Raw genomic sequence first — 55,011 nt, 5'->3', positions numbered from 1 at the left:
TGTCCATGCTGGCCTTGATGGGGCTTTTGCCCTGGACGGCCAGAATTACAGCGGACCGGATGAACTTTGATGGCAAGGATCTGCTGACTATCTCCCAGAAAGAGCGTCGCAAGATTATCGGTAAAGATATCTCGATGATTTTTCAGGAGCCGATGACCAGTCTCAACCCCTGCTTCACCGTTGGTTACCAGATCATGGAAGTGATCAAGGAACATCTCGGTGGCACCAGAAAAGAACTGGAGGCCCGGGCAATCGAGCTTCTTGGCCTGGTGGGGATTCCTGCGCCGGAAAGTCGTCTGCGTGCTTTTCCGCACCAGATGTCCGGGGGGATGAACCAGCGCGTCATGATCGCAATGATGATCGCCTGTAATCCGCGTTTGCTGATTGCGGATGAACCAACAACCGCGCTGGACGTCACCATTCAGGCGCAGATCCTCGAGCTGCTTCAGGATCTGCAACACAAACGCGGCATGGCTCTGGTACTCATTACCCATGATATGGGTGTGGTTGCAGAAACCGCCGAGGTGGTAAACGTCCAGTACGCGGGGCAGCAGGTTGAACGACAGAACGTCGTGGATCTTTTTGCCAAGCCTCAGCATCCCTATACCTATGCTCTTTTGAGTGCTTTGCCTGAAAGGGCAACGGGCAAACGATTGCCATCTATACCGGGTGTCGTGCCTGGATTGCTGGACCGGCCAACAGGCTGTCTGTTCAACCCGCGTTGTCAGTTCGCCACAGATAAGTGTCGTTCCACGCCTCCGGCACTGCACAGCAAGGTGCTCTGTCACTATCCGTTGGTTGACGGGAAACCGACGAACAACCATCCAGGTGTTTCAGGCCCGGGATCTTCAGGCCAAGGATCTTCAGGCCAAGGATCTTCAGGGCAGGAAGCTTTGGGAGGAAATGTATAATGGCTGTTGAAACAGTTCTAAAAGCCAATAATCTCAAACGTTACTACGACATCAAGGGCGGTATGTTTGCCAAAGGGGGGACGGTTAAGGCTCTCGATGGGGCTTCTTTCAATCTCGAAGCGGGCAAAACTCTGGCTGTTGTCGGCGAGTCCGGTTGTGGTAAATCGACCCTGGCCCGCCTGGTGACCCTGATTGAAAAGCCGACGGATGGCGAGTTGGTCCTCGGGGGATTTGATATCGGATCTGCCCATACAGCCGAGGAAAAACGGACTCTCCGTCAGATGGTACAGATCGTGTTTCAGGATCCTTACGGGTCTTTGAATCCACGACAGAAGGTCAGCACCATTCTTGAAGAGCCGCTGAAGATCAATACCTCTATGTCATCAGCCGAGCGCAGAACCGAAGTGCTGAGCATGATGTCCCGGGTTGGGCTTCGTCCCGAACAGGCTGATCGCTATCCCCACATGTTCTCTGGTGGCCAGCGCCAGCGTATTGCCATTGCGCGTGCGCTGATGTTGCGACCAAAGATTGTGATCCTTGACGAGCCTGTCTCGGCCCTGGATGTATCTATCCAGGCGCAGGTCCTTAACCTCCTGACAGATCTTCAGGAAGAGATGAACCTGGCTTACCTGTTTATTTCTCACGATTTGTCAGTAGTTCGCCATATCGCCGATGATGTGCTGGTGATGTATCTCGGACAGCCTGTCGAGCATGGCAGCAGGGAGGAGATTTTCAGCAATCCCCAACACCCCTATACCAAAGCCCTGCTTTCCGCGACCCCGGTTGCGGACCCGAGCCGTAAACGTGAACGGATCAAACTGGTTGGGGAATTGCCATCTCCTCTTAACCCGCCTTCTGGCTGTACCTTTCATCCGCGTTGTCCATTGGCAAATGAACGTTGCAAGGCTGAAATGCCAAAATTGGCTCCGACCAGTTCTGCTCAGGTCTCTTGTCACGCAGTTGCTGAGGGACGCAGTTAATACAGATCAGTTGATTTTTCTGATAATGAAACGGATCCGGGTAACCGGGTCCGTTTTTTTTATGACCTCAGGGTCAGGTGGTGTTGTTGAGCATATTCTTTGATGTTTTTTGTCCTGCTTTCCAGAATACCAGGGCTTTAACCGCCTTGTCATTCTGATACCTAGAAAAAAATCATATCATAAGGGTTGTGATTAATAATTATTTTTCCCTTTTTATCTGTGAAAATAAGAGCAATCATACTGCAAGTGATTTTTCTTAACACTTAACCTGTATCTTGGCTGATGTTCAAACGTACGTTGAAACTCTGGGGACAGGACAGGCTGTGACGAGCCTGCTATTTTTCTTTTGGTGGGGATATGCAAGAGGCAGTAAATTTTTCTTCTGCAGTGTTGTGGAGCCGGGCTGAAGAACTGGTCAGGGAAGAGTATATTGCTCTTGGTCAGCTCATGGAGAAACTGGGAAGCCCAAGTCCGCATATTCATTGGCAGGTTGATGCCGATAATCTGCCCTGCGAGGAGTTGAAGTTTCTTCTGAACTGGTGGGAAGCGACCCGGGCTGGACGTTTTGCCCCCATGCCCACTGATGTAGACCCCTTTGCCCTGCGCCCGGTTCTTGGGCGGGTAACTGTTCTTGATGTGCTGGACGGCGGGGAGGATTTTAGATATCGGCTCTATGGGTCAGCGATTATGAATGAACCTGGCAAAGATCTGACCGGCCAGCTGGTTTCCGAGATCTGGACCCCGCTTCGGGCTTTTTTCGCGATTACCTATCGCGCCCTGTTAAAGCGTCGGGAGCCTCTCTATACCCGACACGTACCGCACCATTCCCTCAAGTTAAGTACTTGGGACAGGTTGATCCTCCCACTTGGCGAGAATGGCGAGGTATCGCGTATTCTTGTGGGTCTGATTTCGACAGCGGACTGATCCAGGCGACAGATATCAGACTTCAGGTCACGCGTATCCCCTGCTGATCAAAGATGTGCCCCATACCAGGACCGGGTATCAAACCGACAGTTTCGCCGTTGCGCAGAGCGGATATGCCGTTTGATCGAACAACAACATCGGCTTTGGCCTCGGTCTCGATATGGATATAGGTGTCAGAGCCGAGATGCTCGATATTCCGGATTTCGCCCCGCAATCCCCCTTCGCTGGAAAAATGCAGGTGCTCGGGACGAATGCCCAGCTTTATGGTTTCTCCCCGATTTTTTGTGATGGCTGTATCGAGGATATCTCCGGTCAGACCGTCTGTGTCCAGATCATATGTGGTATTTTTTAACCGGATTTTGGCCTTGTTCCGGTCTGTTTGGTGCAGGCTGGCCGGGAAGAGATTCATTTTGGGCGAACCGATGAATTCGGCAACAAAGGTATTGGCTGGCCGATTATAAAGATCCAGCGGTGAGCCGATCTGGGCAATTTCTCCCTTATCGAAAATCACAATACGATCTGCCAGAGTCATGGCTTCAACTTGATCATGGGTTACATAGATCATGGTTGACGCCAGCTGTTTGTGTAACCGGGCAAGTTCAGCCCGCATTTCAAGACGCAGCGCGGCGTCGAGGTTGGACAGGGGTTCATCCAGCAAGATGACTTTGGGATCCCGGGCGAGGGCTCTTCCAATCGCAACCCTCTGGCGCTGTCCCCCGGATATATTTCCAGGTTTTCGGTCAAGAAGTTCGTCCAGGTGCAGGGTATCGGCGATTGTCTTGACCTTCTGACGAATTTTCCCGGCAGGCAGTTTTGCCAGCTTGAGCGGGAAACCGATGTTTTCGGCCAGGGTCATATGGGGATAGAGTGCATAGGACTGGAATACCATGGCGATATCACGCTCCGACGCGGGAAGGTGATCTGCCCGTTTGTCTCCAATCCAGAATTCACCAGATGTGATGTCTTCCAATCCTGCGATCATGCGTAATAACGTTGATTTTCCACAGCCTGACGGACCGACAAAAACAACAAGTTCACCAGGATCTATCGACAGATTTACGTTGCGGATAACCTCCAGATCACCAAAGGATTTGCAGATGTTTTTTAAAGACAGGCCAGTCATATCACCAGTTTCTTTCTGCTGGTAAGTTTAGGAAAGGGGTTCATTAAACCGACTTCTTTTCCGCTGGGATAACGGCGCGGGGCAGAGGAAATAGCCATGGTTGCCGTGTTTATCGCAACTTCAAGCGCACGTTCTGCGGCCTGTTCACGGGCGATAGCGGCAAGAAAGCCTGCATTGAAGCTGTCACCGGCCCCAATTGTGTCAACAACCTCGTGCGTCCCCGCTGCCATTTCGAGGAAAGGGGTATCTCTCTGGACGAGCCTTGCCCCCTGGCGCCCCATCTTGGTGACACAGAAAGCATTCGGGGGCATACGGGTGAGGATCTGCTGATAGTCCGCAAGTTCTGACAAGCTGCTTTTCCGTAAAATTCCTTTGGTTTCGGCTTCGTTGAACAGGGCAATGTCTACATCTGGCAACCAGCTCAGAACTTCTTCTCTGCTCTGATCTGTCCAGCCCTCTGTCGGCCAGGCTGTATCAAGGGCGACCCGGCCACCATGGGTTCTTACAAAGCTGAAGATATCCTTCAGGGCGGGGCGAATGGTCGGCATCAATGATGTTCCGACAAAGAGAACGATGACGCCTTCAAGATCAATTCTGGAAAGCTGAGTCATAAGGTCTTCTGGACGAAACACGGCAACATGACCTGGCGTGCTGAAAAAGGTGCGTTCTCCATCCGGGTGGGTGATGCCAACAGTCAGGGCGGTATCGACCTGATCCATCACCCAGTCCTCTACAAGTACTGGATACTGTTGTTGCAGCCAGTGGCCAAAAAGATCATTGCCAACATTCACGATCATGCGTTGTTGGACATCAAGAGCTTTCAGAGCCAGGGCGGTAATCCCTGCACCGCCTCCTTCGCGCAGGTCGGCTTTGGGCAGGACCACTTCTGTACCTGGCGTTGGCCAGGGGGCCTGTGGCCCCATAACAAGGTCTACATTTACCGTACCAACGGTCACGATTTCTGTATGAGGCACGTCGGTTCTAACCATTGAGTTGTTTATCCTTTGGGAGTTGTTCATCCCTTGACGCTCCCGCTCATCAGACCGGAAACAAGTGATTTTTGCAGGAAATAGGCCAGAAGAACTGGTGGAATGGTGGCCATGATTCCGGCCGCCGAAATCAGGCCGTAATCGGCGACCCGGCCTGCAGCAAAATCAGCAATGGCAACGGGCAGGGTTTTGGCGCGGATATCATTGGTGAAAAGCAGGGCATAGAAAAACTCGTCCCAGGCCATCAACACGGCCATCAGGGCGGCGGCTCCAACAGCAGGCTTGGCGATGGGCAGGGTTATGTGCCAGATCACCTGCAGGCGGTTGGCTCCATCGATAATCGGGGCTTCGTCCAGATCCATGGGAATGGCGTCAAAATTGCTCTTCAGCAACCATGTTGTGAAGGGAACCAAAATTCCGCAGTAGATTGCGATCAGGGCAAAATGACTGTTGAGCAGACCGAGCGTGGCCATCAGGGAATAGAGCGGCAAGACAATCGCAACCGGAGGCATCATGAAGGTTACGATGGCGGCAAAGAGTAATCCTCTGCGCCGCTTGCCAGGCAAGCGGGAGAGGCTGTAGGCCGCAGGAATGGAAGCCAGCAAGGAGAGCCCGGTGGCACAGAGCGCGACAATCAGGCTGTTGCGCAAGGCGTAGAGAAAAGACTGCGCCGCGCTGCTGTCGAGATTGCTGACAAGATCCCGGTAGTTACCGAAGGAAGCTTCGGTTGGTATCCAGGCCAGAGGCAGGCTGGTCAGATCCCGGGTCGAGCTGATGCTCATGATGAAAAGCCAGAGTACTGGAAGCAACAGAAGCAGCGCGAGGATCAGGGCAGAGCCATAGATTAGACAGGTCTGGGTTTTACTGTGGCGGATCATGCGGTATTCCCCTGTTTTTTGAGCAGCCACATATAGGTGGCGATCAGAAAAGAGCTGATCAGGACGACAATCAGGGCATAGGAGGCGCCAGAGCCGATACGCATATAGGCAAAGGCTTCTTGATAGACGTGAAAGCTGACAGTTTTTGTGCTGTCTGCCGGACCGCCGCGGGTCATGACATAGACAATGTCAAATACCTTGAAGGCTTCGATAGTTCGCAGGACCAGGGCGACACTGACCGGAGCCAGAATGGCGGGGAACACAACATTCCAGAACCGCTGCCAGGCGCTGGCACCATCCAGCGTTGCAGCTTCAATCAGATCCTTTGAGATAGATTGAAGTGCCGCGAGAGTGATCAGGGCAACCAGTGGAAAGTTTTTCCAGACATCGGCGATGGCAACCATGGAGAGAGCCAGGTCCGGATCGCCGAGCCAGCTGCGATAACTCTCGATAAGGCCGATCTGGGTGAGTAGGGCATTAAGAGCGCCAAAATCAGGCGCATAGATCAGGCGCCACATCATGGCATTGACCACTGTTGGCAAGGCGAGGGGCAGAATAAGCAGGGCGCGCAGCAGGGTTCGTCCATGAAATTTCTGGTTCAGCAGCAGGGCGACCAGAACACCAAGAATGATTTCTGCACTGACGGAAACACAGACAAAATAGCTTGTGTTGCTGATTGAATCGAGAAACTGGCTGTTGCCAAGGGCTTTGATATAATTCTTGAGGCCAATCCAGCTGTCTGTTGTCCCGGGTGCCGCGAGGTGAGCGGCTGTGAAACTGTAGTACACAGTCTTGATCAGAGGGTATCCTACTACCCCGATGATGATGGTCATCATCGGGGTAAGCAGGAGCCACGCCGTGGCAGTTCTTGAAAAGCGTATCATAGAAAGGAAAAGCCTACTCTAGATCAGAGATGGTTGCCGCTGCAGCATCAAGAGCTTCAGAGGGCGACTGGTCTTCGAGCAGGGCTTTCTGGATTGCGACCTGTAATACAGAAGACATTTCCTGATAGGAGGCTTTGGTCGGACGGGGATACATGGCAGCCAGGCCAACTTTTGCGGCTTTCAACAGCTCTTCCTGCCCCTGGGCAATTGCCGGATTGTCATATGACTCTTTCCAGATCGGCAGACTGAGCTTGGCAAAGTCTTCCTGAACCGGCTGGGAGGTCAGGTGCTGGATATATTTCCAGGCGACATCCTTGTTTTTGCTGTTGGAGGGAATGCCCAGTCCCATGGAACCGTTCACGGCTGATGCCTGACTGATGTTGGCAACGCCCGGCGCTGGCGAGATGCGGACATGTCCGGCAACCGCTGATTCCTTCGGATCGTTGGCAAGGTTATACATATAGGTCCAGTTCACAGCGAAAGCAGCCTGTCCGCTGGAGAAAGTCCGGCGAACGTCTTCCTCGGAATATTCGCGAGAGTTCGGGTTGGTCAGACCCAGCTTGATCGAATCAACCATATATTCCAGTGCAGCCAGACCACCGCCCTTTTGGAAGGCAGGCCCTTTGTCCTTGTCGAGGAACTCTCCGCCCATGGCGGAAAGCAGGGTGGCATAGTCACAGATCACGGCTTCAGATTGTGACCAGCTCCAGACCAGCGGGTATTCAACAATTCCCTTGTCCTTGATGATCTTGGCCTGTTCAGCCAGTTCTGCCCAGGTTACCGGGGCTTTGCTGATGCCAGCCTCGTTAAGCATTTTCTCGTTATAGAAAAGATACTTGGTATCAACGATCCAGGGCATGCCGTAATATTTTCCATCATACTCGACAGTGGTCCAGGCGCCTTCGAGTATGTGGTCTTTGGTGGTGCTGTTGATCTTGTCACTGACGTCGCTGAGCAGGCCAAAGCGGGCGAACTCAGCGGGCCAGATGACGTCAAAGAGAACAACATCGTAACCATCCGAGGCACTGTGCGAGAGCACGATCTTGTCGTGAAGGGATTCGTAGGGCACGAATTCCATCTTTACTTCTATACCCGGGTTTGCCTTTTCAAAGGCATCTGTCATCTGCTCGATGTCCTGCTCGCTATAGGCCGCCTGAGCCATGAAAAGGGCATTGAGTTGGGTTTGTTCTGCAAAAGCAGCTGACCCGATCAAGGATGAGCTGGCCAGAAGAGTACCAGCGACTGTCGTGAGAAATTTTTTACCTATCGTCATGTTAACCTCCCTGTAGCAAGGTTATTGCCGTGTTGTTGCCGGGGACGATATCCATTCTAGGGTTTGTAGTTTTTTATCGTCTGTGGCAGGTTGGATGAAAGTTGATTATTATTAATTCAATTTGATTTAATTAATCTAACATGGAATTTGCGCATGGCAACTGAAATTTCTGACATGTCTCGATCCGAGCCCCTCAAGGCAGGTGTATTCGGGACTAATCTGGAGCAGGCGAAAGAGCACAATCTTCGGGCGGTGATTGATGCCTTGCGCCGTCATGGCGCCTTGACCAGAGCAGAGATTACCCGGGCAACAGCCCTGTCCGTCCAGACTATTTCCAATCTTGTTGCCGAGCTGGAACAACGGGGATTGCTGATTGCCGGAGAACCGCAAAAAGCCAAACGGGGGCAACCGGCTAAACCCTATTTTCTCAATCCGGAAGGGGGCTATTCCATCGGTATACAGATGGATCATCAGCTGGTACTGGCCAAGCTGGTCAACATGGCCGGGGTTGAGTGTCTGGAAATACAGAAATCCATCTCCCGTCCTTCTCCCGAAGAAGGGCTGGAGATCTTTGCTGAAATGGTTGAGCAGCTGCTGGCGAAAACCCGCGTGGACAGTGGCAAGGTATTTGGAGTCGGAATTGCTATCCCTGGTCCTTACGGGATCAGCGGACCAACAGGTGTTGGGCCGGGCTGGGTAGATTTTCCAATCGAGCAACGGCTGGGGGAAAAGATCGGTTTGCCGGTACGTGTGGAAAACGATGCCAATGCTGCCGCCATTGCCGAACGTCTTCACGGGGAGGGGAAAAAATTTGATACTTTTCTCTATGTTTTTATTGGTATGGGGTTGGGCGCGGGGCTTTTCCTCAATGGCCAGATCTATCACGGCGTGAGAGGGGCGGCAGGCGAAATTGGCCATATCATTGTCGAACCGGAAGGACGGCTTTGTGACTGTGGAAACCGCGGCTGTCTGGAGCGGTATGTTTCACTTTGTGCGGCCTACGAAGCCATAGGGGAAACCCAGGAAAAGCACCGTAGCCCGGAGCAGCTGGAAAAACTTCTGGATCAGAAAGATCCAGCCTTTATGGGGTGGTTGACCGAGGCGGCTGAAAAGTTGCGGCGGGGCATTCATGCACTTGAAAGTATTTTTGACCCGGAAGTGATTTTTATCGGAGGTCTGTTGCCCCCAAAAATAACCCGGGCACTTGTTGATATGTTGATCCCTCCCTTGCCGTCAGTTGTTTCGCAGTTGAAGCCTCAGGAGGAGCGTATCCTGCTCGGCATCAGCGCGCCTTCGGCCCCGGCACAGGGAGCTGCCAGCGTGCCAATTTTTTACGAGTTTAATATTGAGCGGCAATCCGTTTCTCAGGCAGCTTCCCAGTCCCTTTCAAGGAAAGTTTTAGGAAGCAGCTGACAAGAACCTATTCAGGATGTTTCGTATTTCTTGAACTTTCTGGTCGCGATTTCCAGCAGCTCGTTGATGATGCCGACCTGCACCCGGTTTTTCTGGATATAGGCAGAATAACGGTAGATCAACTTGGGATAAAAGGGCCTGATTACAACCCCGGCGGCGGCCCAGATGGGCGCGGAAAAGGGTTCGAGAATTGAAATGCCAAGACCTTGTCTGACCAGCGCATAGGCATTACCCGAATGTTGGGTACTGAACTGCTGGCGGGCATGGATGGTTTCATAGAGATCGGCATGCTGTTGAAAGGAAAGGATCTGGTCACTGTCGAGCGCGATCATTCTTTCTCCTTCAAGATCAGCGGCACAGATAAACTCTTTCTCGGCCAGCGGGTGGCCTGGAGGCAGGGCGCAGATATAATTCACTTTGGCCAGGGTAATCTGTTCAACCCCCGGCTGCTCGCCCATCTGGTTTCCCAAAGCGATATCAATATCATCATCCTTGATCCGGTTGAAATAGCTCACGACATCGGAAGAATTAAGCGAAATGGAGATATCGGGGTGATTTGAGGAAAACTCTTCCAGTATTTCTGGAACGATACTGATGGAAAGTGCCGGGAGGGAGATTATCCTGAGTTCTTTTTCCTTGTCGCGGGAAATATCCTCCGCTGCCGTTCTGAGTTTGCTAAAGGCGTCAAAGACCTCGTCCAGCTTGCGATAAAACTCCATTCCCTCTGGTGTTGGCACAACCCGGCCCTTGCGACGATGAAACAGATTCAGTTTCAGCGAATATTCAAGATCAGCAAGCAATCTACTTATGGTTGGCTGTGTCGTCTTGAGTTTCTGGGCAGCAGCAGAGATCGTTCCGTTCAGGATCGTTGCCCGAAAGGCCTCCAGTTGACGCATACGCATGACAAACTCCGCTATATCATTATTGTATAATGATATACGTGCTTATGCGTTGATTCCAATCCCTGACTCTGTAATTTTTTTATTACTGAAAATTTGCAGATATAAAAAATGTTCTGTTGCAAGGAATTGATCTGCAGCTTCAGTCGAAAATTCTCTGTTTGAAAATTGTATGCTTGTTGTCCTAAAACTCTGTCGAGCCAGGTGAAACCAGGCAACCAGATCTTGCCTCAGGTGATTATCCGCCCCAGGGATTGACTTCTGAAGATACAGACAGAAGCGATAGATAACTCTGTTATTAAAAAGGTGTGTGGTGTCCGTGCGTTATACAGCCAAAGAAATGCTCTCCAAACTTGTTGCTTTTGATAGCATTTCGAGCAACAGCAATTTACCCCTGATTGAGTTCGTTGAATCTTATCTTGAAAGTCTGGGGGTTTCTTCACAGCGTGTTCCCAATGCCGAAGGCACCAAGAGCAACCTCTGGGCAACCATTGGCCCGGACTGTGCGGGGGGCGTTATTTTGTCCGGACATACAGATGTGGTGCCGGTCGAAGGCCAGCCTTGGGATACGGATCCTTTTGTGGTGACAGAGAAGGACGGGAGGCTTTATGGCCGCGGAACAGCCGATATGAAGGCTTTTTCTGCTATTGCCCTGTCTCTTGTTCCTGAAATGCTTGAAGCAGGGCTCAAACGCCCGGTGCATCTGGCGCTGTCCTATGATGAAGAGGTTGGCTGTCTTGGTGCGCCCTTGATGATCGAAGATATGGCCCCAAAGGTTAAGGCCGAGGCCGTCATCGTCGGGGAGCCGACCATGATGCAGGTTGTGAGCAGCCACAAAGGGGTGCTTGGCCTCGAAACCCATGTCCGGGGATATGAGGTCCATTCAAGTCTGGTCCATACCGGGGTTTCTGCTGTGCATATTGCGGCACGTCTGGTGCTCTGGCATGAAGAAACAATGGCTAAAAATCGCGCCCGAACAGAGCATCTGCCGGAAAACGAGCTGTTTAATCCACCTTATACAACTTTACACTGTGGTATGATCAAAGGTGGAACAGCTGACAATATTACCGCAAAGGATTGTGCTTTCTCTACGGATATCAGGACCCTGCCAAGCGAGGATGCCGGAGAGTATCTAGAGGCTTATCGCGCCTATGTCGCGGAACTCGAGGCCGAGATGCAGACCATCCAGCCATCCACTGGAATTGATATCAAGGTGGGCTGTTTGGTACCTGGATGCAGACGCGAAACTGATGGTGCAGCTGAAAGACTGGTGCGCCAGTTGACGGGCGATAATGCCGAACACGTCGTCGCCTATGGCACCGAAGCCGGGCAGTTTCAAGATGGTGGTTATTCTACAATCGTCTGTGGCCCCGGAGATATTGCCCAAGCACATGCCGCCAACGAATTTCTGTCTTTACAGCAGCTTGAAGCCGGAGTTCAGTTCCAGCGCAGGCTGATAGAACATCTCAGTCGATAGATATTGAATATTAATACGAACATCCGTTCTTACCGAGGATCATAATGCCGATTATCAATCGTTTTGCTGAACTTCACGATGAAATTACCCAGTGGCGCCGCCAGATTCACCAGAATCCTGAATTGCTGTTTGATGTTGAACAGACCGCAGGCTTTGTTGCAGACAAGCTCAGGGAGTTTGGCCTGGACGAAGTGGTCACTGGTATCGGTCGTACCGGCGTTGTTGGGGTTATCAAGGGGCGAGATAGCGGATCTGGCCGTGTGATCGGTCTGCGGGCGGATATGGATGCGCTGCCGATTCACGAAGACACCGGGCTGGAGTACGCCTCAAAAGTCGACGGGAAAATGCATGCCTGTGGACATGATGGTCACACGGCGATGTTGCTTGGAGCAGCGAAATATCTGTCGGAAACCCGGAATTTTGACGGCTCAGCTGTCGTGATTTTCCAGCCAGCGGAAGAGGGCGGCGGTGGCGGCCGCGAGATGGTTGAAGAAGGCATGATGGACCGCTTCGGTATTCAGGAAGTTTACGGTCTTCATAACTGGCCGGGTGTTCCTGTCGGTGACTTTGCTACACGCCCTGGCGCCTTGATGGCGGCAACGGATCTCTTTTCGATCGAGATTACCGGATCAGGCGGGCATGCGGCCAAACCTCATGAAACCATTGATCCGATTGTGGTCGGCAGTCATATCGTGCTGGCATTACAATCCATTGCATCGCGCAATATCGACCCGGTTGAATCTGTGGTTGTCTCTGTGACGACCTGTAATGCGGGAACGGCTTTTAACGTTATTCCCGAGACTGCAAAACTGACAGGTACCGTACGTACATTGAGTGAAGCTGTACGTAATCAAACCCAGACGCGGATCCAGGAAATTGTCGAATATACGGCAAAAGCCCTGGGGGCAACGGCAAAGGTTGATTACCAGCGTAACTATCCTGTGGTGGTAAACCACGAGAAGGAAACGGCTTTTGCTGCTGATATCGCGTCGGAAATTTCCGGGGAACAGCGGGTTAACACTAATGCCAACCCGACCATGGGTGGCGAGGACTTTGCCTATATGCTGAATGCTCGGCCCGGCTCCTTTATTTTCCTGGGCAATGGCGATACCGCGCCTGTGCATCACCCGAAATACAACTTCAATGATGAAATTATCCCGGTTGGCTGTTCCTATTGGGCACGGCTGGTCGAAACGGCGATGCCGGCGAACAGATAAACAAAAGCGGCATGGCGCTATAAAAAAACCTCCCCGCATCAGGGGAGGACAAAAAGACGACGCAGGAAAAACTGAAGAAGACAAGATAACCAAGACAGGGAGTATAACGATGAAAATGAGAAATCTTCTCGCTGCCAGTGTTTGTGTTCTGGCATTGGGCAGCAATGCTGCGACAGCGGAAACTTTCAAATGGGCCTTTCAGGGGGACGTACAGTCTCTTGATCCCCATGGGCTGAATGAAACCTTTACCCTCGGCTATCTGGGGAATATCTACGAAGGCCTTACCGGCTATGATGCAGATCTGCAGCTGCAGCCTTCTCTGGCCGAAAGCTGGGAAAACACCAGCCCGACCACCTGGGTGTTCAAGCTTCGTCAGGGCGTCAAGTTTCACGACGGCAGCGATTTTACTGCAGATGACGTGATCTTTTCCTGGAAGCGTTCGCTGACTGAAGGCTCTGACATGAAGGGCTACGGGGCAAAGATGGCTGACATCAAGAAAATTGATGATCACACTGTCGAGCTGGTGACACCCGCGCCAAACCCGATCCTGCCACGGGAATTGGTTTTCCTCTATATGATGGATCAGGGCTGGTCGGAAAAACATGGTGCCAGTGAAGCAACCAGTCCAAAAGCGGCTGATTCAACAGCAACCTATGCTGCACAAAATGCCAATGGAACCGGTCCTTTTATCCTGACTGAACGTCAGCCGGATGTACGGTCAAAGTTTACGCGCTTTGATGACTACTGGCAGGATATTCCGACCAATGTGACCGAGGTCGAGTTCACACCGGTTTCTCAGGACGCAACCCGTGTGGCTGCCCTGATTTCTGGCGAACTTGATTTGGTCTATCCAATTCCGGTTCAGGATTGGGCCCGCCTTGAAGAGGCAGAAGGTGTTCGTCCCCTGACGGGACCAGAAGCCCGGACAATCTTCCTGGGCATGGATCAGTGGCGCGATGAGCTGCTCTATTCCAGCGTCAAGGGCAAGAACCCGCTGAAAGACAAACGGGTTCGTGAAGCCATGGCCCATGCGATTGATCTCAACGCGATTGACGAAAAGATCATGCGCGGCGCTGCTGTTCCGGCTGGGATGATGATTGCGCCACAGATCAATGGTTTTGATGAGGCGATGAACCAGCCCTACGATTACAATCTGGAAAAATCCAAACAGCTGCTGGCTGAAGCGGGCTATCCGGATGGTTTTGAGCTGGGAATGGACTGCCCGAACAACCGCTATGTCAACGACGAGAAAATCTGTCAGGCTGTAGTTGGTTTGCTGGCCCGGGCCGGGATCAAGGTTGACCTCAATGCCCAGCCAAAATCCAAGTACTTTGCCAAGGTCAGCCCGCAGAATGGCAACGACACGTCTTTCTATCTGCTTGGCTGGACCCCGGGCACGATCGATGTGCACAACGTTCTGTTCAACCTGATGTCGAGCTTTGATACGGAAGTGAACAGCGGGCAGTTTAACTATGGCCGCTATTCCAATCCCCGGATTGATGCAATCACCCAGGAAGTAGAAAAAGAAACTGACACGACCAAGCGTCAGGCACTGATTGCCGAAGCGTTCAAGATCATGCGTGATGATGTTGGTTATTTGCCGCTGCATCAGCAGCCCCTCTCCTGGGGTGTCCGCGAAGGCGTTACTGTTGCCCAGCGTGCGGATAACGTTCTTGATCTGCGTTCTGTTGTGATCAGCAAATAAATCCGGAAAAGACAGACACCATAATCTGTCTGGATAAAATACAGGGGGCCTCTTGTTTGGGGCCCCCGATGCAATGCCCAATATGTTCCCAGGGGGGCAAAAATGTTCAAATTTGTTTCAATGCGGCTGTTGCAGTCGATCATTGTGATGCTGGTTGTCGGCCTCATTGCTTTTGGTTTGTTCCGTTTTGTCGGTGATCCCGTCAACAATATGGTTGGTCAGGATACGACGCTTGAAGAGCGGGAGGCGCTGACTGAATCTCTCGGGCTCAACGATCCTTTTGTTGTCCAGTACGGGCGTTTTGTCGCCAAGGCAGTCCAGGGTGACTTCGGGATGTCCTATCGTCTGCGTCAGCCTGTCAGTGATCTGATCGCCGAACGCTTCCCGGCAACCCTCGAGCTTTCTCTCGTGTCGGCCTTTCTGGCACTGCTGCTTGGCGTGCCTATGGGAATCTATACGGCGCTCAAGCCCAAAAGCCTGTTTAGCAGAGGCTTTATGACTCTTTCCCTGATGGGGGTTTCCTTGCCGACCTTTCTGATCGGCATCCTTCTGATCCTGTTTTTCGGTGTCAGTCTGCGCTGGTTGCCGACCTTTGGCCGCGGGGAAGTGGTCGAGCTGGGCTGGTGGAGCAGTGGTTTCTTTACTGCGAGCGGTTTGAAATCCCTGATCATGCCCGCGATTACCCTGGCGATTTTCCAGATGACCCTGATCGTGCGCCTGGTCCGGGCTGAGATGCTGGAGGTTCTGCGGACTGACTATATCAAGTTTGCCCATGCCCGTGGCCTTAGCCCGCGGTTGATCAATTTTTCCATTGCCCTGCGCAATACGCTGGTGCCGGTGATCACGATCATCGGTCTGCAGGTCGGTTCTATCATTGCCTTTGCGATTATTACTGAAAGTGTTTTCCAGTGGCCCGGTATGGGACTGTTGTTCATCCAGGCGGTATCGGAAGTCGATATCCCGGTCATGGCAGCCTATCTATTGCTGATCGCTTTTGTCTTTGTTGTGATTAACCTGATCGTCGATATTCTCTATTTTGTCGTTGATCCTCGTCTGAGGGTACAAAGCTGATGAGTGACATTTCCGAACAGCAACCGTCTTTTCTCACCCGCCTGCGCGACAGTGATCTCTGGTGGAGTTTTATCCATTCTCCCGGGGCGATCATTGCGTCTGTCCTGACCATCGTGATCGTCGCCGGGGCGCTCTTTGCTGGACTGGTCGCACCACACAATCCTTTTGATCTCGCCACAGTTGATCTTTTCGACGCGCTTTTGCCGCCCGCCTGGGAAGCCGAAGGCAACAGCAGTTACCTGCTGGGCACGGACGATCAGGGACGTGATGTCTTTTCGACCATTCTCTATGGTTCGCGCATTTCCCTGATTGTTGGTTTTGCCTCTGTGGCTCTGGCTGCGGTGATCGGGATTACCGTCGGGCTGATTGCGGGTTATTCAGGTGGCCTGCTAGATTCTTTTCTGATGCGGGTTGCCGATATCCAGCTTTCTTTTCCCGCTATTCTTATCGCCTTGCTGATTGATGGTGTCGCGCGGGGGATCTTGCCCCGGGATGCCCATGACGAAGTGGCTGTCTATGTTCTGGTGGTGGCGATTGGCCTGAGTTTCTGGGTTCAGTATGCCCGGACGGTGCGCAGCTCGGTTATGGTTGAGCGCAACAAGGAATATGTCCAGGCCGGGCAGGTTATCGGTTTGCCAAACTGGATTATTCTGGTTCGTCACATTTTGCCCAATGTCCTTGGCCCGGTTCTGGTGATTGCCACAATCCAGCTGGCCCTGGCGATCATTACTGAAGCAACCCTGTCTTTCCTCGGGGTAGGTGTTCCACCGACATCTCCCTCGCTTGGCACTCTGATCAGGATCGGCAACGATTATCTCTTCTCCGGTGAATGGTGGATCACCATTTTCCCTGGCGTTGCCCTGGTGGTGCTGGTGCTTTCCGTCAATATTCTGGGGGACTGGTTACGTGATGCCCTTAACCCGAAACTGCGTTAGGAAAATACACAGGATGCATAATCCCGGAGGAAACCAATCATGACTACTGCACTTCTGGATATCAGGGATCTGATCGTTGAGTTTCCCTCGCGCCATGGGGATGTTGTCGCCGCCAAAAATGTGAACCTGTCCGTTGCCGCGGGGGAAATCCTTGGCGTCGTCGGTGAGTCCGGTGCAGGTAAATCCACCATCGGCAATGCCGTCATGAACCTGCTGGAACGCCCGGGTCGTATCGGCGGCGGAGAGATTTTCCTGAAAGGGGAAAAGATCAGCGGCTTGTCAGATCCAACAATGCGCAAGATCCGCGGCAAGCGGATCGGGATGATCTTTCAGGACCCGCTGACATCGCTTAATCCGCTTGAAACCGTGGCAGACCAGTTGATCGGCACTATCCGCACCCATCTTGACCTGTCACAGGAAGAAGCACGGGCAAGGGCGGTTTCTCTGCTGGATCAGGTGGGGATTCCTGATCCAGATGTGCGGGTGGATCACTATCCGCACCAGTTTTCGGGGGGGATGCGCCAGCGCGTTGTCATTGCTTTGGCGCTTTGTGCCGAACCCGAAGTCATTCTGGCAGACGAGCCGACAACCGCACTGGATGTCTCGATCCAGGCCCAGATCCTGGATCTTTTGAAAGATCTGGTGCGTCAGCGCGGCGTCGGCATGATTATTATCACCCATGATATGGGGGTGATTGCCGAGGTTGCCGACCGGGTTGCCGTGATGTATCGGGGTGAAGTTGTGGAAACCGGACCGACGGCCAAAATCCTGGGCGATCCGGATCATTCCTATACCCGCAGTCTGATTTCTGCTGTCCCGCGACCGGATATCCGTCTGCACCGTTTTCCGATGGTTGAAAGTATTGAACGCGCCGGGGAAAGGCGCGAGCTGGATCTCTCCACCCACTGGTTGGGGCAGGCCCGTGATTTTGGTGCCCGTGATGGAGATGGGGCTACTGGCCCGTTACTGGCGGTGAAGGATCTTGAAATGGTTTTTCGTTCCGGGGGATTTCTGGGCAGTAAAGCCAGCAGTCTTCGCGCAGTGGACCGGGTCTCATTCGATATCCTGGATGGCGAGTGTTTTGGCATTGTTGGTGAATCCGGTTCGGGAAAATCGACCATCGCCCGTCTGGTGACGGGGATCTACAAAGCAGTGGGCGGGGCCATATCCTTCAACGGAACGGATCTGACCAAGCTGAAAAACCGCAAGGAACTGAACAAGCATCGCCGTCAGATGCAGATGATCTTTCAGGACCCTTTTTCCTCGGTCAATGCACGTATGAAAGTGCGTGATATCATTGCCGAACCGATCCGGTTTCACAAACTTTCGGGCTCGGAAGCTGAAACCCGCCGCATTGTTGATGACCTGCTTGATCATGTCGGGCTCGGGGCGAAGGCAGCAGTAAAATATCCGCATGAATTTTCAGGGGGGCAGCGCCAACGCATTTCCATTGCCCGGGCGCTGGCAACCCGGCCCCGGTTTTTGATCTGTGATGAACCGACTTCCGCGCTGGATGTATCCATTCAGGCCCAGATCCTCAACCTGCTCAAGGATTTGCAGGAAGAACTCGGCCTGACCATGATGTTTATCAGCCACGACCTGCCAGTCATTCGTCAGATGTGTGACCGCGTCGGGGTGATGTCCAAAGGCAAAATGGTCGAGATTGCCGAAACAGAAGCACTGTTTGTCGCGCCAAAGGATGACTACAGCAAACATCTGATTTCCCTGATGCCAAGCTACACGGGGCTGATGGAAAGAGAAACCGGACAGGCAGAAGCAAGTTAGCTTTTTGCAAAAAGATTGTTGTTGCGAAAAAGGGCAGGTTCCACCAGGAGCTGCCCTTTGGCTTTTATCCTCATGCCTCTAGGCGTAAGTTGCTTCGGCGAGGGAACTGTGGATATGCGCAACCAGTTCCGGCTCCAGCTGAAGCCGGGCCGCCAGCATGCCAAGGTATCCCTGCTCGGCGGGGCTATCGACCTCGATAGCCATCAGGGAGGCGACATAGATCTCAACCGCCTGTTCCTTGGTTGTGGCCAGTGTGACGAGACTATCAATATCCAGAGGTTTTCTGAGCTGATCCATCAGAAAGGCTTTCTCGTCGTTGGAAAGCCCCAGTTCATCAATCTTGCCAAAAATGGCGTCCTGTTCCGCCCCATCAATCTGTCCATCAGCTTTCGCTGCGGCGATCATCGCGCTGACCAGTGCGGCACCAAAGCCGCTGGAACTGCCTTGTTCAGTATCGATGGTAAAGGCAGAGTTGGCCGGGGCTAAGGGAACTGCCGGGGAAGACTCAAGGGCGGGGGATCTCCCGCCATGTTGATGTGTTGCCTGTTGTGCTGCTTGAGCGGGTGGAACCCCGCCTTGCCAGTCGCGGTAAGCTTTGTACGCCAGACCAGCGACAAGGGCGAGGCCACCGTATTGCACGGTTTTCTTGGCCATCTTACGCCCTTTTTTTGATCCAAGCATATAACCTGCCAGTCCACCAGCAATGGCACCACCGGCCAGACTGCCGGAATTCTTGGACAGATAATCCTTACCTTTTTGCAGGTTGGCATTGCCTCCTGCGCCCAGTACTTCATTCATCAGCCTTGATACGTCAAACATGTCATTCCGCTGTATTGTGAATCCCTTTTCTCTGTTTGGATATAGGGGCGATTGATCGGGTTTCAATCATGGAATCGCGAGGAAGGTAGACAGATTGCCCCAGCTTGCTCCGATTTTAATAGTTGTTCATCTTTTTGCATTAAAATGGAGTTGAATTGATTACCAGTCTTGATAGGGAAGAAGAATCATTAATTTAGGAACCGCAGGTACTGACATCTATGGTGCTATTTTATGACTGAAGAGCAGGAGGACCCGCTTCTGGCGAACAACAGTGTCCGAATGGCTGAAGCAAATCGGAAACTGCGGCAGCGCCGATTTCATGACGCTTTTATTGTAGTCATCGGGACTGCTGTTGCGACACTTCTCGGCGGATACCTGGACTTGTTTGAGCAATGGCACGAGTTTGTTGACCAGCATGAAGAATGGGAACTGGACGAACTCAGCATCGGTATTTTCTCTTTGACGTTACTACTGGTCTGGTTCGTCTGGCGTCAAAGTGTTCAGGAAAATTTCCTCAAACGCTTGGCAATCATCCATGAAGCGGAAGCGCTCAAGGCCAACCAAGCAAAATCAGAGTTTTTGGCGGCGATGAGTCATGATCTGCGCACCCCACTGAATGCGATCATCGGTTTTAGTGATGTTATGGAGAAGGAAATCTTTGGTCCCTTGGATAACCCTCGTTACAAAGAATACGCCCGGGATATTCACAACAGCGGCAATCTTTTACTGAGTCTGATCAATGATGTTCTCGATCTGTCAAAAATCGAGGCACGCAAATACAATCTGAATGATGAATTTCTCGATCTCGGTCTCTTGGTCCAAACAAGCTTGCGGATGCTGGAAACCGAAGCTGTTTCGAAAAAACAAAGGCTGAAAGTTGACCTGCCCCCTGATTTTCCGAGATTGCGCGGGGATCGTAAAATTGTGATACAGCTGCTGAACAACCTGCTCTCGAATGCGATCAAATTCACGGGCGAGGGGGGCGAAATTGTTTTGCGGGCTTTCCTTGATGACTATCGTTGTATCAACATCTGGGTTGAAGACACGGGGATCGGGATGACGCCAGAGGACCTGAAACAAGTCCTCCGTCCTTTTGAGCAGGTAAAAAGCACCCAGTCACGCCGTGAAGAAGGTACCGGCCTTGGGCTTTATATCTGTGCCAATTTTATGAAACTCTTTGGGGGCGAGCTACAGCTTTCCAGCAAGGTTGGACAAGGCACAATAGTGGCTCTGCGTTTTCCGGAAGACAGGACCCTTGAAGAAGGTTCGTCAAAACTGACAGAACTCAAGGAAAAAGCGACCAGACATTCTGGATCACTCTAGCGAGCAGGGTCGGGTAGATAGAGATTCACGCAAGGGAAGCTAAATAAACCGCTCAGAGAACTTTGTGGCAAAGTATTTTTTGGCGCTCAGCCTTCAATTCTCACGCCATACTCGTCGAATCTCCCCAGGTAGAAAGCCATATCACGGTAGGTATGGAAAACGTGATGATCCGGTGAAGGCTACTACTTCAGAAACCAGTGGGTGTTGAAGACGTCCCATCAGGGCTGTCACGAAGCCCAACAAAAAGCCTCCATTACCCCAAAGCGCCATCACACGGCTGGGGCGGGCCTGATGGTCCGGCATGGCATTCCTGAACCGCTGACAGTGCTCAATTTCGTGTGCCAGTGTTTCTTCAAGAAAGGCAACAGCTTCTGGATAAAATCGTCGGGCTACCTAGATCTGTGCCCGGTAAATCCGGATTGCCCCGTATTCACCTGCGTGGTTGACCTTTATAATTCTGCGAATGGTCCTTGCTGCTGTCAGATCCATATCAGGGCTTATCGGTTGTTTTGTCGGTCTGACTCGCGGGAATATCAACCTTGCCAAGCCGCAGCAGCAGGCGCACAAAAGCATCACAGGATTTCATCGAGGCTGATTCTTCCATGGTGTGATAGCCGGTCGTTGGAATCTGTAACGTGGTTCCCTGAACAAACCCGTTCGAGGCGGCAATGATCCGGCCCATTTCGGTACTGCCAATGGACTGGGCCTCCTTGCCAAGCTTTGCCGCCTGCAGGTTCTTTTCCTCGATATAGGCGTCCTTGAAGCCATAGCTGATGCCAAGCTCGAGACAGAGCTGTTCCAGTCGGTCTGTTGTCTCCGGATTGAAGGCCGCATTGGCGTCCCGGCGGCGCAGGATGACATCCTGCTGGTCGGCACTTTCCCGGTCCGGGTAGGGGCTGGTATCGACGACAACCAGACGGTCTGTCGCCCCGCCGAAACGTCGAAACCACTCAAGCAGAAAGCGCCAGCTGCTGCCGGATTCTTCCTGGGCAGTGAAAAAGGCGGTACCCTGGAAACCAAGACCGTATAGATGAACCAGATAGGCGGCGGTCAGGACGTTGTCCAGTTGACCACTGAGCAGATCGTCCTTGAGGCTCAGGCGGTCGGAAAAGGCGACCGGGGTTCCGGCAACCAGATGTTCCAGCCCCTCGACCTCAAAAATCAGGTTGTTTCGGAATTCACAGACATAGGCATTGGTGATCACTCCCTTGCCACGATAGGCGCCAGACCAGGGTTCATAGGCCATGACTTCAACAGCCTTGAAACGGTCGACGATCTTCATCATCAGCTTTTCCGAAACCGAGTTGCCCAGCAGGTCAGACCGGTTTCCGGCGACAAAGGCGGCATATTGAAACTCATTCGGTCCGGTACAGATCAGTCCGTGACGGTCAATATGGGCGGAAAAGAAAGCCGAGCTGGGCCTGTTGCCCTGGGCCACCAGCAAACCTTCGTACCAGGTGACCTTGGCCCCGCGCTCTTCCAGCTCGCGCTGCAGGACCCGGAAAAAAGAGTGTTCGGCCCCGACCACAGCCGGCTGGCGGATCAGAGACTTGAGCAGATCGGTAAAGTCTTCTCTTTGGGGCACGGGTTTCTCACTTGCATAGGTCTCGTGGACGGCAGCGGGACAAACTTGCCCACAGATATCATCAGCCTACGCAATATAGCTGTTCTTTTGAAGAAGTTTATTGTGAATCAAGGGGGAAGAGAGACCGTGATGTCAGGTCAGGCTTTTATACATATAGGTTGTGGCGTGCAGCAGTTCCCCTGTGGTATCCAGGGCAAAGCCGGGAATGGAGCCTGCGGTTTTGTAGCCGAGAGAATGATACAGCGGCTCGGCTTTGTCGCCGGATTTGGTGTCCAGAGTGACCAGCGTTTTGCCCAGAAAAGCTGCCTGCTCTTCCAGCGCCAGCATCAGAGCCCGGGCCAGCCCGCGCTTGCGGAAATCCGGATGGACCAGCAGTTTTGAAACCTCGCAACGGTGCGGCTGGTTGGGGGGAAGGTCTATGTCAATCTGTACCGTTCCGGCGATAACCTGATCTATCAGTCCGACAATCAGGACCCGTTTCCCCGCAGTGACAGTAGGAAAAACCTTGGCCTGCCAGAAAGCCCTGCTGTCGTCCAGGCTGAAGGGTTCGATAAAGCTGACAGAGGCTCCGCTGGTGACGCAGGCATGAAGAACTTCGCAGAGGCGTTCCTGACAGGCGGGTAAATCTTCTGGCGACAGAATGCGGGTGGAAAGAGACATGATCACATTCCTAGTTCAGAAAAAGCAGATAGCTGGCGGGGGTATTACCTGTGGCAAACTCTGTCGCCCCGAACAGCTGATAGCGCAGGCAGTCTCCGCTTTGCAGATGGTGGGTTTGTCCCTCTACGGTGATGGACAGACAACCGGACAGCATGACCAGATAGTGTTCCAGCCCCGGCACCGAAGGGCTGTCATAGGCAATCCGGCTGTGCGGCGCCAGTGTCGCCTCGATAATCTCTGCCTGCAGCGCTGCAGACGGCGGCGAGACTACCCGACGCTCATAACCCTGTTCCGGATCGTTCCAGATACTCTGGTCCCCGCGCCGGATCACAGGCTGAAACTGGCTTTCAACAGAGGCAAGCAACCGGGTCAGCGTCAGACCATGGGCGCAACAGAGCTTGCCCAAAACCTCGGTCGTCGGGCTGACCTCGGCCTTCTCCAGCCGGGACAGTGTCGCCCGGCTCAACCCGCTTTTTCCGGCCAGATCATCCAGCGACCAGTCCCGGTCCAGCCGCAGGGCTTTCAAGCGTTCAGCAAGCTTGTCGGTGATATTGGAGGTCATAAATTCTCATATATGGTAAATTATCTCATATGTGAGAATTAACAAATTCATAAAAACCCGTCAACAGAATTTATATACGGAAACCAGATAAGAGAGTTGGTCGGAGACTTTTTCAAAAATGAAAAAACAGAATGCGTCCGGAAGAACAGCTCAGGTCGCAATTTTTAAAAGGAGTTTTTGGATCCGGGACCAGGATTGAAAAGTAAAAATATAATAAACTAAGTTATTGATTGTAAATAAAAATGATAAAATCCTGCGTCGTGCGTGTGTACCGTTTTGTGTACCGATTTTGATTACTGTGCTTGTGATTAATTGATCAGGGTGCTAAGTGATTTTTAGCACCCAAATTATTATGCGCCAACATGATAAAGCAATACATCATTCTTCGCCCTCACGGCTATCAATATAAACGTCGAATCCCGAAAGAATATTCGGAGGTTGATCCGAGGGGGCGGGTTGTTGTGTCTTTAAAGACCCGTGATTATGACGTCGCGCTCAAGCGGGCCGATATTGTCAATGCTGCTACGGAAACGAAGTGGCGGGAAGGACTTGCTCATACAGATCCTGACATTGAAACCAGATATGAGGCGGCAATAGCTTTGGCGCGACGGCACGGTGTGCAGTATGTGCCATTGGATGTTCTGGCGGCGGGAAAGCTGGATGAGCTGGTTAGCCGTATGCGGGTCCTTCAGGAGACGGGGATTAAGAATAAAGCTGTGGTGTCATCGGTTCTTGGGGCTGTTGATTCGCCAAAATTCACCTGGTCAAACGCTTTTGAGCGTTTTGTCGAGTTGTCTAAAAAGGACTTGATAAACAAGAACCCGGATCAGGTTCGCCGGTGGAAAAACCGACGGTTGAAGGCTGTAAATAACTTGATTGCGCTTGTTGGTGACAAGGGGCTGGATGAAACGACGCGCAACGATGCGCTGGATCTTCGGTCATGGTGGATTGATCGGCTTGACTCGGAGGGCTTGAAGCCGGATAGCGCCAACAAGGATATCGGGTCATTAAAGAAAATTTATGATGATTTGAACGACTATCTAAGGCTTGGGCTTACACCGGGTATATTTTCTGGTCTCACTTTGTCAGAGGACCAGCATGAAATCAAAATGCCGTTTGAGCGGGATCATGTTTCCAAATTCCTGGTAAATCGTCAGGCGTTATTAACGTTGAATGACCAGGCCAGAATGATCGTCTGGGCTTTTGCGTCAACCGGCGCGGGATTGTCCGAGTTGATCGGTCTGCGGTCTCAGGATATTCATCTGGATTGCGAAATTCCGTATATCGAGCTCAAGCCGAATGAGGTGCGAGGTGAAGACAAGACCCGTTACAGGAAAAGGGATTTGCCGATTGTCGGATCTGCGCTCGAGGCTTTCAAAGCTTTCCCCAAGGGCTTCACGCGGTATCAGGGGAAGCCGTCAAGCTGTTCTGCGGCTGTAGGCTCATACCTCCGAGAACATAAACTCCTCCCGTCAATCAACCACACGCTTAACTCTTTAAGGCATACTTTCCAGGATGCTTTAACAGCTGCGGAAGCGCCGGAGCGAACGCAGGCTGATTTGATGGGGCATAAATTTGCGCGGGAGAAATACGGGGTGGGATCGACAATGGAGCAAAAGCTCAAATGGATCAAAGAAGCCGTTTTTTATGTGTAGATCTTAAGGGTTTTTAGCTGCCGAAGCTATCATGGCCACTCTGCTCATTGTGGATTTTCTTTTTTCTATCTCCTCGTCAAATCTCTCGAAAATAGGGAGATACTTCTCGCCGTGAAGTGTTACCACTTGAGCGGCAAGGATGCGCAGTTCCTCCAGTTTTTCGAGTGAATGACGGGGCGAGGACATGGTTATTCTGCGGCCTCCAAGTGTACCGAATTGATGCCCGTGATTTCCTCTAGGAAAACAGTTGGTTGCCCTTTACGTGGCTGGGCGAAGGTGTGTCCGATTTTTCGTTCCAGATTCACATATGTTCTGTAAAGGTCGGGGTTCAGCTTTGCGGAGAGGCGAAGATCTGATTTACATGCCAAAATGCAAAAGCAACAGGACAGGCGGGACATTCCCTTTTCATATGCCCAGTGCGGCTTTTGTCCAGCATCTGCGATACACTTAAAGACCTCTTCGGTCGTCCAGTTGTGGATCGGAAGCCAGTCGTACCATTCGCGGCCCGCTTTGCTGTTTCGTTCGTTAAATTTGAAGGCAGTCTTTTTAGCTCGACTGGGGCTTTCTTCTGCACGCATGCCCATACAATTGACCACAAGGCCATTGAATTCAGGTCGGGCTTTTAAGGTCCGGCGTACCCATGTTTCGATTGGGCCGCGCTTTAGGTCGCTTGTGCATTGACGGGTGCTGGCACTTGGCCACATTCCCCGACGCTCGACCATTTCAAGTAGGTCCTTATTCGGGTTCTTGACCACGCTTATAAGCAAGTCGCCGACCGTTTCTCGTATATGCTCCTGAACACCGGGCCACTCAACACGGCCCAGATCAGCATGAACCACCATTAGTTGGCCAGAAGGTACGATGCTTTTGAGGTGGATAGTCATTGCCTGGCTATCTTTTCCCGCGCTGTGGTTGATTACAAAAAGAGCGCCACGGTCTATGAGGTTTTGAATCTGACTCATCATCCCCTCCTACAAGCTATCAAAGACAAATGAGGCATATAAATACTTCCTGCCTTTGTCGGTTAATTCGGGCTTCCGCTTCTTCCCTTTTTCGACAATCAGCCCGTGTTCTTTGATGATCTGGGTCGCGGTGGAGCCGTTGGAATACCTGCAAGCCCACTTCAAAAGCGCCGCCTTGACGACATCGCGTTTGGTTATGTCTTCGCCGAAATTGGCGTTTGCATGAACGGCATCGATCTCAGCGTCGGTGATGATTTCTTCAGGTTTAGTCATTGAGCTGATCCCCCGCCGTCTGGTCATCAGAAGCGTCTGGGGTGAGTTCCTTTGTGCTGGATAGGGCTTTCTCAGCCCCGGCGAGGACTTTCCTGAATTTATTAAGAACCTTATTAGCCCTGATTATCTCGGGCAGAGTATCGTCATGATCGTGACTTGGGTGCTCAATAAGATCCAGCAGGCCACGCAAAGCCCCCTCAAGTTCCCGCACTCGGGCTTGGAGGTGGTGGATTTCACGGCCTTTATCCTGTGCGCCCACCTGTGAGCGTGACAGCCTTGCTTGAAGCTCCCAGATTAACTCCTTTAGTCCGCGCTCAAAATCTTTACGCAACCAGAAACATTCGGCTGCTTTTTTATACTCCTCTAGGTAAGGAGTTAGCCGCTCAATCTCGGTCTCAAGTTCCCGCACTCGGGCTTGGAGTTTATTTCTTTCGGATTGTACCTCAGACAACATTTTTTTTAACGTGTCAAAAGTAGATTTTTCGAATTTAATCAACCTCTCAATTTCAGATGATTTATGTTCATTTTGATCACAAGAAACTTCAAAATTGTCTTGAGAGACTTTAATGTTTTCTCGTAGCCGCTCAATCTCTGCCTGCTGGCTTTGGATGGTTTCAGCTTGAATTAGAACTTCTTTGCATTTGTCATCAAAACGCTCTTTAAGTTCGTCCTCGGGGCTGGTGCGGGCGTTCCAAGCTGCTACTGCATTATTCCAATCGTCTTCATCCGGCGAGACAGCATAGCAGGTCATGCACATCACGGTGCCTGCGTTACTAGACATATCAAGTTCATCAATCATTAATTCTTCTTCACCCCCGCAGAACGGACACGGTTTCAGGTCACTCATCGGCCTGACCTCCCTCAAGCTTCTTGGTGGCGGCTAGGGCCTCCCGCTCTGTGCGAAAAGGACCAATATTGAGAGGTTCGGTATCCATAACCCTAACAACAACGTATCTGCCGACACGGTGATTGCGTTGGATGTACCATTTACCTTGATCGGAATTACCCCAATCCGGCACAAACCCGTTTGTCATAGCCTGGAGCTTATCCAGTGCAGTTGCCTTGCAGGTAAAGTCGCCGATGCGCTCTATGGTTTTGAACCCGTTGATGTCGCGTTTGGACATGGCCGGACCATGTCCATGGTGCCAATAGCCGTCTTTTCGAACAAGAAGCACTGTCCGGTTTCCCACATAAATGCCGTCCTGATACTCAGGCTCGGACGGCTTTACGCGCAAAGGGCAGGTTGATGAGAAATCAATCTCCCCGTTCGTCACGTCAGCCCAAGGCGTAGTTCCGGGTTTGGCCTGAATAATTCCTCCACTGGCGAACTCTTCAATGATCGGCAATCGTTCTTTCCAGAATTCTCTATTCATCTCACTCCCTCCAGCACTGCCATCACAGCGCGTTTGTGGTCTTGGTTCTCGTTTCGGGATACCGCATCCAGTGCGGCGGATAGGCGGGGGCTGTGAGAAGGGGGCTCATGTTTGTTCTTTCAAATATTCTTTGATGAGTTGGTCGAGTTCGTCCTGATCTTTCCAGAGGGCAGCTAGAATGAGTTTTAGTAATTTCATGATGCGATGCCTTTCTGGATGTAGGAGTTTCCCCATTGTTCGGCCATGGCTTCTGCTATGCCGGGGAAGAACTTGCTTCGTTCCTTCCAGCGGAAGGGGCCGGGCGAAGCTCTGTGAACCTTCGACCATGCCTTGTGCTCGTCAGTTCCTTTGGGGGGAGGTGTGAGTTTGTTGGTTGGGGTGAGTTGAGGGAGGTTTTTAAGATATAGGCCTGTTGCCTTGAAGAAGGGGTCACCGAACCACCAAGGTTGCACGGTCTGGGCGGGTTTCTGATAATTTTTTATCCTGGCTTTTGCGTGTTTGTGCATGACAGGATTTTCCACTGCAATGTGAGGTACGTCAGCGTTGAGCATGTCTGAGAAAAGGGCTGCGCCGTCTTCCAGTTCCTGCCACATCTGCTCTAATGTCTTGCCTGGAGGTGGGGTTTTTAACCACCGAACGCCACTGTTGCAAAGCCGGGTACAAGGCGGATGCGCGACCATTAATAGGTCCCACTTCTCCATTTTAAGGACATCTCTTACATCGGCTTGAATGTGTCGGTTGCTTGGTGTGTCGCTTGGAAGAATGTCGCAGGACCATGCGTTATGACCTGCGTTTAAAAATGCATCCCTAACGACACCAGATGTCTCGCAGGCTATTAAAATGTTGTTCAGGGTATTCATTCTGAAGGCTCTTTTCTTAGTGTGTAGTGGTCGGCGAGCAGGTAGAGAAACTCGAAATCAGTCCGGTTCTGTCCTGGTCCGATGCGAAGCGCGACGAGTTGAGTGAAGAGAACTTTCAGGTCGGTGAGGTGGAGGTAGTCGAGGCCTTGGAACTGTTGTCCTCTGCTTGGGCCGTCCTCTGTGTCTTGGCACTTTAGGAATACGTACTCATGCCAAAGATTGCCGATTTGTCCTGCAAAATATGTATGGTGTTCATCGCGCATTCCGGCAGTGGTCTTCATGCGTGATGGCAAGCCGGGTTTAAGCTGGAATTGAGATGAACTTTCCAATAGCGCCAGAGTTAAGAGGCGAAGGCACATGGTGAAATCTTCCGATAATTTTCCCACAACCTGAGATATCAAAATTTCACTTGGCATATTGTTGTCCGTTACCCCTTCGGGCTCTTTCATTGAAGGTGTTGGTAGAGGTTCAGGTGTCTCAAGGTTGTTTCTGAGTTCCCGGAGAGCTTTTTCGGTTTTGGCTCTTGGGTCGTCGTCCTGGACGGCTTTGACAAGTTTCTTTTGGGTCTCTTCGTCTGTGCCGTTGAGAGCGCGGGCCTTGGCTGCGCTGAGGGTGCCGTTTGCTATTGCTGCCTGAGTGCTGCTTTCTAGATTGAGCAGGGCGATGCGCAGTTGTACCCATCTAACCGTTTTGTTGATCTGCTCGGCTATCTTGTTGGTGCTCCAGCCTGAATTTACAAGCTGTTGCAGCGCGTTTGCCTCATCAATGGGCTTGGGGTCTTCGCGCTGAAGATTTTCCAGAAGAGCAAAGACCAGCCGTTCCTGTTCATCTGCCTGTTGTTTGAGACAGAGAACCTTTCCATCGGGGTGGCGGGTGTTGGGCCACTGGCCTCTTGCCAGAAGGCGCTCAATCGCGGCAAGTCTGCGGTGTCCGGAGATAAGCAGGAAGTTGCCATTTTTGTCCGGTTGATCGCAAACAACCAGATTTTGCATTAAGCCGTGTTGTAAAATATTGTCTGCGAGTTCCTCGAGGCTTTCCGGGTTCATGGCACTTCTGGGGTTTGCCGGGTTCGGCAGAATGTCCATTGGCGCGATAAAACAGAGGTTGCCTGGAGTGGCTTCTGTTTGTTGGTGCTCTTCCAGTTCAAGCAGGGCGTTAACGCTGGTGTTAAGGGCTTTGGCGATTGCGGCCAGTTTATCGGCTCCCGGCATCGCTCTTTTGCCGCTTAAAATTTCCTGGGTGCTGGTTCTGGCAATTCCCGCAAATTTGTAAAGATCAGTCGGTTTGATATCGAGTTCAGCGCAGCGGTTGTTAATGCGTTCGGCAAGTGTCATGAAGGCAACCTTTCGTCGTTCCTGTACTGCTTCAGAAAGCGCCATGCTGTTGCTCGAAGCTGTGCCGTGGTTGTGGTGTCGGTGATTATTTTGACCGCTTCAGCGTGACGGCGGATGCAATAGGATGTGAAGCTGTTGCTCATTTGCCGTCTCCGTTGATAATGTTGGTGATGTCGGTGAGGTCTCGATTTATTTTGTTTAAAATCGGTATGGATCTCAGCAGCTTGAGAACCGTCTTGGCATCTTTTTCGCCGTTGGGGTTGTCCTTGAAATCGGCGATAATGTGAGTGGTTCTGTTGCTCTCAATCGCAACTATTTTAAGACCAGATCCGCGCGGTTGACGGCTGAGTTCAAGTGTCAAATTTTTCATTGATCTATTCCACTTTGGTCAGGCGATAGCGGCGGCGGGCTTCCAGTATCGCGACGTTATAATGCCGATCTACTTCGTCGGGGGTGAAGCCAGCGTGTTCGAGGTCTTTGGGAGAGCACTCGCCACATTTTTGATTGAGGAGGTAGAGGCTCACTTCAATCATTTCTTGGCTGGTGTCATTTTGGGGAAGGGTGTGAGGGAAGGGGGTCATTGTGCTTCCTTCCTGCTTGGTCTTACATTTGTGCGAACGCCGTTCGCTGAGCCCCTAACGCTCCTGGATTGTCCTGGGCGGGGTGTGCGGATCGCTGCCGGGTCGTCTGAGCCAAAAACATTGGATGACGCGAAGGCTTGTGCGATTAGCAGCACAGTTGTCAGCAGGAGCCACGGCCCTAGAGGTCGCCCGTTATCAGCGATTGTGTTTGCTGTTGCTTTGTCCAGATCATCCTGTTTGAGAAGTTTCAGGTTATAGGCATCATCAAAAAAAATGACGTTTGGCATGATCGCCTCCTTTGTTGTTAAGGAGACGGTAATGGATCATAAATGGTCCGTCAATATAAAAATGGATCAAAAATGATCTATTTTATTTTGCGCTTATTCTTTGGTAAGTCTGAAACAGGGCGCGCGCACTATTGTGCGAGGGAATCGCGGGGCTGTTTTCTGATTTAAAGTCGGCGGTTGTGGGGATGGTTTCCCGGCTGGATGCGGTCCCGGCTTGAGGGACGTTGCAAGGGGCAATGTCAGCCATTGGTGTGTCGGATGCTACTTCTGCGCGCAGGAGGCTCGTAAAATATTTGTAATTATCTATCATTCCACCAGAATCACTTCTAAAACAGTGTGAAACCGTCCGCTATATGCCTACTGGAGGTATATAGACGCCGAGACCTTTGTCTGTCAGGACTTGAGCGGTGGTCGAGTCGACAACCACCAGTCGGGAAGACAAGTGTCTTGAGCATGACGGTGCTTCTGGGGATGACTGTGGTAGGGAGTCCCCTACCCGCGAATCTACGGGCTGGAGGAGTATGGATATGGTATCTAAGGTTGTAAAGCGTATTGTGCGCAGGAATATATCGCTCTAGTTGTCTTTATTGGATATCATGCGAATCATGCCACCTGTCTCGGCAACAATCAGCTCTGGTTGCTGGCGGTATTTCTCTTCATTACACATCTTCTGTATTTCAAGAAGGATCTTCATCTGGTCTTTGGGGTGAAGGTCAATATTCTCGAGTTTGAGAGTGTTGATGAAGGCTGCACCCATATCAATATAGAGAATGGGATCGGCAGGTTGGTCAATGGTATCAATCCCCAAAAGCTTATCTATTGATGTGCCGATGCATCTGGCGAGGGCTGCTGCCGTATCTACACGGGGATTGGCGGTGACGTCATTTAGGATACGTATGACGACCTGTTCTTTGAGCCCGGCTTCTCTGGCGAAGGCTTTTTTACCCAGGCCTTTGCTGTCGAGATAGCGCTCTATATTAGATTTAAGGTTTTCGTGAAGGTCCATTGTCAGGTCGCCTGTATTGTGTGGCGTCAGGAATAATTCTTTTCCGTATTCCGTCAAGTATAGCTTCTTTTTTGACATTTGTGTTGGATCAATAAAGTTCTTGATATTGGATCAAAAAAGATCCAATATCTGGTTTATGAAAACAACGCGACAAAATCTCATAGAGTTCATTGACCATTATCAAGACAGTGGCGGTCTCAACGACCGTCGGCTTTCTTTGGCTATTGGTTCCGGTCACGGCTGGGTCAGCCGTTTGAGGCGTGGGGGCGGTGTGTCTTTAACGTCAATCGAGAAGGCTGAGGCGGTTATTTTCTCATTTTTTATTGATTCCGGGGTGGCTGTTGAGGTCGGTGAGGGTGGTGATTGCCCAGTCGAGGGCTGTCCCGACTGACGGGCTGAGCATCGGCTTTGCCTTTCGATAATCTCTCAAGGTCTGGAGATGAGAAAGGATGATCTCGTTATCTGTTGGCGTTGTTGGTTGTTTTTTCATGGGTTCATTTTACGTGAACCTGAATTTCAGGCAATTCCGTTTTTGCGGAACTTTCGGAGGGAGCTATGGCTTATCAGCGTAAAGACCTTTCCTTTCATGGGGCGTTTACCCGAATCTGTAGCCGTTTGGGCTATGAATGGCTGGCGGAGAGCATGGGCGTTTCGGTGTCCCGGCTGGAGCAGATGTCCAATCCGGCGAGGAAGGATCTTGCGGTGCTTGTGCGATCTGTGTCGATGGATGTTGAGGCGGCGCGAAGTGGTGCCGGTTGCCCATTATATGAAGAGTATGGGCGTCAGCTCCGGCTTGCGGGGGTAGCTCTTGATCGTGCGACTGATAGAAGGCTGGTGCTGGAAGTTGCTATCAGGTCCGCGCTTGGTTTTGTCCGTCAGGCGGCAGATCTCCTTGAGGCTGTTCTTGTGCCTGGTGGTGCTGTGCCCCGGCTCGCGACTATTCAACATTAAACCGAAACAGGGGGTAATATGCCATTAGTTCGTATGGTTTCCGGGCGTTTCCTGTCATTGAGCCGGTTGAAGCCTGAAGATCTCGAGATTGTCGAGATTGCTCATCATCTGTCACTGATTAATCGTTGGGGTGGGGCTGTCGCGGGGGAATATTCTGTTCTTCGGCATTCTTTAGAGGCGAGTTTACGAGTTGCTCAGGGGTTTGAGCTGGAGGCATTGCTTCATGATGCCACGGAAGGTTTGATGGGCTGCGATCTGATAGCGCCCATCAAGCGCGAATGCCCGGAATTTGAAAAAATAGAGGGCCGGGTCTGTCGGGTTATCGCCGAGCGGTGGGGTGTGCCTTTTCAAATGTCACCAGAAGTTCGGGAGGTGGATCTGAGGCTTAGGGCGACCGAAGAGCGTGATCTGATGCACGGGCCCGTTACCTATAAAAACCCCTATAGGGCCAAGATCGCGTATCTAAGCCGTGACCAGACGTTGCAGCTGTTTCTGAACAGATTTGAGCAACTGACCGGAGAGCCCGTAAATTATTGGCGCGATCTCAATCGTTTAATCAGGGAGGCGCGGAGCGATGCAGCCTGAAAAAGTTGTTTCTCAAAAAGTGCAAAATTCTGTGGTCAAGGTTTGTTTAAGTCTGGCGTCATTGTCGGTCACTTTGAACGAAAGCGCAGCTGAAGCTTTGCGAATTCGTTCAGGGGATGCTGTGCGGGTTTGTTACTCGCAGCCCGATAAGACGTTACAGCTTTTCATTGATCCTTGTGGTCCTTTTTTTGTTTCTGATGTCGGTCCAAAGGGCGGTAAGCGCATTTTGCTGCGGGTTCCTAAATTCATGCGCAAGGGAACATTCAGGGCGTCGCCGGTTAATCATAGTATCCAGCCGGATTATCAGGATCAGGGGCGGCGGTCGCTTAGAATTGTGTTGCCTTCAGGTTTGGTTGATCTGATCGAGAAGCGGGAGGCTGTAAGTGTTTCGTGAACGAAAAAAGTTGGCTCAAAGTCACCGTGATATTTTTGAAACGATTTGTCTCCTTGGCGAGGGTGCTCGCAATGAAGAGATTGAAATAAAATCTGGCTGGTCGAAACGGGTGGTGCAGCGGTCAATTGCAGAGCTCTGCGAGATGGGCGCGCTCGAATATCGGGGGATAAACCAGCTGCGGCGCTTAATCCCCTGTCCTGATCTGGATCAGGCCGTTCAAAACTTCATAAAATCATAGGTGAACCGGAGGGGTTATGTCTTTTTCTGAATATCTGCCAGAAGGCAGTCAGTTTTCAACCTGCTCAGAGGACGGTGTGGCGCTTTACTCCCAGATCACATCTTCGGGCAAGGCGCTTTATGTCTTTTCGTTTGGGCGGCAGCTTGTGGATGAACTTGGTCTGGAGGAGGGGTCAAAGCTTCGCCTTTCCTGGGGCGAGGGTGAGGACAAGGGTTATTTGAGGGTGATCCCTGATCAGAAAAAAGGCTGGCAACTGAAGGCGCAGGCCAAGAGCCGCTTTTACCGTATCCACGTCAATAACTATCCACGTGAACTAAAAAACAAGAAGCTCAGCCAGCTCCGGCTTGAACATACAATAGACGAAAAAGGCGAGCTTTTGCTTGTCTTGCCCAAAGGTCACTTTGGCCGGGGGGCGCTTCAGTGATGACCAGTCAAGAAAACACCGCCCGCGCCGGTTGGCGGGGCGGTGTTGTCGGTCGTGAAGCGCTAGGCGGATCGAGCGAGCTTTTCCCGAGCGGCTTCAGCAAGAAAGGCGCTTCTGTTTTTGCTCGCGTTATCGATCCTCGAAATAAGTCCTTCGTCAAGCATCACGTTTACCCGTTTCGGGCGACCAGGCATTGTCACCTCAATCATAGAGATGAACAGGATGTCTTTAAGGTCCTCTTTTGCGATATCTTCTATTGCGCTGGGGGTGGGAATTTCATCGCCGTCCTCAGCCATAAAAGCAATGTGGCCGGCAAGGGCTTTATGTGCCATGTCGAGGGCTTCTTTTGCTGTACTGCCCGCTGTCACGCAGCCGGGAAAATCGGGAAAAGTAACCCCGAAATCGCTATTTTTTTGTTTATCGATCAGGGCTGGATAGAGTTCATTTTCAGCCATTTTTATTTTTTCCTTTATGTGACGCCATCTGAACAGTTACCGGGGGCGGCTTACTCAGCCTCCGAATTAACGGAGGCTGAGGCCAGTGACTCTTTCGAGGTTTTTGATAACGCCTATCGAAAGGTCTTTAATCGGGTGGGTGACTGTTATTTTCCCTTTAATGGTCGGATGTTTAAAGTGGAAATGGTCCCCGGCAGTTTTGACATGGTACCAACCTTCTTTTTTGAGAAGCTTGATAACCTGTCTACTGTTCATGTTGTGTCTCCGTTTGCGTTGTTGATAAAGACAATATTACACACCATTACACACTTGTCAATAATAAAAGTGTGTAATGGTGTGTGGGGTATTTATTTACAAGCTCAGGAATTGAGGAGTAAATCAGGGGATATAATTTCCAGCTTTTCGTTTAGCCAACCTGCTTCTTGCCCTTGCATGGCAATCGTGTGGATCAGGTATTTGGCGATGACTGGGTTAAGAAAAAGGTTAGTTGTATTTCCGTCTCGGTTGATTGTGCTTATGACTATTCCTGTAGTTGCGGCTGAGGCTCTGAAGGTCTTCGGCTGTGAAAAGTCGGGTAGGGTAATTTCTTCGATAGGCGGGGGGGTGTTTTCAAATAGATCACGCTCCCATTGTTCAATGTCTTTATCTGTGAATATTTTTTTTGTCATGGCGGTTCCGGGTTGTGGGAGTGTGTTTTCTCAGTTCCGATTATTTTTCGCGGATGTTAATGGTCACAAACTGCTGGTCTTTGAAAATGCACTGATAGGTAAACTCAAGCTCGGTGTTGAAAGAGTTTTTTGCCGAAGCGCTTCCTTGAATAATGTGCGATCCGTCTTCGATTATTTCAGAGGCGTGGTACAGATCCACAAGCGGAAAATCTACGGTCGAGGGGTGGTTGGCGTTAGCCTTGAACTGCTTTCGGCACTCAATATGTTCCGTAATAAATGTATCTGTCTGCTCCAGCTTGATCTTAGCGGCTTCCTGTTCCTGCAGGATGGCTTCAGATTCTTCGTTGGTCAAGGCGACGGTGATGAATGTTCCTTGATCAAGGTCGTGATCAAACCCGGAATTGGAATCAACCACGGCCCGGAAAAGGATTTTTTGATCCTTGAAGCGCTCAAGAGGTTCGGAGGCGTCAAGGTCGTTGATCAGGTCCAGATCAAAGGCTTTGCTGTCGTGTTCGGGGCCTACTCTGACTTCCAGTTTATCCACGTCCGCGACTTCGTTGATAAAGCCGTACCAGGTCACAGCCTTGCCTTTGCACTGTTGTTTATAAGCTCCATCCGGGGCGCTCTGGCAAATCCTTGCGTAGTCTTCCGGGCTCAGTTCGGACAGGCTCAGCCATTCCGTGATCAGGGCTTGCTGTTGTTCTTCCGGGCTCAAGTTTTCAGTGGCTGTCTGTGGGGTAAGGCTGGGCATGCTGTTGTCGGTCGGAGCGAGAACAGCGCCAATCAAGAAGGTAACGAAGCTGATCCCGAAAAAGGTGAAAAAGGCTTTTTTCCGGGTCGGGTTCTCTTCTTTGGGCAGGGCCCGTTTGGGGGAAAAAATGCCGACAATGGCAATAAAAAAAGAAAAGGCGGAAAGAAGCAGGAGAATGATGCTGAGGATTTGCATACTGATGCCTGTGTAAATGTTGAAAATTCTCCCGATGGTCGCAATTCAGTTTATGGTTGTCCAGATCATTCTTTTACTCGCTTGACCGATAAGTCGAGGGGCGATACTGTTGTTTTAGAGGCGTCGAAACCTCTCAGAGAGCGGATAATCACCCCGAAAGCGTGGTTTTTTTGTGCCCGGAATCCGGGATCTCCCTATGGTGGGAGGGCGGTGAATAAAATACCCGAAAGGGGAATAAACCCGCCTGTCTCTTTGCAGGTTTCGAACCTCCCGCCGCCAGAGGAGCGTCGAAAGTCCTTTGGTCGCGGTTGTTTAACTGCCGCAAAGAGGGCTGCGTGATGACTGGACTTATACAGCATACAATATCCAACTCCGTAATAAATCAGCGTATTGAAGATGGTTATATCAGTGCAACTTTGATGTGCTGTGCGGCGGGTAAGTTATTTTCTGACTATCGGCGTTTATCGTCCACAAGAGAGTATTTGAGCGCATTAAAATCCGATATGGGGAATCCCACAACGGGGCTCATCCAGTCAAGGCGCGGTGGTGTACCGAGTGAGCAAGGTACATGGGTTCATCCCAAAGTGGCAATCCACCTGGCGCAATGGCTTTCCCCTAAATTTGCGGTACAGGTAACGAGCTGGGTTTATGACTGGATGTCAGGTGCTCGGGTGATGTCTGCTCCAGAGCCTGTAAAAGAGATCCCCCAATCCGGTCGAATGGATGACTTAACGGCGTTGTTGCGTATGTCGCTTGTGATTGGAGAGGTGATTGACAGTCCGCCTGAAGGTGTGGCTGGGGCGCTTAAACTTGTGTCCTGTCTCCGGAAAGATCCTGAGTTAACAAGAAGGCTGGATATTCACCCTCGCGGAAAGGGTCAAGATCAAGGTCTGCCTTCTATGGCGTTGCTTTGGGCGATGGATCAGCCTGTTCCGTCAGGTGAAAGGGCTGTTCTGACAGCCTTGGCCCGGCGGGCAGATCGACGGGGAAACTGTTCTATGACGCAAGAGCAGATTGCGAACCTGTCCGGGGTGACGGATAGGTCGGTTCGGCGATTGTTAAGGTCACTTGAGGGGCGTGGGCTGGTGTCAATGTCCCGGAATTCTGGGGTGTACCAGTATGCGCTTTCCTGTTGTGTAGAAGCGGTTATAGGGGGTGTTCATGGCGATTGAAGCAATGTCCTGGGCGTGGGATTTGCCCATACCTCAAGGTCCTAAATTGATACTGCTGGCGCTTGCAGATTATTCAAATGCCTATGGTGTTGCCTTTCCGGGGCAGGACAGTCTTGCGCGTCGGGCGTCCATGTCTGACAGGTCTGTTCGCTCGCATGTTGAGGCGTTGGTCAAGTCGGATCTGGTAACCGTCTATGAGCGCCGTCGTCGCGGGGGTTCAAGGACCTCAAACGGGTATATTCTGGCGTGGGGCGCAGATCGGCGGGCGATGCCAGAATTTGATCTGGATGCCTGTTTTGGATCGTCGTTTGTTGTCCGGGATCAGGCAGAGGATCGGGAAAACGATCAGGTATCCGGGCGGGAGGAGAGCCGGGAAACAGGTGAAAACACTACCGGAAAAATTTTCCAGAAGTCAGAAAATCCAGATCCACTACCGGAAAGATTTTCCAAAGCTACCGGAAAAGTTTTCCGGGCCTTTAATGAAGACTCTAACCGCCAGAGTAACCACCAGATTGATGACGCGAGCGCAAATCGCCGGGTCAGAGATAGCGAACGGCGTTCGCAGTTTGATAGTCCTGAGGAGGTTCTGGAGAGGTGTAACGGTTTTGACGGATTTGATTTTGATGGTGATGGCGCTGTTCAGGAAGTGATGAGCTGGATTGAGCAGGGGTGTGATCCTGAAAAAGATATCTATCCGGTTGTACCTGATGTGGCGGCAAGGGCGGGGGAGAAAATCAATTCAATCCTGTATTTTACCAAAGCAATCCTGAAAGCGAGGTCTTCAAGGGTTGAGTTGGTTGAAAAGCCGCAAAGGGCTGCCAGTGGAGGGCGCGTGAAGCCTGATCCTGTGATCCTGATTGAAAAATTGAGTTTATCTGATCGTGTTGAGTTGGAAGATGTCAGGCGATTGATGGGCAAGGGTGGAACAGGTCCGCTTGGTCGGATGTGTGTTCATTGGTTTGCGCCTGTCGGGGCAAAAGATCATGACGGGTTGCATCGTGAATCAGGGCTTTTGCTTGAGGATTATATTCGAGACCTCAGCCAATTCCCGACTGATGTTGTCGATGAGGCTTTTGATCGGGTGCGGATGGGTCACAAAACCAAACAGTGGCCTGAAAGTAGGGTTATTCGTGGGGCTTGTGTTGGTGTTGAATACAAGCGTAAGCCGCAAGGTGAGGATCTTGCGCCGGGGAAGATCGTCGCTACACCAGAGGCGCGGCAGAAGGCTTATCTCGAGAATGTTTTCCGTAAATCCGAGTTTTTTAAACAGGGGATTGATGAAGGCTGGATGCACTACGGGGTTTACAAGTTCGTTTCTGAGCTCGTGCTTGCCCAGTCGCGGTATCTTTCAATTGCGGCCAAGAAAAGTCAGAAGATCGGTGATGTGACCTCAAGAGATCCGGCAAGCCGTGCGCGTTATTGCCTGGATATGCTGGAGGAGGCGGGACGGATATCTTTTGAAGTCCCGCAAGAGGTTATAGATCAGGCGATGCATTCGTTAACGGTTATGGCAAAAAGAAACGGGGGATTGTGGTAATGCAGTGGGAGGAACTGAAGCCTTTGGAAAAGCCTCAGGCTAGGCCGTTTTATGTTCGAGGGCGAATTGAAGATCGGGCGGAAGTGCTTGATGGTGTCTGGTCTCCTGATCTGGTTGAGCGGGTTCTGGCGTCGGCGATTGCCGCTCTGATGTCTCAGGGATTGAGCAGCCGGGATGTGCCTTCTGGGGCAAAATCATCCATGCCTCAGGTGGTGCGGTCGATAACAGATCTGATCGATGCTGTGGATGATGAGCCGTACCGTCAACGTCCTTCTGCGCGTCAACTCAAACAGGCTGAAGAAGCTTTTCCCTGGATGATGATGATTGCTCCTGAAAAAAATCGTCGGATTCTCTTCATGAGAATGCTTGGATTCTCGTGGAAAAAAATAAAAGGGGTAGACGGGCGCTCACGCCAGCATTTATCAGGGGTTGTGTATGCTAATGCTCTTCATACGATCTCGGTTAGGCTGGACCGAGAAGAAAAAATATTTCCGGCGGGGTTTACAGATCTGACAAAATTCGATAGCTATTTATGACATTGGTACAGAGTTGCGCCCGGAAGGATTTCCTTTCCGGGCGTTTTCTATTTCAAAGGTGTGTCGCATAGGAATTGCGGCTTTCTCTTTTGATGGAGGAGATCATGTTCCTGCCGGGTTAAACTCCGGCTACCAGTTAGCTCGCTTAGGCGGGCTTTTTTTGTGTCTCGTTGTCAGGCGGGATACGTCGCCCCGTCGCCCCGTTGTCAGGTTCGGGGTGGACTATGGGCAACTCCCTTGTTGTCTCCCTGTTGGTTGACTTGGCGGGATGGTCTTTTGATCATCCCGTTTCTTTTAAGTTGGAAGATTTGTTAGGCGCAGAGGGCCGTTGAGGTATAGCGAGCTTATTGCTTTCGGTCTCCAAACGTCGGGTTGATCTCTTGTTGGCGCATTGGTGTAGATCCGATGACCCAATCAATGGGTCCCTCTGCGCCTAACAAATCTTCTCACGGGTAACGCGCACCGAGGTAAGTGGCAGATATTCTATGTTTTTTGGGACTTTACTTTTTCATTGTTGTTTATCTTAGGTGAAGGATATGGCTGAGGAGGCCGTTGTTGAAACTGCGAAATTAACGCTCAATAAAGAACAAATTTCGCGTGCGTTTAATGTTTCAAAGCCAACGGTCGATAACTGGATTGAAAACGGCATGCCGTTTGTTTCGAAAGGGACGAACGGAAAGTCTTATGAATTTGATCTGGATGCCTGCATTGCCTGGAAGAAAGGGCAGGATCAGAAAGAATCTCGGGAGGCTGCTGAGCGTGATCGAATGATCGGGCAGACCAGGCTCGATCTTATGGGTTCTTCGTTTCAAGATCTGGATCTGTCAATTGATCCAAAGCAATACAAAGAGCTGCTTAATCTGGCTCGTGAGAGGAGATTAATTGAAGAACAGATGGGGCGGTTGGTTCGGGTCTCAGATGTTGAAAGCGCTTTAATGGATGTGCTTCGGGCAGTTTCCGAGCAGCTTCAGGCTCTACCAGACTTTCTTGAGAAGCGCTGTTTTCTCGCTGCTGATCATGTAGCGAGGGTCCAGGATCAAATTGATATCTATCAGGCTTCAATGGTTGAGGCTTTAAACAATTTGGAGTTCTTAAAAGATGGATCCGGAGATTTTACGAAATCCGAGGTCAATCCTGAAGAAGCCAATTCCTGATTTTTGTTCTGTTTCAACGGTTCTGAAAAGGTGTTTTGTATCCCTCGAGCCACCAGTTCGAATAATGGTTTCAGAGGCGGCGGCAAAGTTTCGAAAACTTAACAACAGAGGCGGGGGTGTCGTCGGGGATTGGAGCAATGACATTACCCCTTACATGGTTGAACCCGCTAACATGCTTAATAGTCGGGCCTTTCCTGGCGTTGTTTTTATGGGGCCGGCACAAACAGGAAAAACCGACGCTTTAATTCTTAACGGAATTAATTATCGAGTTACATCCGATCCCGGAAATATGCTTGTTATCCAAACAAGTCAGGCGGTTGCTCGAGAGTTTGTGAAAGAGAAAGTTGACGGGATGCACAACGCCAGCCGGGCTCTTAAAGATAGACTGATGGCTGGATCCTCAAACGATAATGCTCAAGAGAAGCGATACAGCAACGGTATGAGTGTCATCTTCGGATGGCCTTCACAAACAATGTTGTCAGGTAAGTCAGTTCCCTGGGTGTTGATGACGGATTATGATCGGTTTCCTAGAAATATTGACGGCCAGGGTGAAGCCTTTGGAATGGGCGTAAAGCGTACTCAGACGTTTGGATCTCGCGGGGTATGCTTGGCCGAAAGTTCTCCTGGAGAATTGATTATTGATGGACGTTGGAGAGAGACACCCGGAAGTCACGAGGTCGCTCCTGCGCCGGGGATCGCCTCTTTGTATAACAGCGGTGATCGACGTCGATGGTGGTGGCCTTGCCCGAATTGTGGTGAGTATTTTGAAGGTTCTTTCAGTGATCTGAAATGGGCTCCTGAAGGTGGTGTGCTGGATCGTGCCGATACTGTGGTTATGGTCTGCCCTTGTTGTGCATTCAGGATTTCCCAAACAGAAAAATATGAGATGAACCTGAGGGGTAAATGGGTTCCTGAAGGCTGTCATGTAACAAAAGAAGGTGAATTAAAGGGGCAGGCCAGGCGGTCAAATATCGCCAGCTTTCATCTTCAAGGAACTGCGGCGGGTTTCCAGTCGTGGCGCGATCTGGTTGTTAAGTGGTTGACGGCTGTTGAAGATTACCGGCGCACTGGCGAAGAAGAGTCAATGAAAACGACGATCAATGTTGATCAGGGTCGTTCATATTTGCCGATTGCTCTTCGAGAAGAAAACGCGATAACTGCTGAAGATCTTAAAGAAAGAGCAGAGGATTATCCTTTGGGGGTTGTCCCAAAAGGTGTCAGGTACCTTACGGCTTTCGCGGATGTTCAGAAATCAATGTTTGTTGTCCAGGTTGTCGGTTGGGGAGCTGAGCGAGAGCGTTGGGTGATAGATCGTTTCAACCTCACTAAATCCGAAAGGGTTGATGAGGATGGTGATCCTTTGCCCCTTGATCCGGCTGGTTATATTGAGGACTGGAGCGTTCTGGTGAACGGAATGATTCTCAAGAGTTATCCTTTATCCGATGGATCGGACCGGAGGATGACAGTACGAATCTCAGGGACGGATAGTTCTGGGGAAGCGGGGGTTACCGAAAACGCTTATCGATTTTGGAGGAAGATGAAGCGGGCGCGATTGGGCAGGCGTTTTGTTCTTTTAAAAGGGGACAAGGCGACCACTGCGGCACGCTTCAGATTGACCTATCCGGACAGCAACCGAAAAGACCGGCGAGCGAACGCAAACGGAGAAATCCCGGTTTATCTTCTTGGTACCAATATTCTTAAAGATGGTTTGTGGGGTGATCTTTGCCGGATGGATCCGGGGCCTGGTTACATTCATCATTCTAAGGATCTTTCGGATAGTTTCTTTGCAGAAGCCTTGGGGGAGAGAAGAGGAGCTAAGGGTTGGGAGCCTGTGCCGGGGGTTCGCAACGAGACATTTGATCTCCACGTCTATAATCGGGTTGGTTCCGCTTTGTTGAAAGATGAAACGATTAAATGGGATGCTCCGCCAGATTGGGCAAAGAGCTGGGACGAAAACAGCTATGTGTCTTCTCCGCCGGCGAGCGAAGTTTTGGAAAGAGTTGAAGTGGGGCCAAGTGTGAAAACGCTTGGCCCTTCGTCTTCTAGTAAGAAGACGACCTTGGAAAAGCTGATGGAGTTATAAGATGGCACTGGACAAACAAGCTCTTGAGGCTGAATTGAGGGCTTTGGAATTTGCGAGAACCAAAATTTTAACGGGTGCTTCTCGTGCCAGTGTTTCCTTTAACGGTAATTCTGTCAGTTTTCAGGCCGCAAATATGGCCGATATTCAACAAAGAATTACAGAAATTAAAATTGCCTTGGGCTCTTTCAAAAAAGGCCCAACTTCACCGAGGTTCAGCCTATGAGATCATCTCGAATACTGGATCTCAATGGGCAACCGATGAAGCCGATGGCTCATATTGTTGGGCGGAACGAGAGTTATCGCGGCGCGTCTGCGGTAACCCGTGAGTTAAGCGATTACAACCCTGTAAATCTTTCCCCTGATGCTACTATTTTGTATAGCCGGGATAGTCTTGTTGCCCGTACTCGGGATCTTGCCCGAAACAATGGTTTCGTACGGGGGGCTTTTCAGGCGGGTGAGGACAATGTTGTTGGGCCTCGCGCGCCTCGGCTTGTTGCTACTCCTGATCATAGGGTGTTGGGGATCACTTCGGAAGATGCTGATCGGATTGCTCGGGAAGTAGAAGGCTTTTGGCGTGGTTATACAGAAGATCCTGATTTTTATGTGGACGCTTCTCTTCGTCAGAATTTTCATGGTCTCTGTCAGACAGTCTATTGGATGGGATCTCAGACGGGTGAGATCCTGTGCCTTCCAAGGTGGCTCCCTGGGCGGGGTGGCGATTTCTCAACGGCTTTTGAATTAATCGAGCCAGATGTTCTATCCAATCCTAATGGTCGGGTGGATGATGAATTTCTTCGCGGGGGTGTGGAGCTGGGGCAATATAAAGAGCCTCTGGCATATCATTTTCAGAAATCTCATCCTGGGGATTTATATAATTTATCTTCGCCATTGCAAGAATGGGTGCGGGTTCCGAGGGCAACTGAATGGGGGCGTAAAAGGGTTATCCACTCCTTTAAGGTTATTCGTCCAGGGATGACCAGAGGTGAGCCTGGGACGGCCTCTATAATTGAGGCCGTAAAGATGCTTGATACATATGAGAGGGCCGAGGCTCAATCGAATGTTATTAATGCTATTTTTGCAGCCGTAATCGAGAGCCCTTATGATCGGGATCTGTTGGATGATAACGATGATCCGATTGCTCTTCTTGATCAGGCTGCTCAACGCCAAGCCTGGCACAAGAAGAAAGAGTTTACTCTGGATGGTGTCAAGATCCCTCAGCTCCTGCCTGGTGAGAAGTTTAATCTTCTTTCAAATTCCAGAAATAACCAGAGTTTTGCTGTTTTCGAAGCGGCGGTTCTTAGGAGAATTTCGGCAGGATTGGGGCGCTCATTTGAACAGGTTTCTCGAGACTACTCAAAAACAAATTATTCTTCTGCTCGAGCAAGCCTACTTGAAGCCTGGAAGTTCTCGCGTGGAGAGCTGACATTCTATTCAACTTACTTCTATCAGCAGTGTTATGCGCTTTGGTTGGAAGAGGTTTTTGATAGGGGGATGCTGAGTATTCCAGCAGGAGCTCCGACGTTTTACGAGGCTAAATCGGCCTGGTGTTCTGCCCGGTTTAATGGGCCGGGTCGCGGGTGGATCGATCCGGTTAAGGAGGCTCAGGCAGCAGGGATCCGGATTGCGTCTGGTTTGTCTACTCTGGAGGCTGAGTGTTCAGAGCAGGGTCGCGACTGGGAAGAGGTGCTTGAGCAGCTGAAGAGAGAACAGGCCCGTTTAAAGGAACTTGGTCTCCCTCCTCTTAATCTTGAGGGGATGCTCGAAGTAGGGATGGCTATCGTGCCAAGATCAGATCTTGATCAAGAAGATAAGGAGGCGGAAGAGTGAGAAGTTATCATCACATTGCTAGCCGTCTTTACTGTTGTCCGCTGCTAATGGAGCCGAGCCGTGCTCAGGTCGTGCTTGGCGCGTTAACCTCACATTTTGGAGATATTTCCCTTGAATACCAAGGGGCAAAGATTTCTTCGGAGGCTCTTAAAATGAAAGCCTCAGGTTTTACTGAGGTTGGCGAACGTCGTTCGTTTGAAATTTTGAATGGAGGTATTGCTTACATCCCGATTACGGGGACGCTTGTTCATAAATCCGGTTATCTGGATCCTGTTTCCGGGATGACCGGGTATGATGGGATAGAGGTCAAGCTTCGGGATGCAATGGCGGATCCTTCAGTTCGTGGGATATTGATTGATATTGATAGCGGTGGCGGAGAGGTTTCTGGTTGCTTTGATCTTTGCGATTATATCCAGCAAATTCGTCAAGAAAAACCAATCTGGGCGGTAGCAAATGAGCAGGCTTGTTCAGCGGCTTATGCAATCGGGGCGTCTGCGGGGTATCTGTGGACTTCTCGGACTGGAATTGTCGGCTCAATCGGGGTGTTGATGATCCATACAGATGTTAGTAAAGCGCTTTCATCGAAGGGGTTTCAAGTAACGATGATCCATGCGGGATCTCATAAAGTTGATGGGAATCCCTATGAACCGTTACCGGATGAGGTGAGGGCAGATGTTCAGGTGGAGCTTGAGGCTACCAGGAAAATATTTATTGATACCGTGGCTGCTGGTCGCGGGTTGTCGCCAGAAGTGATTTTGGCGACTGAGGCCAAAACTTTCCGAGGTGATAAGGCTTTGGGGGGTGGGTTGATAGATGGGGTCGCGTCCTTTTCGGAGGTACTTCGAGACTTCGTTTTCTCTCTTGAGGAAGAGAGTTCTTAAATTTTCTGGAGAATGAAATGAAAAAGAAATTGAACCCTCTTGGCAGAGGGGCGGTTTCGGCTGGGCGGGAGGAACTTTCTGCTTCGTCGCTTGCTGCGAGTATTTTGGCTGAAGATATCGACAGTGATGATGCTGAGGAAGAGGACGACGACGACGACGACGAAGAAGAGGAGGGAGAAGGTGGGACTTCCTCGGAGGCGTCTGATGAGGATCAATCTGAAACCTCTGCTGATGAAGATGGGGTGGATGAAGAAGAAGTGGATGATGATGAGGGGGCTGAGGCTGAGGGTAAAAAGTCAGCAGCTGCCGAGCGATCTCGTATCGTCGCGATTATGGATTGCCCTGCCGCTAAAGGGCGAGGTGCTTTGGCGCGTCATCTGGCTTTGAAAACGGATGTGTCTGCTGAGGTCGCTACTGGAATTTTGTCTAGTTCACCGGCAGTGCAAAAAAAAGGGCGGTCTCTTGCGGATGTGATGTCCTCAGAAGACCAGCCGTCAATTGGGTCGGGTGGTAATGATTCTGCGGGCGGGAAGACCGTTGCAGAGCTTGCCGCTTCCATTGTGAATCTATAAGGGGGCTGGAAACGTGAATCCAAAATTTAAAGAAGCTGGTCGGTATGATCCGGAAGAAATTTTCTCCGGGGATTTTCCTGTTGTGAGTGAAAAGGTTCAGGCGAACGTCACGGTCGTTTTGAAGCGTGGGGCATTTTTGGTGAGTGTCGGTGGCGCGGATTATGTTCGAGTTACTCAAGCTGCTGTCACTGGCGGTGCTGTTCCGGATGCTGTGCTTGCTCATGATGTGAGTGATCTTGGTGTGCAGGAGGTTCTGGTTTATCGGACGGGCCAGTATGCACAAGAAGGGCTCGATCTGGGGGATTTAACTGTGACGCCAGATCTGAAAGCGGAGCTTCGGCGCTTCTCTATTTATCTGGGATAGTTTTCCCTGATTTATCTTTTCAAATTTCTATAAAGAGAGAGTTCAATGGATATCTATGATATCGGTGTGCTGGCGGCAGTGGTCGCCAATCTTGATCAGCCTTCGTCTTTCTTGTTGGACACCTTCGCACCGCTAGAGCAGGTGGAGGAAACCGATGAGATTCATTTTGATGTGGACGAAAGCAAGCCTGAGCTTGCCCCGTTTGTCAGTCCGCTGGTGGCCGGAAAGGTTCAGCGCGGCCAAGGGTTTTCAACCAAGGTCTTTACTCCTGCTTATGTGAAGGATCTTCGTCGGCACGATGCAAAAAGGGTCGTGAAACGAATGATTGGGGAAAAGATCGGAGGGACTCTGTCAAATGCTGACAGGGCCAAGATGAACTTGAAGTCTGATCTGGTTGATCAATTGGCAAGGCTTGGGCGTCGCGAAGAGGTGATGATGGCATCTGTTCTTGTCAGTGGATCCGTGACTGTTGTTGGTGAGGATATGCCGACAAGGGTTGTTGATTTCGGGCGTGATCCAAGTTTAACCAGGCAGCTTGTGGGTGCGCTGCGTTGGGGTGAAGCTGGTGTTTCTCCTATGGATGATATCGAAGATTTCGCAGGAGACATTTCTGAGATCAGCGGGGTGACGCCGAATGTAGTGGTGATGGATGCGAATGCATGGAAATTATTCCGTAAAGACCCGGATGTAATTGAGATGATCAAGGCTGATGCATCTCGTGGAGGGGAAATGCTTCGTGTCGGGCCTGAAGCGCGGGGGCAGGGATCAAAAAAATTTGTTCATAAGGGGAAAATTGGAACTTTCGATATCTGGGTTGGGAATGACATTTACGTTAATCCAGAAACTAAACTGATTGAGCGGCTTATTCCTGAGTATGGTGTGATTGTTGCGGCTGATGGCGGAGTGGATGGACTGATGGGAACCCGTTGTTACGGGATGGTGCATGATGAGGAGGCGCAATATTCGGCAATGCGCTATTTTACAAAGTCTTGGTTGGAGAAGAACCCTTCAGCTCGGATGCTTTTGCTTCAATCGGCTCCACTCGTTGTGCCGTATCGTCCTAACGGGTCGGGTTTTATCCGGGTTCGGTAAGCTGAATCAATAATAAGTTTGTATAAATATTTTTAAGAAATCGAGCGGCTTTTGCCGCTCGTTTCTTTTTGTGGAGATCGTTTTATGGCGACAAAAAAAACTTATATCGCAAAAGTTTTCCTGAAAATGGGAACGGTAAAAAAGCCGATTGAGGTTAAGCCTGGTGAAGAGCTTGATCTGACTGACAGTGAGGCAGAGGGCCTGTTGGCAAATGGTGCCGTTGAACTTTCAACTGGTCCTCGTGTTGTGGCCGTTGTTGCTCCGGCAGTTATCAAGCCGTCAGGGCAAGCTCTGATGGATGCCATTTCAAAAGCTGTGCTGGATCTTGATCAAGATGAAGATTTTACGGCGGATGGAAAACCTTCTGTGAATGCCTTGTCCGGCCTGCTTGGTTACGCTGTAACGGCTAAAGAGCGTGATGCCTGGGATGCCGCTAGTTCTGCCCATGGTTCCGATGGGGGCGATAATGTCCCTGATTGACATCGCTAAAGAGGTTAACTCTGCGGTGCTTGACGTCTTTGGCGAAGACCCTGTTTCCAGCTCTATTATTCTTGATCGGGTGGGTGGACCTCTTGAGATCAGGGGGGTTTTTGAGGCCCAGCGTGAAGTTCTTGATCTGGGTTCTGACGGTGCTGAGGTAGCTGGGTACTCCCCCGCATTGTTTGTTGATCTTGATCAGTTGGTGGTGGTGCCGGAACGGGGTGATGTGTTGACCATACGCGGTGATCGTTACCGTGTGCGGGATCGTAATCCCGATGGACAGGGTGGCTGCTGGCTTCTACTTCACAAGGCTTGAAAATGACAAAGTTGGTCTCGCGCGGTGAAATACTTGTGGATCTTGAGCGTCGGTTACGTTTGTCCAGGGTTGCTGATGACCGGATCTATCGGTCAAGGGCACATAATCCAACAGAAGAAGATCTGAGATTGGGTGTTGTTTCGGTCTATGCCCCTGGGGAGCGGTCGAAACGGGTTACTCCCAAGGGCGGTCAATTTCAAATGGATGTTTCCCTGGTGATCGAGATTGCCTTTTCGTCATCCTGTGAAAAGTGGGATCTGCTTGCAGGAATGCTTGTGGATAGGGTTCTCGACGCTCTTTACGGAGATCCCGTCTGGTTGGGCTTGTGGCAGGCTGTGCCAGAATGGGAGGTAAAGCAATTCAGGGATGAGCGGGGATCTGTTCCGTCGGTTGGTGAGATGCTGACCATTACGGTCGAACCTAGGGCTCAGCAACAATTTGATATCAGGAATGCTGATCTGCCTATCAAATCTGTTCATCTGGGTGTTGATCTTGTTGATCATTTTGATCGAGTTGGTGATCCGGATAGCGCCTCTGAAAAATATCCGGGGGGCGGGCCGTTTACGACGGGGCCGGAAGGTCGAAATGAGGCCGAAATAATTATTCAATCTGAGGAGGATTGACGTGAAAGTTAAACTCAATCCGGCAAAGGTCGCAAGCGGAGACGCCAAGCGGCCTTTTGTCGTTAGTAACCCCAGGACGGGCAAGCCATTTCCGGGAGGGGAATTTACACTGTCGAACGAGGATCTGGCGGATCCGCGTGTATTGGCGCTTCTGCCTTCTGTTCGTGCGGGCGGATCGGCTGGCGGTCGTTTCGGCGATCTTGTTCCGGTTGTCTCAAAAAAAGATGAGAAGAAAGGGTAAGTTGTGGATACACAGATCATGACTTCGGGGGCCTTTAATCTGGTCCCTTCCAATCTGCGGGTGCCGGGCGTTTATGCTGAGGTTGATCCGTCTCTTGCCGGGCTTTCAAGCTCTGTCGAGCCAGTGTTGATCATGGGGCAAAAGCTGGCGTCCGGAACGCAACCGGCGGGCGAAGTGGTTTTTATTCCCGGTGATCACGGGGATGCTGCTTCTGAATTGTTTGGGGCCGGGAGCCAGCTTCACGAAATGATTGTTGAATTTCGGCGCGGAAACAAAACCTCAACTCTTTATGCTGTTGCCGCTGATGATGCTGGTGGCTCTGCCAAAGCGTCCTTAACCCGGACCTTTTCCGGGACCGCAACCAAAGCAGGGGTCTTTGTTTTTTATCTCGGCGGCGGTTCTGCTGAAAGGCTTGCCTCTGTAGGCGTTGCTGTTGGGGATACTGCGGTGGCGGTTGCGACCGCAGCGGCTGCGGCGATCAATGCAAAAGCAAACATTCCCGTAAGTGCGGCAGCGGCGGCGGGGGTCTTGACGATCACCTATGATCATGGGGGGCTGACAGGGAATGATTATCGGGTTGAGATCAATCGGCGTGGGGTGTTTGAAGGTGAGCGTTTGCCTGAGGGTATAGCGATTGCCGAGGTAGATGACGGTTATATGTCCGGTGGCCTAATCGATCCTGATGTTACGCCTTTGATCGCCGGGATTGGTGATGAGGTTTTTGATTATATCTGCTTCCCTTGGACCGGTGATGCGACTCTTGATGCTATGCGGGATGAGGGCGCGCGCCGGTGGCATCCTATTACGGCCTTGTGGAGCCTATTTTTCTCGGCCCGGCGGGGGTCGCCGAATGAACTGTTGAGTTTTTCCGCTCAGCGCAATAACCCCTATCTATCGGTGATGGAGACTTTCGGTGCGTCTGCGCCAGCCTACGTGCGGGCGGCTCGTTATGTGGCGGTTGCTTCGCGGGCATTGGAGAACCATCCGGCGAGACCGCTACAAGATCTCGAGCTGGTCGGAGAAGAAGCTCCGGCTAAGGCTTTGCGGATGGGATTTTCTGATCGTAATACCCTGCTGTATAGCGGGATTGCGACCAGTAAAGCCAGCCCTCAAGGGACGGTTCTTGTGGAGCGCGGGGTAACTACGTATCAGAAAAACACTTACGGTCAGCCAGACAGTGCTTTTCTTGATATTAATACGCCTGCCCAGATCCGGCGTATCAACCGCCAACTCGGGTTTCTTGTTTATCAGAAGTTTATCTCCCGGCGGGTGATCCTGGTGGATGACGGGACGCCGATTGCAGAAGGAATTCCTTCAACCTCTCCCCGAAAAATCAAAGCGACGCTTGTTGCTCACTATGATGAGCTGATGCTTCAGGGCCTGGTTGAAAACAAGGATGCTTTTGAACGACTTCTGATCGTTTCACGTGATCCTCAGGATCCTCAGCGGATTAATATCCGTTACGCGCCGGATCTTACCAACGGTCTTATGGTTGGTGCTATTCAGGTCGGCTTCTCATTGCAGTGGGACGAAAGTTCACTGCTCGCAGCATAAAGAAAGGATGCGAATATGCCAGTTGTGGCGGGTGTTGAGAGCATCGAGATTGATGGTGTTTCGTTCGATGTCGGCGATAGCGCAAGCTATTCTGATCAGGCTGTCGAGTATGAGAGCTTGCTGGGGCAACGGGGGAAAGTGGGGGATACCACCAAGGGGGCGGCACCCTTTATTGAGGCGGTTGTATATCTCGGGGAAGGGGTGCCGGTGTCTTCCGTGAGAAAGCGTAATGTCACGGTCTTGTTGTCCTGTGCTGATCGCGTTGTGACCCTCTCAAACGGTACTTTTATTGGTCAGGCTTCACCTGATCCGACGAAAAATTCTTTGACGGCCCGTTTTGAGGGCATTTCTCTTAAAGAGGTGTTCTGATTATGGGAAATACGACAATCAAGTTGCCAGTGGCCGTTTCAATACAGCAGCGGTCTGGTGGTGTTGAGGAGACGATTGAAGTGGACGTTATTGAGCTGAGGCCGCTCAAGCTAAAGCATCTGCATTCAGTATCTGCCGAACGTCCTGTTCTGGGGGAGGTTCTGAATATCGTCAAAAAGCTGGTGGTTAACATCCCTGCAAAAGCGGTTGATGAAATGCCTGGGCGTAACTGCAAAGTTTTATTTGAGTGGTTCTCGTCCGAAATGGGGGAGTCCCAAGAGGCTGGCGAGGACTTGTAGTCTGGATCAGTCTGAGAATGCGGTGGCTCCCGGATAAGGTCCGGGAGCTAACGATTGTTGATTTCAAGGATATTGTTGAAGGTATTGAGGCCCTGGATAAAAACTAGGGCCTCTTGCCGTTTTTGGAGGTGGTCGTGGCAAGCAAAAAATACAGTGTATTTATGGCCTTCAAGGTTCTTGGGGATGCGACAAACCCAATCCGAAAAGTCGGAAAATCTTTGAGCTCTGTCAGGGGGCAGATTTCAAACATTGGTCGAACGCTCGGTTTCCACAAGGTTGCCGGGGGTGTTCGGCGATTGGGTGGGGCGCTTGGAAATCTACGGTCGAAGTTGATGGGGGCTTTCGGGCCTTTGTCTCTGTTGACGGGTGCCGGCTTAGTTGCGGGGCTAGGGAAGGCGGTTACAGGGATGGTTTCTGCCGGGGATGCCGCCGGAAAGTTGTCCCGTCAGCTGGGGGTGTCGGTTGAGGGTTTTCAGCAGCTTAACTACTGGGCAGATCGGGCTTCGATGTCTCAGGAGGAGGTTCAGCAAAACACCAGGCAGCTTAACCTTAGGCTTGCTGATGCGGCTTCGGGTAAAAATAAAAAAGTAGCCGAGCTTTTTGATCAACTGGGGGTCTCTCTGCGGGATATGAACGGCAATGTTCGCAATGCTGTTGATGTGATGCCTGAGTTGGCTGATGCCTTCAAGGGGAATGAAAACGCGGCAATTCGCTCTTCCATGGCGGCTGAGTTGTTTGGCGGTCGCGGGATCAAGATGATCACCCTGTTGGAACAGGGCTCTGATGCACTCCGTGAGCAATCTGAAGAAGCCCGGCGCTATGGTCTTCTGACTGAAGAAAACGCGAAAGCGGCGGAAGAATTTGCGGATGAGCAGGCGCGGCTTGCCTGGGCTTTTAAGGGGGTAAGCAATGCTGTCGGTGCAGAGCTTTTACCTGTTCTCAAACCATTGATGGAGCAGTTGCGAGAGTGGTTGATCTTAAATCGCGAAGTGATTGCGGGTAAAATCGGTGAGGTTGTTAAGGAAATTTCTGATGGCCTCGCCAAGATTGATTTCAGGTTGGTTCTGGAAGGAATCTCGGGCTTTATCACTTCGGTCAAATCCGCTGTTGATTGGGTTGGGGGCTGGAAGGTTGTCCTGATAGGCCTGGCTGCGATTTCAATGGCTCCGCTTGTTGCTTCGGTTATTTCTGTCGGTACGGCTTTGCTCTCGTTGGGCGCGAGCATTATTCCCTTGATGATTAATTCTCTTGTTTTTCTGGGGGGGCTGCTGGTTCCTCTGGGGGCTGCGATTTTGCCTTTCCTGGTTGCCGGGCTCGCGTCTTTAAGTGCTGCATTTAGTGCGGTCGGGGCCATAATTCTAGCAACTCCCATCGGTTGGATCGCTCTGGCTGTCGTGGGTCTAATTGCCGTTTTTGCGAACTGGCGAGAAATTATGGGGTATCTGGTCCAGAAATGGGAAGTTGTCAAATCTGCTTTTGACAAGGGTTTTTTTGTTGGTCTGGCGGCGCTTGTCAGGGAGTTCAATCCTTTTACGCTGCTTTGGGATAGTGCTGTCGGGTTGTTGGACTGGATATCCGGATCTTTTAATCTGGGCAGTTTGATCGAGGATAAGATCAAGGGATTAACCTCGGCTTTTCCGGAGTGGCTTAAAGAAATGATCCCCGGTTTTGGCGCAGTTGTGAATAGCGGTGCCGGATCTGAGGGATCTGTTCGGTCGGTGGTTTCCGAGCAAGCGGCGAATAGCCGTGAGTCAAGGCGTGGCGGCGATCTTGGTAAGGGTGAAATCAAGGTGCGCTTTGAAAATGCACCGGCGGGAATGGCGGTTGAGAAGTCATCGTCTGATCGTCTGGGGCTTGATCTTGATACGGGTGGCAGCTTGGCCGGGTTGGGGTACTAAATGTTTGATTTGAGCCTTCAGGACAACATACCGACGATTATCGATAAATTGACGGATCTGGAAAAGACGCAGCTCCCTTTTGCTCTGTCAGCCGCCCTGAACGATACCGCATTTGAAGCGCGAAAGGCGGTTGTTGATCATGTTGGTGATGTTTTTACCATTCGTGGGGAATGGTCGGGCGGCTTTCGGGTTGAGAAGGCAACAAAAAGCAATCCTGTTGCTGGTCTGGGCTCTCTTCATGACAGTCTGGCGTTGCATAGTGAAGGCGGCACTCTTCGGGCTAAGTCCAGTTCGGGGCGTTTTGTCCCTACGCTTGCAGCGCGTCAGGGTGGTGTCTTCTCCGGGAAGATACAAAAAGGCCTCAAGCCAAGGGCGCTGATGCGAAAGATATCAAGTGCCAGAAAGCCCAAAAAACGAGGTAAAGGGCGGGCGGATCCTAAGCCGTTTTTGCTGAATAACCTTCCTGGGGGTGGTAGCGGTATTTTTATCCGCTCTGGGGCGTCAAGGCTCCCGATTGTTAGGCTGTTTTCGATCAAGGATGAGGTCAAGATAGATCGAAAATTCAATTTTGAGGCGGTTGCGGAGCGTGTCGCTGCTACGAGATTGAGGGAGAACTTTATAAGCCGTCTTGATCGGGCTCTTACAACGGCCAAGGGCGGTGAAATAAAGAGTTCGTACGTCGCTGCTTTAAAGGCTAGCCCATCTGGTACAGGTGGATTTGCCCCTTCTACACTTTCACAGATAACCCGATAGAGGTTTTATATGTCCTGGGAAGAGCGTTTACAGCCTGCGTCATGGCGTGGGGTGCCTTTTGGTGTGCTCAAGCGTACGCTTTCTGGTGGTCGCCGAGGGGAGACGCACCAGTTCGCAGATCGTGAGGAGCCTCAGGGGCAGGATCTGGGGCGTAAATTCGAGATTTTTGATGTCCAGGCTTATGTTGTCGGTGATGATTATGACCAGGACCGCGACCGTCTTATTCAAGCGCTTAGAAAGCCGGGTTTCGGGATTTACGTTGATCCTTATGGAGGCTCTTGGAAGGTTGTCGCGCGGTCCTGGACCTTGGTTGAAGGGGCAGATGCCGGGGGTGTCGCTCATTTTGCGATCAATTTTGATGAGAGTGGTGAAGATCTTTATCCCTTCGCGGATGCTTCTGGCGGCAGGTCGGTTGATGATGCGGCGGGGAAACTCGTGGCTTCTTCAATTGAGGCTTTTTCTCAACGGTTTTCCCTTAAGGGGGTTCCTAATTATGTCGAGCTTTCTGCTCAGGAAATGGTCGGTGATTTTTCTGATGTCCTGATTGGTTTGAGAGAGGTTATGCCTGTCGTTGAGCAGCCTGTTTATGAAGGATTAACCGCCGGGTTTGTGGAGAGTGATTTCCCGGATCGGGTCGATGCCTTGTCAGACGTATTTGTGATCGCCAGGCCGTCAGATCTGGCCGGACGGGTTGCGGCCTTGATAGGAGATCTGGGTGTTCCTGAAGATCCGGTTCAGGCTGCGCAGTCATATGAGGGATTTGTTGCCCTTTCCGGGTTTGGGGATCTTGTCCCGGCTGGTGCCGGACTGGCACCGTCACGACGGGTTGAGCAGGGTAATCGAAGCGCTTTTGTT

Annotated in this window: 63 protein-coding genes and 1 pseudogene (2 of these 64 cut by a window edge); 38 read left to right on the top strand and 26 right to left on the bottom strand. The window is 51.2% G+C overall.

The window, feature by feature from the left end; translation table 11 throughout:
• The 3 genes from B152_RS0119720 to B152_RS0119710 all read left to right on the top strand — a co-directional run.
• Positions 1-911: the 3' portion of an ABC transporter ATP-binding protein gene (locus B152_RS0119720; RefSeq protein ID WP_020594176.1), read on the top strand. The gene continues 142 nt to the left of window position 1, outside the view; 911 of the gene's 1,053 nt are visible here — the last part of the coding sequence; its start codon lies beyond the left edge, outside the window; its stop codon occupies positions 909-911.
• Positions 911-1,891 carry a peptide ABC transporter ATP-binding protein gene (locus tag B152_RS0119715; protein ID WP_020594175.1) on the top strand — a complete coding sequence of 327 codons (981 nt, stop codon included), beginning with the start codon at positions 911-913 and terminating at the stop codon, positions 1,889-1,891. The genes B152_RS0119720 and B152_RS0119715 overlap by 1 nt, the downstream gene beginning before the upstream one ends.
• 357 nt (positions 1,892-2,248) lie before the next feature.
• Entirely contained in the window at positions 2,249-2,815 is a 567-nt protein-coding gene (locus B152_RS0119710; RefSeq protein WP_020594174.1) for a PAS domain-containing protein, read from the top strand.
• A gap of 22 nt (positions 2,816-2,837) precedes the next feature.
• On the opposite strand, the gene B152_RS0119705 is transcribed toward B152_RS0119710, so the two are convergent.
• Genes B152_RS0119705 through B152_RS0119685 form a run of 5 tightly spaced genes read right to left on the bottom strand, consistent with a single transcriptional unit; the run spans position 2,838 to position 7,962 of the window.
• Entirely contained in the window at positions 2,838-3,938 is a 1,101-nt protein-coding gene (locus tag B152_RS0119705) for an ABC transporter ATP-binding protein (protein ID WP_020594173.1), read from the bottom strand.
• Positions 3,935-4,927, bottom strand: coding sequence for a carbohydrate kinase family protein (locus B152_RS0119700; protein ID WP_157231190.1), 993 nt, complete (start codon positions 4,925-4,927; stop codon positions 3,935-3,937). Before B152_RS0119700 ends, B152_RS0119705 begins: the two co-directional genes overlap by 4 nt.
• Before the next feature lie 26 nt (positions 4,928-4,953).
• Positions 4,954-5,805, bottom strand: coding sequence for a carbohydrate ABC transporter permease (locus B152_RS0119695; protein WP_020594171.1), 852 nt, complete (start codon positions 5,803-5,805; stop codon positions 4,954-4,956).
• Positions 5,802-6,689, bottom strand: a complete 888-nt coding sequence (locus tag B152_RS0119690) for a carbohydrate ABC transporter permease (RefSeq protein WP_026261725.1) — start codon at positions 6,687-6,689, stop codon at positions 5,802-5,804. Before B152_RS0119690 ends, B152_RS0119695 begins: the two co-directional genes overlap by 4 nt.
• Before the next feature lie 13 nt (positions 6,690-6,702).
• The gene (locus B152_RS0119685) at positions 6,703-7,962 is read right to left on the bottom strand and encodes an extracellular solute-binding protein (protein WP_020594169.1); all 1,260 of its coding nucleotides are present in this window, start codon (positions 7,960-7,962) and stop codon (positions 6,703-6,705) included.
• Between the two features lie 153 nt (positions 7,963-8,115).
• Here B152_RS0119685 and B152_RS0119680 point away from each other — a divergent pair, with 153 nt between their 5' ends.
• A complete protein-coding gene (locus B152_RS0119680) occupies positions 8,116-9,375 on the top strand; it encodes an ROK family transcriptional regulator (RefSeq protein ID WP_020594168.1) in 1,260 nt (419 codons plus the stop codon).
• Between the two features lie 11 nt (positions 9,376-9,386).
• On the opposite strand, the gene B152_RS0119675 is transcribed toward B152_RS0119680, so the two are convergent.
• Positions 9,387-10,277 carry a LysR family transcriptional regulator gene (locus B152_RS0119675; protein ID WP_020594167.1) on the bottom strand — a complete coding sequence of 297 codons (891 nt, stop codon included), beginning with the start codon at positions 10,275-10,277 and terminating at the stop codon, positions 9,387-9,389.
• A 316-nt stretch (positions 10,278-10,593) separates the two neighbouring features.
• Here B152_RS0119675 and argE point away from each other — a divergent pair, with 316 nt between their 5' ends.
• The 6 genes from argE to B152_RS0119645 all read left to right on the top strand — a co-directional run bounded on the left by argE (position 10,594) and on the right by B152_RS0119645 (position 18,464).
• Positions 10,594-11,751, top strand: coding sequence for an acetylornithine deacetylase (argE, locus tag B152_RS0119670; RefSeq protein WP_211212253.1), 1,158 nt, complete (start codon positions 10,594-10,596; stop codon positions 11,749-11,751).
• A gap of 44 nt (positions 11,752-11,795) precedes the next feature.
• On the top strand, positions 11,796-12,968 hold the full coding sequence (locus B152_RS0119665) for a M20 aminoacylase family protein (RefSeq protein WP_020594165.1): 1,173 nt from the start codon (positions 11,796-11,798) through the stop codon (positions 12,966-12,968).
• A 109-nt stretch (positions 12,969-13,077) separates the two neighbouring features.
• Entirely contained in the window at positions 13,078-14,673 is a 1,596-nt protein-coding gene (locus B152_RS0119660; protein WP_020594164.1) for an ABC transporter substrate-binding protein, read from the top strand.
• A 102-nt stretch (positions 14,674-14,775) separates the two neighbouring features.
• Entirely contained in the window at positions 14,776-15,744 is a 969-nt protein-coding gene (locus B152_RS0119655; RefSeq protein ID WP_020594163.1) for an ABC transporter permease, read from the top strand.
• Positions 15,744-16,679: an ABC transporter permease gene (locus B152_RS0119650; protein ID WP_020594162.1), complete on the top strand. Its 936-nt coding sequence runs from the start codon at positions 15,744-15,746 to the stop codon at positions 16,677-16,679. The genes B152_RS0119655 and B152_RS0119650 overlap by 1 nt, the downstream gene beginning before the upstream one ends.
• 39 nt (positions 16,680-16,718) lie before the next feature.
• Positions 16,719-18,464, top strand: a complete 1,746-nt coding sequence (locus tag B152_RS0119645; RefSeq protein ID WP_020594161.1) for a dipeptide ABC transporter ATP-binding protein — start codon at positions 16,719-16,721, stop codon at positions 18,462-18,464.
• A 78-nt stretch (positions 18,465-18,542) separates the two neighbouring features.
• On the opposite strand, the gene B152_RS0119640 is transcribed toward B152_RS0119645, so the two are convergent.
• Positions 18,543-19,283 (bottom strand): tellurite resistance TerB family protein, encoded by a 741-nt coding sequence (locus B152_RS0119640; protein WP_020594160.1) that lies wholly within the window; start codon positions 19,281-19,283, stop codon positions 18,543-18,545.
• A gap of 231 nt (positions 19,284-19,514) precedes the next feature.
• Here B152_RS0119640 and B152_RS24485 point away from each other — a divergent pair, with 231 nt between their 5' ends.
• On the top strand, positions 19,515-20,606 hold the full coding sequence (locus tag B152_RS24485) for a sensor histidine kinase (RefSeq protein WP_020594159.1): 1,092 nt from the start codon (positions 19,515-19,517) through the stop codon (positions 20,604-20,606).
• Positions 20,607-20,747: 141 nt separating this feature from the next.
• Here B152_RS24485 and B152_RS26485 read toward each other — a convergent pair.
• From B152_RS26485 to B152_RS0119620, 4 genes and pseudogenes are all read right to left on the bottom strand, one after another.
• Positions 20,748-21,095, bottom strand: a pseudogene (locus B152_RS26485) (demethoxyubiquinone hydroxylase family protein).
• Position 21,096: 1 nt separating this feature from the next.
• Positions 21,097-22,191: a zinc-binding metallopeptidase family protein gene (locus tag B152_RS0119630; RefSeq protein WP_020594158.1), complete on the bottom strand. Its 1,095-nt coding sequence runs from the start codon at positions 22,189-22,191 to the stop codon at positions 21,097-21,099.
• Between the two features lie 132 nt (positions 22,192-22,323).
• Positions 22,324-22,851, bottom strand: a complete 528-nt coding sequence (locus B152_RS0119625; RefSeq protein WP_020594157.1) for a GNAT family N-acetyltransferase — start codon at positions 22,849-22,851, stop codon at positions 22,324-22,326.
• 10 nt (positions 22,852-22,861) lie between these two features.
• The gene (locus tag B152_RS0119620; RefSeq protein ID WP_020594156.1) at positions 22,862-23,413 is read right to left on the bottom strand and encodes a helix-turn-helix domain-containing protein; all 552 of its coding nucleotides are present in this window, start codon (positions 23,411-23,413) and stop codon (positions 22,862-22,864) included.
• A 362-nt stretch (positions 23,414-23,775) separates the two neighbouring features.
• Here B152_RS0119620 and B152_RS0119615 point away from each other — a divergent pair, with 362 nt between their 5' ends.
• Positions 23,776-25,068, top strand: coding sequence for a DUF6538 domain-containing protein (locus B152_RS0119615; RefSeq protein ID WP_020594155.1), 1,293 nt, complete (start codon positions 23,776-23,778; stop codon positions 25,066-25,068).
• 188 nt (positions 25,069-25,256) lie between these two features.
• Here the strand turns inward: B152_RS0119615 and B152_RS0119605 are convergent, their stop codons facing one another.
• The 11 genes from B152_RS0119605 to B152_RS0119555 form a co-directional block, all read right to left on the bottom strand.
• Positions 25,257-26,033, bottom strand: coding sequence for a phosphoadenosine phosphosulfate reductase domain-containing protein (locus B152_RS0119605; RefSeq protein ID WP_020594153.1), 777 nt, complete (start codon positions 26,031-26,033; stop codon positions 25,257-25,259).
• 6 nt (positions 26,034-26,039) lie between these two features.
• Positions 26,040-26,303: a hypothetical protein gene (locus tag B152_RS0119600; protein ID WP_020594152.1), complete on the bottom strand. Its 264-nt coding sequence runs from the start codon at positions 26,301-26,303 to the stop codon at positions 26,040-26,042.
• Positions 26,296-27,150, bottom strand: a complete 855-nt coding sequence (locus tag B152_RS0119595; protein ID WP_020594151.1) for a Lar family restriction alleviation protein — start codon at positions 27,148-27,150, stop codon at positions 26,296-26,298. Before B152_RS0119595 ends, B152_RS0119600 begins: the two co-directional genes overlap by 8 nt.
• Positions 27,143-27,676 carry a hypothetical protein gene (locus B152_RS0119590; protein ID WP_020594150.1) on the bottom strand — a complete coding sequence of 178 codons (534 nt, stop codon included), beginning with the start codon at positions 27,674-27,676 and terminating at the stop codon, positions 27,143-27,145. The genes B152_RS0119595 and B152_RS0119590 overlap by 8 nt, the downstream gene beginning before the upstream one ends.
• Before the next feature lie 194 nt (positions 27,677-27,870).
• Positions 27,871-28,536: a hypothetical protein gene (locus tag B152_RS0119580; RefSeq protein ID WP_020594148.1), complete on the bottom strand. Its 666-nt coding sequence runs from the start codon at positions 28,534-28,536 to the stop codon at positions 27,871-27,873.
• The gene (locus B152_RS0119575; RefSeq protein ID WP_020594147.1) at positions 28,533-29,870 is read right to left on the bottom strand and encodes a ParB/RepB/Spo0J family partition protein; all 1,338 of its coding nucleotides are present in this window, start codon (positions 29,868-29,870) and stop codon (positions 28,533-28,535) included. The genes B152_RS0119580 and B152_RS0119575 overlap by 4 nt, the downstream gene beginning before the upstream one ends.
• Positions 29,867-30,013 (bottom strand): hypothetical protein, encoded by a 147-nt coding sequence (locus B152_RS26090; protein ID WP_157231189.1) that lies wholly within the window; start codon positions 30,011-30,013, stop codon positions 29,867-29,869. The genes B152_RS0119575 and B152_RS26090 overlap by 4 nt, the downstream gene beginning before the upstream one ends.
• Positions 30,010-30,240 carry a hypothetical protein gene (locus B152_RS0119570; RefSeq protein WP_020594146.1) on the bottom strand — a complete coding sequence of 77 codons (231 nt, stop codon included), beginning with the start codon at positions 30,238-30,240 and terminating at the stop codon, positions 30,010-30,012. Before B152_RS0119570 ends, B152_RS26090 begins: the two co-directional genes overlap by 4 nt.
• A 4-nt stretch (positions 30,241-30,244) precedes the next feature.
• A complete protein-coding gene (locus tag B152_RS0119565) occupies positions 30,245-30,451 on the bottom strand; it encodes a hypothetical protein (RefSeq protein WP_020594145.1) in 207 nt (68 codons plus the stop codon).
• A complete protein-coding gene (locus B152_RS0119560; protein ID WP_020594144.1) occupies positions 30,448-30,738 on the bottom strand; it encodes a hypothetical protein in 291 nt (96 codons plus the stop codon). The genes B152_RS0119565 and B152_RS0119560 overlap by 4 nt, the downstream gene beginning before the upstream one ends.
• Before the next feature lie 574 nt (positions 30,739-31,312).
• Complete coding sequence (locus B152_RS0119555) at positions 31,313-31,744, bottom strand: helix-turn-helix domain-containing protein (protein WP_157231188.1); 432 nt, start codon at positions 31,742-31,744, stop codon at positions 31,313-31,315.
• 136 nt (positions 31,745-31,880) lie between these two features.
• Between B152_RS0119555 and B152_RS26085 the strand changes: the two genes are divergently transcribed.
• From B152_RS26085 to B152_RS0119525, 5 genes are all read left to right on the top strand, one after another.
• A complete protein-coding gene (locus B152_RS26085; RefSeq protein ID WP_157231187.1) occupies positions 31,881-32,135 on the top strand; it encodes a hypothetical protein in 255 nt (84 codons plus the stop codon).
• 164 nt (positions 32,136-32,299) lie between these two features.
• Entirely contained in the window at positions 32,300-32,695 is a 396-nt protein-coding gene (locus B152_RS0119545; RefSeq protein WP_020594141.1) for a hypothetical protein, read from the top strand.
• 18 nt (positions 32,696-32,713) lie between these two features.
• A complete protein-coding gene (locus B152_RS24480; RefSeq protein WP_157231186.1) occupies positions 32,714-33,280 on the top strand; it encodes an HD domain-containing protein in 567 nt (188 codons plus the stop codon).
• Positions 33,270-33,674, top strand: a complete 405-nt coding sequence (locus B152_RS0119535; RefSeq protein WP_020594139.1) for a hypothetical protein — start codon at positions 33,270-33,272, stop codon at positions 33,672-33,674. Before B152_RS24480 ends, B152_RS0119535 begins: the two co-directional genes overlap by 11 nt.
• 254 nt (positions 33,675-33,928) lie before the next feature.
• Positions 33,929-34,336, top strand: coding sequence for a hypothetical protein (locus B152_RS0119525; protein WP_020594137.1), 408 nt, complete (start codon positions 33,929-33,931; stop codon positions 34,334-34,336).
• Positions 34,337-34,398: 62 nt separating this feature from the next.
• On the opposite strand, the gene B152_RS0119520 is transcribed toward B152_RS0119525, so the two are convergent.
• The 4 genes from B152_RS0119520 to B152_RS24475 all read right to left on the bottom strand — a co-directional run bounded on the left by B152_RS0119520 (position 34,399) and on the right by B152_RS24475 (position 36,405).
• Complete coding sequence (locus tag B152_RS0119520) at positions 34,399-34,791, bottom strand: type II toxin-antitoxin system HicB family antitoxin (protein ID WP_020594136.1); 393 nt, start codon at positions 34,789-34,791, stop codon at positions 34,399-34,401.
• Between the two features lie 66 nt (positions 34,792-34,857).
• Positions 34,858-35,046 (bottom strand): type II toxin-antitoxin system HicA family toxin, encoded by a 189-nt coding sequence (locus B152_RS0119515; protein ID WP_020594135.1) that lies wholly within the window; start codon positions 35,044-35,046, stop codon positions 34,858-34,860.
• Between the two features lie 104 nt (positions 35,047-35,150).
• Entirely contained in the window at positions 35,151-35,459 is a 309-nt protein-coding gene (locus tag B152_RS0119510; protein ID WP_020594134.1) for a hypothetical protein, read from the bottom strand.
• Positions 35,460-35,499: 40 nt separating this feature from the next.
• Entirely contained in the window at positions 35,500-36,405 is a 906-nt protein-coding gene (locus tag B152_RS24475; protein WP_020594133.1) for a hypothetical protein, read from the bottom strand.
• Between the two features lie 338 nt (positions 36,406-36,743).
• Between B152_RS24475 and B152_RS25635 the strand changes: the two genes are divergently transcribed.
• From B152_RS25635 to B152_RS0119390, 21 genes are all read left to right on the top strand, one after another.
• Positions 36,744-37,577: a KilA-N domain-containing protein gene (locus B152_RS25635; RefSeq protein ID WP_020594132.1), complete on the top strand. Its 834-nt coding sequence runs from the start codon at positions 36,744-36,746 to the stop codon at positions 37,575-37,577.
• Positions 37,567-39,114, top strand: a complete 1,548-nt coding sequence (locus tag B152_RS0119495; RefSeq protein ID WP_020594131.1) for a helix-turn-helix domain-containing protein — start codon at positions 37,567-37,569, stop codon at positions 39,112-39,114. Before B152_RS25635 ends, B152_RS0119495 begins: the two co-directional genes overlap by 11 nt.
• Positions 39,114-39,650 carry a DUF6362 family protein gene (locus tag B152_RS0119490; protein ID WP_020594130.1) on the top strand — a complete coding sequence of 179 codons (537 nt, stop codon included), beginning with the start codon at positions 39,114-39,116 and terminating at the stop codon, positions 39,648-39,650. The genes B152_RS0119495 and B152_RS0119490 overlap by 1 nt, the downstream gene beginning before the upstream one ends.
• A 536-nt stretch (positions 39,651-40,186) precedes the next feature.
• Positions 40,187-40,804 (top strand): DUF1441 family protein, encoded by a 618-nt coding sequence (locus tag B152_RS0119480; protein ID WP_020594128.1) that lies wholly within the window; start codon positions 40,187-40,189, stop codon positions 40,802-40,804.
• Complete coding sequence (locus B152_RS24465) at positions 40,749-42,887, top strand: phage terminase large subunit family protein (protein ID WP_083921953.1); 2,139 nt, start codon at positions 40,749-40,751, stop codon at positions 42,885-42,887. Before B152_RS0119480 ends, B152_RS24465 begins: the two co-directional genes overlap by 56 nt.
• 1 nt (position 42,888) lies before the next feature.
• The gene (gene gpW / locus B152_RS24460; RefSeq protein WP_020594126.1) at positions 42,889-43,110 is read left to right on the top strand and encodes a gpW family head-tail joining protein; all 222 of its coding nucleotides are present in this window, start codon (positions 42,889-42,891) and stop codon (positions 43,108-43,110) included.
• Positions 43,107-44,714: a phage portal protein gene (locus B152_RS0119465; protein ID WP_020594125.1), complete on the top strand. Its 1,608-nt coding sequence runs from the start codon at positions 43,107-43,109 to the stop codon at positions 44,712-44,714. The genes gpW and B152_RS0119465 overlap by 4 nt, the downstream gene beginning before the upstream one ends.
• The gene (locus tag B152_RS24455; RefSeq protein ID WP_157231185.1) at positions 44,711-45,595 is read left to right on the top strand and encodes a S49 family peptidase; all 885 of its coding nucleotides are present in this window, start codon (positions 44,711-44,713) and stop codon (positions 45,593-45,595) included. The genes B152_RS0119465 and B152_RS24455 overlap by 4 nt, the downstream gene beginning before the upstream one ends.
• A gap of 17 nt (positions 45,596-45,612) precedes the next feature.
• A complete protein-coding gene (locus B152_RS25630) occupies positions 45,613-46,167 on the top strand; it encodes a hypothetical protein (protein WP_020594123.1) in 555 nt (184 codons plus the stop codon).
• A gap of 13 nt (positions 46,168-46,180) precedes the next feature.
• The gene (locus tag B152_RS0119450; RefSeq protein ID WP_020594122.1) at positions 46,181-46,531 is read left to right on the top strand and encodes a hypothetical protein; all 351 of its coding nucleotides are present in this window, start codon (positions 46,181-46,183) and stop codon (positions 46,529-46,531) included.
• Between the two features lie 45 nt (positions 46,532-46,576).
• A complete protein-coding gene (locus B152_RS0119445) occupies positions 46,577-47,623 on the top strand; it encodes a major capsid protein (RefSeq protein ID WP_020594121.1) in 1,047 nt (348 codons plus the stop codon).
• A gap of 84 nt (positions 47,624-47,707) precedes the next feature.
• On the top strand, positions 47,708-48,103 hold the full coding sequence (locus B152_RS0119440; RefSeq protein WP_020594120.1) for a hypothetical protein: 396 nt from the start codon (positions 47,708-47,710) through the stop codon (positions 48,101-48,103).
• Complete coding sequence (locus tag B152_RS0119435; RefSeq protein ID WP_020594119.1) at positions 48,090-48,419, top strand: head-tail joining protein; 330 nt, start codon at positions 48,090-48,092, stop codon at positions 48,417-48,419. The genes B152_RS0119440 and B152_RS0119435 overlap by 14 nt, the downstream gene beginning before the upstream one ends.
• Positions 48,420-48,421: 2 nt before the next feature.
• Positions 48,422-49,042, top strand: a complete 621-nt coding sequence (locus tag B152_RS0119430) for a hypothetical protein (protein WP_020594118.1) — start codon at positions 48,422-48,424, stop codon at positions 49,040-49,042.
• Between the two features lies 1 nt (position 49,043).
• A complete protein-coding gene (locus tag B152_RS0119425; protein WP_020594117.1) occupies positions 49,044-49,283 on the top strand; it encodes a hypothetical protein in 240 nt (79 codons plus the stop codon).
• 3 nt (positions 49,284-49,286) lie between these two features.
• Positions 49,287-50,837: a phage tail sheath subtilisin-like domain-containing protein gene (locus B152_RS0119420; protein WP_020594116.1), complete on the top strand. Its 1,551-nt coding sequence runs from the start codon at positions 49,287-49,289 to the stop codon at positions 50,835-50,837.
• Between the two features lie 15 nt (positions 50,838-50,852).
• Positions 50,853-51,206 carry a phage tail tube protein gene (locus tag B152_RS0119415; protein WP_020594115.1) on the top strand — a complete coding sequence of 118 codons (354 nt, stop codon included), beginning with the start codon at positions 50,853-50,855 and terminating at the stop codon, positions 51,204-51,206.
• 2 nt (positions 51,207-51,208) lie between these two features.
• The gene (locus tag B152_RS0119410; RefSeq protein WP_020594114.1) at positions 51,209-51,505 is read left to right on the top strand and encodes a hypothetical protein; all 297 of its coding nucleotides are present in this window, start codon (positions 51,209-51,211) and stop codon (positions 51,503-51,505) included.
• 134 nt (positions 51,506-51,639) lie between these two features.
• Complete coding sequence (locus tag B152_RS0119400) at positions 51,640-53,403, top strand: phage tail tape measure protein (RefSeq protein WP_157231183.1); 1,764 nt, start codon at positions 51,640-51,642, stop codon at positions 53,401-53,403.
• The gene (locus tag B152_RS0119395) at positions 53,404-54,156 is read left to right on the top strand and encodes a hypothetical protein (RefSeq protein WP_020594111.1); all 753 of its coding nucleotides are present in this window, start codon (positions 53,404-53,406) and stop codon (positions 54,154-54,156) included.
• 9 nt (positions 54,157-54,165) lie between these two features.
• A protein-coding gene (locus B152_RS0119390) for a DNA circularization protein (RefSeq protein WP_020594110.1) crosses the window boundary here: on the top strand, positions 54,166-55,011 show its 5' portion. 402 nt of this gene lie beyond the right edge of the window; 846 of the gene's 1,248 nt are visible here — the first part of the coding sequence; the start codon lies at positions 54,166-54,168; the stop codon falls past the right edge of the window.

It is taken from the genome of Kiloniella laminariae DSM 19542, assembly GCF_000374005.1.
Classification (GTDB): domain Bacteria; phylum Pseudomonadota; class Alphaproteobacteria; order Kiloniellales; family Kiloniellaceae; genus Kiloniella; species Kiloniella laminariae.
The sequence above is the reverse complement of the archived record's forward strand: the minus strand, read 5'-3'. Positions and strand labels throughout refer to the sequence as shown.

Coding starts and splice junctions, on each gene's coding strand:
- B152_RS0119715 (WP_020594175.1), top strand. CDS start 911: ATGGCTGTTGAAACAGTTCTAAAAGCCAATAATCTCAAACGTTACTAC.
- B152_RS0119710 (WP_020594174.1), top strand. CDS start 2,249: ATGCAAGAGGCAGTAAATTTTTCTTCTGCAGTGTTGTGGAGCCGGGCT.
- B152_RS0119705 (WP_020594173.1), bottom strand. CDS start 3,938: ATGACTGGCCTGTCTTTAAAAAACATCTGCAAATCCTTTGGTGATCTG.
- B152_RS0119700 (WP_157231190.1), bottom strand. CDS start 4,927: ATGGTTAGAACCGACGTGCCTCATACAGAAATCGTGACCGTTGGTACG.
- B152_RS0119695 (WP_020594171.1), bottom strand. CDS start 5,805: ATGATCCGCCACAGTAAAACCCAGACCTGTCTAATCTATGGCTCTGCC.
- B152_RS0119690 (WP_026261725.1), bottom strand. CDS start 6,689: ATGATACGCTTTTCAAGAACTGCCACGGCGTGGCTCCTGCTTACCCCG.
- B152_RS0119685 (WP_020594169.1), bottom strand. CDS start 7,962: ATGACGATAGGTAAAAAATTTCTCACGACAGTCGCTGGTACTCTTCTG.
- B152_RS0119680 (WP_020594168.1), top strand. CDS start 8,116: ATGGCAACTGAAATTTCTGACATGTCTCGATCCGAGCCCCTCAAGGCA.
- B152_RS0119675 (WP_020594167.1), bottom strand. CDS start 10,277: ATGCGTATGCGTCAACTGGAGGCCTTTCGGGCAACGATCCTGAACGGA.
- B152_RS0119665 (WP_020594165.1), top strand. CDS start 11,796: ATGCCGATTATCAATCGTTTTGCTGAACTTCACGATGAAATTACCCAG.
- B152_RS0119660 (WP_020594164.1), top strand. CDS start 13,078: ATGAAAATGAGAAATCTTCTCGCTGCCAGTGTTTGTGTTCTGGCATTG.
- B152_RS0119655 (WP_020594163.1), top strand. CDS start 14,776: ATGTTCAAATTTGTTTCAATGCGGCTGTTGCAGTCGATCATTGTGATG.
- B152_RS0119650 (WP_020594162.1), top strand. CDS start 15,744: ATGAGTGACATTTCCGAACAGCAACCGTCTTTTCTCACCCGCCTGCGC.
- B152_RS0119645 (WP_020594161.1), top strand. CDS start 16,719: ATGACTACTGCACTTCTGGATATCAGGGATCTGATCGTTGAGTTTCCC.
- B152_RS0119640 (WP_020594160.1), bottom strand. CDS start 19,283: ATGTTTGACGTATCAAGGCTGATGAATGAAGTACTGGGCGCAGGAGGC.
- B152_RS24485 (WP_020594159.1), top strand. CDS start 19,515: ATGACTGAAGAGCAGGAGGACCCGCTTCTGGCGAACAACAGTGTCCGA.
- B152_RS0119625 (WP_020594157.1), bottom strand. CDS start 22,851: ATGTCTCTTTCCACCCGCATTCTGTCGCCAGAAGATTTACCCGCCTGT.
- B152_RS0119620 (WP_020594156.1), bottom strand. CDS start 23,413: ATGACCTCCAATATCACCGACAAGCTTGCTGAACGCTTGAAAGCCCTG.
- B152_RS0119615 (WP_020594155.1), top strand. CDS start 23,776: ATGATAAAGCAATACATCATTCTTCGCCCTCACGGCTATCAATATAAA.
- B152_RS0119605 (WP_020594153.1), bottom strand. CDS start 26,033: ATGATGAGTCAGATTCAAAACCTCATAGACCGTGGCGCTCTTTTTGTA.
- B152_RS0119600 (WP_020594152.1), bottom strand. CDS start 26,303: ATGACTAAACCTGAAGAAATCATCACCGACGCTGAGATCGATGCCGTT.
- B152_RS0119595 (WP_020594151.1), bottom strand. CDS start 27,150: ATGAGTGACCTGAAACCGTGTCCGTTCTGCGGGGGTGAAGAAGAATTA.
- B152_RS0119590 (WP_020594150.1), bottom strand. CDS start 27,676: ATGAATAGAGAATTCTGGAAAGAACGATTGCCGATCATTGAAGAGTTC.
- B152_RS0119580 (WP_020594148.1), bottom strand. CDS start 28,536: ATGAATACCCTGAACAACATTTTAATAGCCTGCGAGACATCTGGTGTC.
- B152_RS0119575 (WP_020594147.1), bottom strand. CDS start 29,870: ATGACACTTGCCGAACGCATTAACAACCGCTGCGCTGAACTCGATATC.
- B152_RS26090 (WP_157231189.1), bottom strand. CDS start 30,013: ATGAGCAACAGCTTCACATCCTATTGCATCCGCCGTCACGCTGAAGCG.
- B152_RS0119570 (WP_020594146.1), bottom strand. CDS start 30,240: ATGAAAAATTTGACACTTGAACTCAGCCGTCAACCGCGCGGATCTGGT.
- B152_RS0119565 (WP_020594145.1), bottom strand. CDS start 30,451: ATGACCCCCTTCCCTCACACCCTTCCCCAAAATGACACCAGCCAAGAA.
- B152_RS0119560 (WP_020594144.1), bottom strand. CDS start 30,738: ATGCCAAACGTCATTTTTTTTGATGATGCCTATAACCTGAAACTTCTC.
- B152_RS0119555 (WP_157231188.1), bottom strand. CDS start 31,744: ATGGACCTTCACGAAAACCTTAAATCTAATATAGAGCGCTATCTCGAC.
- B152_RS26085 (WP_157231187.1), top strand. CDS start 31,881: ATGAAAACAACGCGACAAAATCTCATAGAGTTCATTGACCATTATCAA.
- B152_RS0119545 (WP_020594141.1), top strand. CDS start 32,300: ATGGCTTATCAGCGTAAAGACCTTTCCTTTCATGGGGCGTTTACCCGA.
- B152_RS24480 (WP_157231186.1), top strand. CDS start 32,714: ATGCCATTAGTTCGTATGGTTTCCGGGCGTTTCCTGTCATTGAGCCGG.
- B152_RS0119535 (WP_020594139.1), top strand. CDS start 33,270: ATGCAGCCTGAAAAAGTTGTTTCTCAAAAAGTGCAAAATTCTGTGGTC.
- B152_RS0119525 (WP_020594137.1), top strand. CDS start 33,929: ATGTCTTTTTCTGAATATCTGCCAGAAGGCAGTCAGTTTTCAACCTGC.
- B152_RS0119520 (WP_020594136.1), bottom strand. CDS start 34,791: ATGGCTGAAAATGAACTCTATCCAGCCCTGATCGATAAACAAAAAAAT.
- B152_RS0119515 (WP_020594135.1), bottom strand. CDS start 35,046: ATGAACAGTAGACAGGTTATCAAGCTTCTCAAAAAAGAAGGTTGGTAC.
- B152_RS0119510 (WP_020594134.1), bottom strand. CDS start 35,459: ATGACAAAAAAAATATTCACAGATAAAGACATTGAACAATGGGAGCGT.
- B152_RS24475 (WP_020594133.1), bottom strand. CDS start 36,405: ATGCAAATCCTCAGCATCATTCTCCTGCTTCTTTCCGCCTTTTCTTTT.
- B152_RS25635 (WP_020594132.1), top strand. CDS start 36,744: ATGACTGGACTTATACAGCATACAATATCCAACTCCGTAATAAATCAG.
- B152_RS0119495 (WP_020594131.1), top strand. CDS start 37,567: ATGGCGATTGAAGCAATGTCCTGGGCGTGGGATTTGCCCATACCTCAA.
- B152_RS0119490 (WP_020594130.1), top strand. CDS start 39,114: ATGCAGTGGGAGGAACTGAAGCCTTTGGAAAAGCCTCAGGCTAGGCCG.
- B152_RS0119480 (WP_020594128.1), top strand. CDS start 40,187: ATGGCTGAGGAGGCCGTTGTTGAAACTGCGAAATTAACGCTCAATAAA.
- B152_RS24465 (WP_083921953.1), top strand. CDS start 40,749: ATGGATCCGGAGATTTTACGAAATCCGAGGTCAATCCTGAAGAAGCCA.
- gpW (WP_020594126.1), top strand. CDS start 42,889: ATGGCACTGGACAAACAAGCTCTTGAGGCTGAATTGAGGGCTTTGGAA.
- B152_RS0119465 (WP_020594125.1), top strand. CDS start 43,107: ATGAGATCATCTCGAATACTGGATCTCAATGGGCAACCGATGAAGCCG.
- B152_RS25630 (WP_020594123.1), top strand. CDS start 45,613: ATGAAAAAGAAATTGAACCCTCTTGGCAGAGGGGCGGTTTCGGCTGGG.
- B152_RS0119445 (WP_020594121.1), top strand. CDS start 46,577: ATGGATATCTATGATATCGGTGTGCTGGCGGCAGTGGTCGCCAATCTT.
- B152_RS0119440 (WP_020594120.1), top strand. CDS start 47,708: ATGGCGACAAAAAAAACTTATATCGCAAAAGTTTTCCTGAAAATGGGA.
- B152_RS0119435 (WP_020594119.1), top strand. CDS start 48,090: ATGTCCCTGATTGACATCGCTAAAGAGGTTAACTCTGCGGTGCTTGAC.
- B152_RS0119430 (WP_020594118.1), top strand. CDS start 48,422: ATGACAAAGTTGGTCTCGCGCGGTGAAATACTTGTGGATCTTGAGCGT.
- B152_RS0119415 (WP_020594115.1), top strand. CDS start 50,853: ATGCCAGTTGTGGCGGGTGTTGAGAGCATCGAGATTGATGGTGTTTCG.
- B152_RS0119410 (WP_020594114.1), top strand. CDS start 51,209: ATGGGAAATACGACAATCAAGTTGCCAGTGGCCGTTTCAATACAGCAG.
- B152_RS0119395 (WP_020594111.1), top strand. CDS start 53,404: ATGTTTGATTTGAGCCTTCAGGACAACATACCGACGATTATCGATAAA.